General features: G+C 23.9%; 52 protein-coding genes (1 of these 52 running past the window's edge). 17 read left to right on the plus strand and 35 right to left on the minus strand.

Annotated features, from left to right (window positions below):
- Positions 1-113 precede the first annotated feature (113 nt).
- The 4 genes from N3A58_04055 (at position 114) to bcp (ending at position 4667) form a co-directional block, all read left to right on the plus strand.
- The gene (locus N3A58_04055; protein ID MCX8058570.1) at positions 114-995 is read left to right on the plus strand and encodes a 4Fe-4S binding protein; all 882 of its coding nucleotides are present in this window, start codon (positions 114-116) and stop codon (positions 993-995) included.
- A 32-nt stretch (positions 996-1027) separates the two neighbouring features.
- The gene (gene hcp, locus N3A58_04060) at positions 1028-2677 is read left to right on the plus strand and encodes a hydroxylamine reductase (GenBank protein ID MCX8058571.1); all 1650 of its coding nucleotides are present in this window, start codon (positions 1028-1030) and stop codon (positions 2675-2677) included.
- 173 nt (positions 2678-2850) lie between these two features.
- Positions 2851-4095: an MFS transporter gene (locus tag N3A58_04065; GenBank protein ID MCX8058572.1), complete on the plus strand. Its 1245-nt coding sequence runs from the start codon at positions 2851-2853 to the stop codon at positions 4093-4095.
- A 110-nt stretch (positions 4096-4205) separates the two neighbouring features.
- Complete coding sequence (bcp, locus tag N3A58_04070; protein MCX8058573.1) at positions 4206-4667, plus strand: thioredoxin-dependent thiol peroxidase; 462 nt, start codon at positions 4206-4208, stop codon at positions 4665-4667.
- 49 nt (positions 4668-4716) lie between these two features.
- Here the strand turns inward: bcp and N3A58_04075 are convergent, their stop codons facing one another.
- Positions 4717-6864, minus strand: coding sequence for a cache domain-containing protein (locus N3A58_04075; GenBank protein MCX8058574.1), 2148 nt, complete (start codon positions 6862-6864; stop codon positions 4717-4719).
- 607 nt (positions 6865-7471) lie between these two features.
- Here N3A58_04075 and N3A58_04080 point away from each other — a divergent pair.
- Positions 7472-8176, plus strand: coding sequence for an HD-GYP domain-containing protein (locus N3A58_04080; GenBank protein ID MCX8058575.1), 705 nt, complete (start codon positions 7472-7474; stop codon positions 8174-8176).
- A gap of 142 nt (positions 8177-8318) precedes the next feature.
- Here the strand turns inward: N3A58_04080 and N3A58_04085 are convergent, their stop codons facing one another.
- Entirely contained in the window at positions 8319-8471 is a 153-nt protein-coding gene (locus tag N3A58_04085; protein MCX8058576.1) for a hypothetical protein, read from the minus strand.
- Positions 8472-8769: 298 nt separating this feature from the next.
- Here N3A58_04085 and N3A58_04090 point away from each other — a divergent pair, with 298 nt between their 5' ends.
- The gene (locus N3A58_04090) at positions 8770-10215 is read left to right on the plus strand and encodes an AbgT family transporter (protein ID MCX8058577.1); all 1446 of its coding nucleotides are present in this window, start codon (positions 8770-8772) and stop codon (positions 10213-10215) included.
- A gap of 75 nt (positions 10216-10290) precedes the next feature.
- Positions 10291-11430, plus strand: a complete 1140-nt coding sequence (locus tag N3A58_04095; GenBank protein ID MCX8058578.1) for a DUF2817 domain-containing protein — start codon at positions 10291-10293, stop codon at positions 11428-11430.
- A 186-nt stretch (positions 11431-11616) separates the two neighbouring features.
- Here the strand turns inward: N3A58_04095 and N3A58_04100 are convergent, their stop codons facing one another.
- A complete protein-coding gene (locus N3A58_04100; GenBank protein MCX8058579.1) occupies positions 11617-12159 on the minus strand; it encodes a hypothetical protein in 543 nt (180 codons plus the stop codon).
- A 269-nt stretch (positions 12160-12428) separates the two neighbouring features.
- Here N3A58_04100 and N3A58_04105 point away from each other — a divergent pair, with 269 nt between their 5' ends.
- Positions 12429-13460: a DMT family transporter gene (locus N3A58_04105; GenBank protein MCX8058580.1), complete on the plus strand. Its 1032-nt coding sequence runs from the start codon at positions 12429-12431 to the stop codon at positions 13458-13460.
- A gap of 66 nt (positions 13461-13526) precedes the next feature.
- Entirely contained in the window at positions 13527-13883 is a 357-nt protein-coding gene (locus tag N3A58_04110) for a hypothetical protein (GenBank protein MCX8058581.1), read from the plus strand.
- Positions 13884-13894: 11 nt separating this feature from the next.
- On the opposite strand, the gene N3A58_04115 is transcribed toward N3A58_04110, so the two are convergent.
- The 20 genes from N3A58_04115 to N3A58_04210 form a co-directional block, all read right to left on the minus strand.
- Complete coding sequence (locus N3A58_04115) at positions 13895-15070, minus strand: aminotransferase class I/II-fold pyridoxal phosphate-dependent enzyme (protein ID MCX8058582.1); 1176 nt, start codon at positions 15068-15070, stop codon at positions 13895-13897.
- 90 nt (positions 15071-15160) lie between these two features.
- Entirely contained in the window at positions 15161-15997 is an 837-nt protein-coding gene (locus N3A58_04120; protein MCX8058583.1) for a hypothetical protein, read from the minus strand.
- On the minus strand, positions 15981-17618 hold the full coding sequence (locus tag N3A58_04125) for a Na/Pi cotransporter family protein (protein ID MCX8058584.1): 1638 nt from the start codon (positions 17616-17618) through the stop codon (positions 15981-15983). Before N3A58_04125 ends, N3A58_04120 begins: the two co-directional genes overlap by 17 nt.
- Entirely contained in the window at positions 17615-19318 is a 1704-nt protein-coding gene (locus tag N3A58_04130) for a phospho-sugar mutase (protein MCX8058585.1), read from the minus strand. Before N3A58_04130 ends, N3A58_04125 begins: the two co-directional genes overlap by 4 nt.
- Before the next feature lie 139 nt (positions 19319-19457).
- A complete protein-coding gene (locus tag N3A58_04135) occupies positions 19458-20888 on the minus strand; it encodes an HD domain-containing protein (protein MCX8058586.1) in 1431 nt (476 codons plus the stop codon).
- Between the two features lie 190 nt (positions 20889-21078).
- Positions 21079-21951, minus strand: coding sequence for a flagellin (locus N3A58_04140; protein MCX8058587.1), 873 nt, complete (start codon positions 21949-21951; stop codon positions 21079-21081).
- Positions 21952-22049: 98 nt separating this feature from the next.
- Positions 22050-22244, minus strand: coding sequence for a DUF1858 domain-containing protein (locus tag N3A58_04145; GenBank protein ID MCX8058588.1), 195 nt, complete (start codon positions 22242-22244; stop codon positions 22050-22052).
- Between the two features lie 111 nt (positions 22245-22355).
- Positions 22356-23645 carry an RIP metalloprotease RseP gene (rseP, locus tag N3A58_04150; protein MCX8058589.1) on the minus strand — a complete coding sequence of 430 codons (1290 nt, stop codon included), beginning with the start codon at positions 23643-23645 and terminating at the stop codon, positions 22356-22358.
- 97 nt (positions 23646-23742) lie between these two features.
- Positions 23743-25293 (minus strand): hypothetical protein, encoded by a 1551-nt coding sequence (locus tag N3A58_04155; GenBank protein MCX8058590.1) that lies wholly within the window; start codon positions 25291-25293, stop codon positions 23743-23745.
- A 97-nt stretch (positions 25294-25390) separates the two neighbouring features.
- Complete coding sequence (locus tag N3A58_04160; protein ID MCX8058591.1) at positions 25391-26266, minus strand: phosphatidate cytidylyltransferase; 876 nt, start codon at positions 26264-26266, stop codon at positions 25391-25393.
- A 20-nt stretch (positions 26267-26286) separates the two neighbouring features.
- Positions 26287-26997 (minus strand): polyprenyl diphosphate synthase, encoded by a 711-nt coding sequence (gene uppS, locus N3A58_04165; protein ID MCX8058592.1) that lies wholly within the window; start codon positions 26995-26997, stop codon positions 26287-26289.
- Positions 26998-27052: 55 nt separating this feature from the next.
- Positions 27053-27619, minus strand: coding sequence for a ribosome recycling factor (gene frr / locus N3A58_04170; GenBank protein ID MCX8058593.1), 567 nt, complete (start codon positions 27617-27619; stop codon positions 27053-27055).
- Positions 27607-28323, minus strand: coding sequence for a UMP kinase (gene pyrH, locus N3A58_04175; protein MCX8058594.1), 717 nt, complete (start codon positions 28321-28323; stop codon positions 27607-27609). Before pyrH ends, frr begins: the two co-directional genes overlap by 13 nt.
- A 134-nt stretch (positions 28324-28457) precedes the next feature.
- On the minus strand, positions 28458-29303 hold the full coding sequence (gene tsf / locus N3A58_04180; GenBank protein ID MCX8058595.1) for a translation elongation factor Ts: 846 nt from the start codon (positions 29301-29303) through the stop codon (positions 28458-28460).
- Between the two features lie 276 nt (positions 29304-29579).
- Positions 29580-30398 carry a 30S ribosomal protein S2 gene (gene rpsB / locus N3A58_04185; protein ID MCX8058596.1) on the minus strand — a complete coding sequence of 273 codons (819 nt, stop codon included), beginning with the start codon at positions 30396-30398 and terminating at the stop codon, positions 29580-29582.
- Between the two features lie 12 nt (positions 30399-30410).
- Positions 30411-31016, minus strand: a complete 606-nt coding sequence (locus tag N3A58_04190; GenBank protein MCX8058597.1) for a Maf family protein — start codon at positions 31014-31016, stop codon at positions 30411-30413.
- Between the two features lie 79 nt (positions 31017-31095).
- Positions 31096-32472, minus strand: coding sequence for a tetratricopeptide repeat protein (locus tag N3A58_04195; GenBank protein MCX8058598.1), 1377 nt, complete (start codon positions 32470-32472; stop codon positions 31096-31098).
- Between the two features lie 3 nt (positions 32473-32475).
- Positions 32476-33279: a hypothetical protein gene (locus N3A58_04200; protein MCX8058599.1), complete on the minus strand. Its 804-nt coding sequence runs from the start codon at positions 33277-33279 to the stop codon at positions 32476-32478.
- A gap of 22 nt (positions 33280-33301) precedes the next feature.
- Entirely contained in the window at positions 33302-34357 is a 1056-nt protein-coding gene (locus N3A58_04205; protein MCX8058600.1) for a hypothetical protein, read from the minus strand.
- A gap of 54 nt (positions 34358-34411) precedes the next feature.
- A complete protein-coding gene (locus N3A58_04210; protein MCX8058601.1) occupies positions 34412-35125 on the minus strand; it encodes a hypothetical protein in 714 nt (237 codons plus the stop codon).
- A 144-nt stretch (positions 35126-35269) separates the two neighbouring features.
- Here N3A58_04210 and N3A58_04215 point away from each other — a divergent pair, with 144 nt between their 5' ends.
- Complete coding sequence (locus tag N3A58_04215; GenBank protein ID MCX8058602.1) at positions 35270-36517, plus strand: HD domain-containing protein; 1248 nt, start codon at positions 35270-35272, stop codon at positions 36515-36517.
- A 7-nt stretch (positions 36518-36524) separates the two neighbouring features.
- Here the strand turns inward: N3A58_04215 and N3A58_04220 are convergent, their stop codons facing one another.
- Positions 36525-37409, minus strand: a complete 885-nt coding sequence (locus N3A58_04220) for a hypothetical protein (protein MCX8058603.1) — start codon at positions 37407-37409, stop codon at positions 36525-36527.
- Between the two features lie 157 nt (positions 37410-37566).
- Between N3A58_04220 and N3A58_04225 the strand changes: the two genes are divergently transcribed.
- Positions 37567-38310 (plus strand): 16S rRNA (uracil(1498)-N(3))-methyltransferase, encoded by a 744-nt coding sequence (locus tag N3A58_04225; GenBank protein ID MCX8058604.1) that lies wholly within the window; start codon positions 37567-37569, stop codon positions 38308-38310.
- A 90-nt stretch (positions 38311-38400) separates the two neighbouring features.
- Here the strand turns inward: N3A58_04225 and groL are convergent, their stop codons facing one another.
- Complete coding sequence (groL, locus tag N3A58_04230; GenBank protein MCX8058605.1) at positions 38401-40035, minus strand: chaperonin GroEL; 1635 nt, start codon at positions 40033-40035, stop codon at positions 38401-38403.
- Between the two features lie 370 nt (positions 40036-40405).
- Between groL and N3A58_04235 the strand changes: the two genes are divergently transcribed.
- The 5 genes from N3A58_04235 to N3A58_04255 all read left to right on the plus strand — a co-directional run bounded on the left by N3A58_04235 (position 40406) and on the right by N3A58_04255 (position 44824).
- Complete coding sequence (locus N3A58_04235) at positions 40406-41491, plus strand: HD-GYP domain-containing protein (GenBank protein MCX8058606.1); 1086 nt, start codon at positions 40406-40408, stop codon at positions 41489-41491.
- A 142-nt stretch (positions 41492-41633) separates the two neighbouring features.
- The gene (locus N3A58_04240) at positions 41634-42329 is read left to right on the plus strand and encodes a late competence development ComFB family protein (GenBank protein MCX8058607.1); all 696 of its coding nucleotides are present in this window, start codon (positions 41634-41636) and stop codon (positions 42327-42329) included.
- 40 nt (positions 42330-42369) lie between these two features.
- Positions 42370-43008: an MBL fold metallo-hydrolase gene (locus N3A58_04245; GenBank protein MCX8058608.1), complete on the plus strand. Its 639-nt coding sequence runs from the start codon at positions 42370-42372 to the stop codon at positions 43006-43008.
- 119 nt (positions 43009-43127) lie between these two features.
- A complete protein-coding gene (locus N3A58_04250; protein ID MCX8058609.1) occupies positions 43128-44432 on the plus strand; it encodes a DUF1576 domain-containing protein in 1305 nt (434 codons plus the stop codon).
- Between the two features lie 14 nt (positions 44433-44446).
- Positions 44447-44824, plus strand: coding sequence for a hypothetical protein (locus tag N3A58_04255; protein ID MCX8058610.1), 378 nt, complete (start codon positions 44447-44449; stop codon positions 44822-44824).
- Between the two features lie 107 nt (positions 44825-44931).
- Here the strand turns inward: N3A58_04255 and N3A58_04260 are convergent, their stop codons facing one another.
- From N3A58_04260 to N3A58_04295, 8 genes are all read right to left on the minus strand, one after another.
- Positions 44932-46935 (minus strand): urocanate hydratase, encoded by a 2004-nt coding sequence (locus N3A58_04260; GenBank protein ID MCX8058611.1) that lies wholly within the window; start codon positions 46933-46935, stop codon positions 44932-44934.
- A 57-nt stretch (positions 46936-46992) separates the two neighbouring features.
- Positions 46993-47535 carry a 2-oxoacid:acceptor oxidoreductase family protein gene (locus tag N3A58_04265; protein ID MCX8058612.1) on the minus strand — a complete coding sequence of 181 codons (543 nt, stop codon included), beginning with the start codon at positions 47533-47535 and terminating at the stop codon, positions 46993-46995.
- A 1-nt stretch (position 47536) separates the two neighbouring features.
- Positions 47537-48295 carry a thiamine pyrophosphate-dependent enzyme gene (locus N3A58_04270; protein MCX8058613.1) on the minus strand — a complete coding sequence of 253 codons (759 nt, stop codon included), beginning with the start codon at positions 48293-48295 and terminating at the stop codon, positions 47537-47539.
- A 188-nt stretch (positions 48296-48483) separates the two neighbouring features.
- Entirely contained in the window at positions 48484-49551 is a 1068-nt protein-coding gene (locus N3A58_04275) for a 3-methyl-2-oxobutanoate dehydrogenase subunit VorB (protein ID MCX8058614.1), read from the minus strand.
- 30 nt (positions 49552-49581) lie between these two features.
- A complete protein-coding gene (locus tag N3A58_04280; GenBank protein ID MCX8058615.1) occupies positions 49582-49803 on the minus strand; it encodes a 4Fe-4S dicluster domain-containing protein in 222 nt (73 codons plus the stop codon).
- Between the two features lie 105 nt (positions 49804-49908).
- Positions 49909-50625, minus strand: a complete 717-nt coding sequence (locus tag N3A58_04285; GenBank protein ID MCX8058616.1) for a P-loop NTPase — start codon at positions 50623-50625, stop codon at positions 49909-49911.
- A 265-nt stretch (positions 50626-50890) separates the two neighbouring features.
- Complete coding sequence (locus N3A58_04290; protein MCX8058617.1) at positions 50891-53203, minus strand: GGDEF domain-containing protein; 2313 nt, start codon at positions 53201-53203, stop codon at positions 50891-50893.
- Positions 53204-53271: 68 nt separating this feature from the next.
- A complete protein-coding gene (locus tag N3A58_04295; GenBank protein ID MCX8058618.1) occupies positions 53272-54447 on the minus strand; it encodes a DUF362 domain-containing protein in 1176 nt (391 codons plus the stop codon).
- 280 nt (positions 54448-54727) lie between these two features.
- Here N3A58_04295 and N3A58_04300 point away from each other — a divergent pair, with 280 nt between their 5' ends.
- Entirely contained in the window at positions 54728-55753 is a 1026-nt protein-coding gene (locus N3A58_04300) for a response regulator (GenBank protein MCX8058619.1), read from the plus strand.
- A 78-nt stretch (positions 55754-55831) separates the two neighbouring features.
- Here N3A58_04300 and lexA read toward each other — a convergent pair whose 3' ends face one another.
- Both lexA and N3A58_04310 read right to left on the minus strand, forming a co-directional pair.
- Positions 55832-56455, minus strand: a complete 624-nt coding sequence (gene lexA, locus N3A58_04305) for a transcriptional repressor LexA (protein MCX8058620.1) — start codon at positions 56453-56455, stop codon at positions 55832-55834.
- Positions 56456-56485: 30 nt separating this feature from the next.
- Positions 56486-57671 carry the 3' portion of a hypothetical protein gene (locus N3A58_04310; GenBank protein ID MCX8058621.1) on the minus strand. Its footprint extends 2225 nt past the window's final position, so the window shows 1186 of its 3411 coding nt (coding positions 2226-3411); its start codon lies off the right edge, out of view — the gene reads right to left on this strand; it ends in the stop codon at positions 56486-56488.

The following is a 57671-nucleotide window of genomic DNA, read 5'->3' on the forward strand; positions in this document are numbered from 1 at the left end:
TTTTTTATATTTAAAAAATATAGGTATTATAATACCATAATGCTAATATATATAAGAGATTCTTTAGAAATAAAATAAAAAAATTAAAAAATAAAAATCAGGAGGTATTTATTATGAAAAGAAAAATTATTGAAATTGATCAAGATTTATGCAACGGTTGTGGGTTATGTGCTAATGCTTGCCCTGAAGGAGCTATTAAGATGATAGATGGCAAAGCCCATATTGTAGGAGAATTTTTATGTGATGGCCTTGGTGCATGTGTTGGTGAATGTCCTGTTAATGCTATTAAAATAGTTGAAAAAGAAGCAGAACCTTACAATGAAATTAAAGTTATACAAAATCTAATCCCAAAAGGAGAAAATGTATTGATAGCACACTTAAAACACCTTTATGATCATGGACAAATTAATTGGTATAATGAAGCTTTAAAATATCTTAAAGAAAATGGAATAAATATCAATCAAAGTTTTATTTCTTCTGCATCAATTTATAATCAAAGCCCTTGTTGTGTTAATTTTCAAAATGTTAATTCTTTTCCTAAAGAAACTAAATTTCAAAAAGATAATAATTATAATCAACAATATGAAAACAATAATTCAAATACTAGTATAATTTCTGAAATTTCAAATTGGCCAATTCAACTTCACCTTATCAACCCAAATGCTCAAATTTTTAATAATGCTGATATTTTAATCGCAGCAGATTGCACAGCATTTGCTCTTGGTTCATTCCATAAAGATCTATTAAAAGGTAAAAAACTAATTATTGCATGTCCCAAACTTGATGCTAATAAAGAGATATACATCGAAAAACTCTCTTTCCTCTTTTCCAATATAAATATAAATAGTTTAACAATCGCTATTATGCAAGTTCCTTGTTGTAGAGGGCTTGCAAATCTTGTCAATGAATCACTTCAAAAAGCTCAGAAAAATATTTCTTATGATTTAATTATTATATCAATAGATGGAAAAATACTAACTAAAATTAAAGTTTAATAATTTAACAATAAATTAAAAATAAAAGGAGAATTTTTATGTTTTGTTATCAATGTCAAGAAACTATGAAAAATGCTGGTTGTAATTTAAATCAAGGAGTTTGCGGTAAATCTTCTCAAACTTCTGATCTTCAAGATCTTTTAATTCATATTTTAAAAGGTATATCTACTTTAGTAGTAGAAGCAAAAAATAATAGGATTTCAACTGAAAAAGAGGATGAATTTTTACTTGGATCTCTTTTTTCAACAATAACAAACGGTAATTTTAATGAAAATTGGTTTATTAAAAGAATAACTGAAGCAATAAAATTAAGAGAAGAATTAAAACATAAAATTGTCTCAAAAGGTGTTTCATTAAATACAATAATTAATAATCTTGATGCTGTAAACTGGAAAGGAGATGAAAGCATCTATTTAAATAAATCCAAGGAAGTTGGTTTTCTGTCAATAAAAGATACAATGCGAAGATCCCTTATAGCTACAATCATTTATGGACTAAAAGGGATGTCTGCTTATGCTGATCATGCTTTTGTATTGGGCAAAAAAGATGATACTATTTTAGAATTTATGCATCATGCTTTATCTTCTACATTAAATAATGACTTAAGAAATGAAGATTTAATTAATTTAATAATGAAAACTGGTGAATTTGGAGTAAAAACAATGGCTTTGTTAGATAAAGCTAATACAGAAAATTATGGACAAATGGAAATTACATCTGTTAATATAGGAGTAAGGGATAAACCAGGTATTTTAATTTCAGGGCATGATTTAAAAGATCTTGAAATGCTTCTGGAACAATCAAAAAATACAGGTATAGATATTTATACTCATAGTGAAATGCTACCTGCTCATTATTATCCTTATTTTAAGAAATATTCTCACTTTGCTGGTAATTATGGAAATGCTTGGTGGAAACAAAAAGAAGAATTTGAAAAATTTAATGGTCCAATTTTAATTACAACAAACTGTCTTGTTCCACCTTCAGATACCTATAAAAATAGACTATTTACAACAGGAATAGTTGGGTTTGATAAAGTTAAGCATATTGATTCAGCCAATAATGGATATAAAGATTTTACTTCAATTATTGAACTTGCAAAAACTTGCCCACCACCAACTCCAATTGAAGAAGGACAAATACTCGGTGGATTCAGTCATACAGTTATAGAAAAATTAGCAGATAAAGTTGTTAATGCTATTAAAAGTGGAAAAATAAGAAAATTTGTTATTATGGCAGGTTGTGATGGAAGGATGCCATCTCGAAAATATTATGAGGATTTTGCAAAAGCTCTCCCAAAAGATACAGTTATTTTAACAGCAGGTTGTGCTAAATATAGATATAATAAGTTAGAGTTAGGTGATATTGAAGGAATTCCTAGAGTTTTAGATGCAGGTCAATGTAACAATTCATATTCAATTGCTATAATAGCTTTAAAATTAAAAGAAATATTCAATCTCGCTGATGTAAATGATTTACCTGTTGTTTTTAATATTGCTTGGCATGAGCAAAAAGCAGTTTTAGTATTGCTATCTTTACTTTCATTAGGATTTAAAAATATTCATATTGGTCCAAGTTTACCTGGATTTTTAGCTCCAGAAGTTGCAAAATTTATAATAGAAAATTTTGGTCTTGCAACTATTAAAGATGTTGATTCTGATTTGAAACTCTTAATCGGTTAATATTTTATCAATATATTTATTGACTTGAAAATTAATAAACTAAAGATTTTTTTGAAAAACAACTTTTATAAAATATATTTTATAAAATTGAATTTTTATCAACTTAATAATTTATAAATTTATTATTTTAACTTCTTAATTTTATTATTTTATTTTTCTGATATTTTTTAATTGTGAAAATTAATTTATATATTTACAAAAATCTATCACCTGAAGTATATAAACTTGCAATTATACGATTCTTTCTTTCAATGGGAAATTTTATTTCACCTTTTATGACTTTGCTTTTAGTTAAAAAGCTTTTAATTCCACCTCATATAGCTTCATTATTTGTCATTTCTGCTGGTTTTATGTTTATTCCTGCAAGTATCTTATCTGGAAAAATTTCAGACAAAATTGGAAGAAAATTTGTACTTCTCTTATCTTTCAGCATTTATATATTAATAATTTTTATTATATTTTTAATTTATCAATTTAATATATTTCATAATGTTATTATTGCAATTTTGTTAATATTTGCCAACCTTTTTATTTCTATGACTCAAGCTCCAATTGCTGCAATTATCACTGATGTAACAGAACCCTCTAATAGAAATGAATCTTTTTCCCTTGTCTATTTAGCTGTAAATGTTGGATTTGCTTTTGGACCCCTTATTGCTGGTTTTTTATTTGAAAATTATACTACTATGATTTTTTTAGGAAATGGGATTGCATCTCTCATAGGACTTACCATTTTAACTGGGATTAAAGAAACTAGACCTAATTTAAATATGATTCTTTTAGAATCAAACTCAAATAATTTTAATATTAATACTAATAAGTATCACAACTCATCTATAAAATTTATTCTTAATGATAAAGTTTTTTTTATATTTATTTTGGCTACAATTTTTTATTCTTTTACTTATTCACAAGTAGGATTTACTTTACCTATATTTCTTACTAAACTTTTTGATAAAAAAGGTGCAAAATATTATGGGATTTTACAATCAACAAATGCTATTTCAGTTATTCTGTTTACACCACTTATATCTATTTTAGCAAGAAAAAGATCTCCTTTTTTAATGGTCTCTTTAGCAGGAGTATTTTATGCTTTTGGGTTTGGTTTATACTTTTTAATTAATTCTATTCCCATGTTAATTTTAACAACAGTTATATGGAGTATTGGTGAAATTTTGCAAATCACAAATCAAAATGTTTTTATAGCAAATAGAACCCCAACAAATATTCGTGGAAGAATAAATGGAACATTTCAAATTCTAAATGGTTTAGGTTTTATGCTTGGTCCAGTTTTTAGTGGATTCTTTCAAAAACATTTTCCTATTAATTTTGTTTGGATAGTAGTTTTTATAATTAGTTTTATAGGTTCTATAGAACTTTTAGTTAGTTATTTTAAAATGAAATCAAACATTTTTTAAAATTAAATTCACATAAATTTAACTAAATATATTTTTTAATAATCTTTAGTTGTCAATTAATTTTTCTTTTTTTATACTTATATAAAGTTGTAATTTTTTTGGAGAAGAAAATGGAAAAATTACTTAAAGAAAACGAAATAGCTCCAGATTTTTCTTTACCTGATGAAAATGGGCAAATTAATAGGCTTTCTGATTTTAGAGGTAAAACTGTTGTGTTATATTTTTATCCTAAGGATGATACTCCTGGATGTACAAAAGAAGCATGTAGTTTTAGAGACTATTTTTCTCAAATTATCCAAAAAGGTGCAGTTGTAATAGGAATATCAAAAGATAGTAAAAAATCCCATGAAAAATTTAAGATTAAATATAATCTTCCTTTTATTCTCTTATCTGATGAAAAAGGTGAAGTAATAAAATTATATAATAGCCTTGGTGAAAAAAATATATTTGGCAAAAAGATTTATGGAATATTAAGAAAAACTTTTATAATTGATAAAAATGGTGTTATAAAAAAAATATTTGATAATGTCACACCGGAAGAGCACGGAAAAGAAGTATTAGAATATTTATAAAAATTTTTAAAAATTTGAACTTTTTTTATGAATAATTTTTTTATTATTTTTATGTTTTAAATTTTTTTATATCAAATTCAACTCTTTCAATATTTTTCTTATTATCAATTGAAATTTTTTCTATATTCAATAGTGAATTATTAATTGAAGAGAAAGCATCATCCATTTCTACTATAGACATATTTATTTCTTCAGTCAAATTATTCATTTTCTCTATATCTTCTTTAATCAGATGCCCCAATTGTAATATCGAATTTGAGGATATTTTTATCTTATTTGTAATATCCTTCATTAAGGCTATAGAGTTACTTATCTCCTGTAAATTTTTATTCTGCTCAAAAATAGAATTTTCTACAATATCCTCTTCATAACTTATAATTCTTGTTAAATCAAGAACACCTTCATAAAATATTTCATTATCTTTAACTTTTAAATAAACTTCATCAAGATATATTTTAATAGACTCAATAATATTAAAAATACCGTTTTTGTTTACACTTAGATTTTCGTATATTTCATTAAAATAATTTCTTAATATTTCATTTTTATTTTTAATTTTTCTATTTGTCTCATTTTTATCTATAAAATTATTTATTTCTAATTTTTCTAAATCGTTAAAATTTAATTTTTTAGTAATCTCATTAAAATTAACTATAATTTTATCTAATTCTTGAAAAAAATCTGGATTTTTTTGTATAAGATTTCTTAACTCAACTACTTTTTCATAATTTTTTTTATAAAGCTGAAGAAGTTTTTTTATAGAATTATAGTTTGTTTCAAAAATAGCACCTGATTTTTCAATATTTTTTACAATCTTTTCAACATATCCTGATGATTCATATAAGAATCCTGACTGACTTTCTATTAACTCATTTAATTTCTCTATATCATTGAGCATACTCATAATTGATTCAGATGATTTTATAAAAAATTCTTTTTGGTTAGTAGCTAAATGTTTAATATTGTTTGTGTTTAAAGTTAATTCATTAACAGATGTAGTTGTAGTCATCATATTTGTTGATAAAATTTCTCCAATAATTTTTAAATTTTTAATAGAATCCTTTAAATTTGAAACTATTAGTCTTAATCTATCAATAAATAAATTAAAATTTGTGGCTAACACACCAATCTCATCTTTTGTTTTAATTTCTATTTTATGTGTTAAATCCCCTTCACCACTTGATAACTCGATAAAAAAATTATCTATTTTTATAATATTGCTAGTTATTAGATTACTTACAATATTTGATATTAAAGAGACTAATATAAAAACTATTATTAATGTTATAATTATAGCTTTTATTAGATTTAATATTGGAAAAAAAAGTTCCCTCTCTTCAATTGCAATTCCTACTATCCATCCTTTAGTATACCTAATTTTATTATATATCAATATTTCTTTTATCCCATCAGGTCTAATTATTTTTATTAAGCCACAATTATCTTTATTTAATTTTTCATAAATTTTTTTAACCCCCTTATATTTAAGTTTTTCAAGTTCATCTATCTTCATTTTCATAATAAAATCTTTATTCTTATGAGCAAAAATAGTACCATCTGAACCTATCGCCCAACCATAAGCAGTCTTACCAACTCTCAATCCTTCAATAATTTCTGTTAATTTCTCAAGTGTAACATTTACACTTATTATTCCATTAGTCTTATTGTCGTTATTAACAACCCTATGAGATATCACAAAAACTTCTTTTCCTGTAGATTTAGAAATAATTGGATCACTTACAAAGTATTCTTTATTATTGATTATTATTTCTGTAAAAAACTCTCTTTCTTTTTCATTTCCCATAGCTCCTGTTGTTGTTATAAAATTACCATTTTCATCAGTATAAAAAAGAATTTCATATAAAGGATTTAAATTCTTATTTATAACTTCAAAAGTTTTATTAACAAGGTAAAAATTTCCACCAAGAAAATCTATTTTTATTCCATCTTTAATAATCTTTCCTTCTCTAAAATCATCCAAAAAAGATAAAGTTTTTAATTCTGAAATTATTCCAAATATTATATTTTCTATAGCAACAGTTCCTTTTTTTAAAATCTCAAACTGAAGAAAATTTATATAAGGCTCAATATTATATTTTATAAAATATATTATTAAAAAAGATAAAATTATCAAAGTAGCAATGGATAATATCAAAGAAGAAAACATTATTTTTTCTTTTATAGAATTACCTAACATAAAAATCCTTTAAAAAAATTATATATATTCAATAATAATTCTATTATTATTTTTATTTATTTATTAAATAATTCAACAAATTTTATTAAATTTAATAAATTAATTAATTACTAAAATATTCTATTTTGTAAGATTGAAAAAAATTATTTTTAGCTTATTTTTTAATTAAGTTAAAATTATTAAATTTATTTTTTATTAGATCTTTTATTAAAATTAATGAATAAAGAAATTGAACAGATAAATAGTCAAATAAAACACTATTCAAAAATATTTCAAAGTTATGAGTATATCCAAAACACCGAAATATTTTTTGAAATTATTTTAAATGAAATAAAAAAAAAATTTTTCTTCATTCAAAGTCGGTTTTTTATACTTTGATAAAGAATTAAATGAATTTTATATTAAAGGTGAAAAAATATCTTACAATGAATATTATAAAAATTATATAGATAAATCCTTTTATATCGAAAAAGTTTTTACAGAAAGGGAAATTCTTATAATCAATTTAAATCAAGAAAATAAAGATTTTTATAAAGGAATATTTATCCCTTATGTTAAATCTATTATAATAATACCAATATTTTCATCTAATAATTTTTATGGTATTATGGTTTTTGAAAATGAAAACAATATTAATTTAACAGATATTGAAATTTCTACATTAAATATCATTTCTTCTAATTTGAATTTGTTTTTTCATACATTTTACTTTCATCAAAAAATTGAAAATGATCTTCTAAATACATTAAAAGCTTTAGTTTCATCTATTGAGATTAAAGATCATTATACTAAAGGTCACTCTTTAAGAGTAATGAATTATGCAATAAAATTTGCATTTCTTCTCAATTTAGAAGATAAAATTATTGAAAAAATTAAATGGGCTTCTTTACTTCATGACATAGGGAAAATTGGAATTCCAGAAAGTATTTTAAATAAAACTCTTCCTCTAAGTGAAAATGAATTTATAATAATGAAAAAACATGTTTTTTTTTCTTATCAAATTTTGCAACCTCTATCATTTCTCGAAGAGGAAAGAAAAATAATTCTTCATCATCATGAAAAATGGGATGGTACGGGTTATCCATATGGACTTAAAGGTGAAGAAATTCCCTTCGAATCAAGAATCATTTCAATAGTTGATTCTTTTGATGCAATGAATACAAATAGACCTTATAGAAAAAAAGTTAATATGGATTATATAAAAAATCAATTTATTGAAAACTTGGGAAAACAGTTTGATCCAATTTTAGGTGAAAAATTTATACAATTTTTAGAAAATAAAGATATAGTAGCAGAAAATCTAATTTCATAATATATTATAAAAATTATTAGTTAAAGTATTTTATTATTTAATAATTTAAACTTTTATTAAATTAAAAAATTTTTTTTTATTATTTATTTTTTAATTATTAAAATTAGCTAATACAATTTTTACAGTTATTATATTTATTCTACTATCCTATTAAATTTATCTTATTTATGCTTAATTTTTCATCTATATAAATAAGTTCTCCTAATTTTATCTCTTTCCAATTTTCATCTGTCAATTTTTCAGAACAAATTAAAACTGCCTCTTCTCCCTCTTTACTTTTAGATTCTAGAATCATATTTGTTTCTTGAGAAGAGTAGTTTATAGATGATAAAATATGATGAAACTTTCCATTGAAAATTCTAGATCAAAATCCTTATTTGCTCTAAGTCCTAGTAATCTACATATATAAATACCCCTTAATAAAAATTTTGTACACTTTTAAAAATTCAAGTTACTTAATAATTATTTATTTGCATTTTATTATTAATATTTATTTGAAATAATCAAATTAATCTACTAAAATTAATTATAAAATAAATTTAGTTAATTTAAAGTTCCTTTAATTTTTTTAATTTATTTTTGGAGGAATAAAAATGGGAAACAATACTCTTGTTATTAGTAAAAAAGCATTTATTTCCACTTTTATAATATTACTTGTTCTCACTATAATATCTGGGATTTTAACTCAAATTATACCTCAAGGAAAATATGAAAGAACTATATCTGAAGAAGGAGAAAAGATAATTGCAGATTCTTTTAAATTTATTAAAGAAAAACCATTGCCAATTTATCACTGGTTTTTAGCTTGGATTGAAGTTCTTTTTGATAAAGGAAATATTTTAATAATTTCAATTATTTTATTTATTTTAATAATTGGTATATGTTTTTCAATAATTAACTATACAGGAATTTTAGAAATTATAATTAAAATATTATCTTATAAATTTTACAAAAACAAATTTCTTCTTCTTTCTATAATAACACTTTTTTTTATGATTTTAGGTTCTATGTTTGGAATATTTGAAGAAATGCTTCCTCTTATTCCTTTAATTTTATTACTATCAAAAAATTTTGGATGGGATCAATTAACTGGTCTATATATGAGTCTTCTTGCCACTGGTTGTGGCTTTGCTGCTGCTATTTCAAACCCTTTTACTTTAGGAGTAGCCCAAAAATTAGCAAATATTCCTGTTCTTTCAGGGGCAGGTTATAGAATTTTCATTTTTATTTTTATATATTTTATTCTAATAACTTTTATAGAAATTTATATTAAAAAAATAACAAAAAATTCAATTGTAGAAAAAGGGAGCAATTATAGTACAAATTATATAGAAAATTTTAATATTTCAACTATGGAAAATAAAGATATAGAAATTATTAACAAAAAGAAAAAATCAATAACTTTTTTTATTATTATGATTATAATTATGTTTTGCTTCATAATAACAACATTATTTATTAATAATATTGCTAGTTTTTCAATTCCTATTATTGCTTTAATTTTTATAATAATCGCTATTGGAACAAGTATAATAGAAAGAGTTTCTGCAAAAGAAATTATAAAAATTGGGATGAAAGGCTTATCAGGAATATCACCTGCTATAATTCTTATATTATTAGCTATGGGAATTAATTATATAATAAAAAAAGGAAACATTATAGACACTATTCTATTTTATTCATCAAATGAATTAAAAAAAAGTGGCCCCTACATAACATCTTTAGGAATTTATCTTATAACTCTTTTTTTAAATTTTTTTATAGGTTCAGCTTCTGCAAAAGCTTTTCTCCTAATGCCTATACTTACTCCACTTTCAGATATAACTGGCATCTCAAGACAAATAATAGTTTTAGCTTTTCAATTTGGAGATGGATTTTCAAATGTAATCTATCCAACAAATCCAGTATTAATAATAGGTCTTGCTATATCAGGAGTTTCATATTTAAAGTGGTTTAAGGCAACAATTCTTCTTCAAATAATTATTTTTATTTTAACCTCTATATTTCTTTTGATAGCTGTATCTTTTGGATATAAATAAAGCTCATATAATAAACTAATTTAAAGATACAATAAATTAGAAAATATCTATTACTAAAAATAGTAAGGATTTTATATGTTTTTACATGAAAAAATTAAAAATATCGATGATATTAAAAAATTTATTCCAGAAATTTTAGAAAGTTTAAAAAAGCTCGATTATGATATATCTTTTGAAAACAATAATGACTGTTTTATAATAAGAGCAAAAAAGAAAAATAATAAAAATCATTTAATTTTACAAAGTGGACTCCATGGAATAGAAGGTTATGCAGGTTTTATATTTATTTACAATTTTGTTAATAAAATATTAATTAGAGAATTAACAGAAAAAAATAAAAACTTTAATACTATCAATCAGATAGTAAATAAATTTGATTTTTCATTTATCATTAATGCTAATCCATATGGAGTAAAAGCTAAAAGAAGAGTTAATGAAAATAATGTTGATTTAAATAGAAATTTTCTATTAAGCAGTGAAGAATTTTATAAAATAGACGATGAATATTTACTTATTGATAAATACATTAATATAGAAAAAAAGGTAAAATGCTTTTTTAGATCAATATTAAATATAATATATAATATAATAAAAATTATTACTAAAATTGGCCAAAAAAAGTTTAAAGAAATTTTATTGATAGGTCAAAATTTAAATCCAAATGGATTATATTATAGTGGAAACGGCTTTGAAAAAGAGACACTTTTTCTAATAAACTTATATGAAAATATTTTCAGTGAGTATTCTCCTGAAAATACTATATTCATTGATCTCCATACAGGTTATGGCCCAAAATCTCAGATGAGCATTGTTAATTCTTTTTATTTTAATAATAATGAAATAGAAAAATTTATTAATAAAAACTATCCTCTTGTTTCAAAAGTTAATACTGATAGTTTTTATAAAATAAAAGGGGACCTTATAGATTTTATTTATAACAAATATCCATCAATTAAATATGCTACAACTTTTGAATTTGGAACTTTCGGAGATTCTTTAATAGGAAATCTTAAATCTCTAATAGCTTTAATTTTAGAAAATCAATATTATAACACTAATATAAAAGGCAAAAACTTAAATAAAAATACTATAAATTTTACTGGTAAAAAAGTTCTATCCTTTTATGAAAAAGCTTTTTACCCAAATAGTAAAAAATGGTGGAGAAAAGCTTTATTAGATTTTGAAAAGGCAATAATAGCTATTCTCCACCTTTAAATTATAATCTTTTTTATATTATCCTGTAAAACTATTTTATTTATTATATTAAAATCTATTATTTAATTCAAACAAAATTCTTACAATAAATCATTATGATTATATTTTTATTAATTTCTATCATACAAATAAGTCAAATATTTTATTATTTGTTAAAATTAAATTCTTTTAGAAGTTTTATTATTTTTAAAAATAAAAACCATAGCTAAAGATACTATTAAATGCTATTGCAACACCTCCAGGTAAAGGACCACCTCCTAAAGATATTATTAAATAGAGTCCGATTCCAAAATTTATATAATTACTTTTACTAACTAATATTTGACTAATAATATTTCCATTAATTTCAATAATTGGTACAAAAAAATCACCATAATAGTTTAATCCTGTTATCATTTCTCCTTTTAAACCAACTTGAGCTTGGGCAAATATTCTTCTATTATCCATTTTATTTAAATAAAAAACAGGACCAGTTTTAAAAGCAAATCCCCAACCACCAAAAACAACATGGTAATAAAAGTGGGTAGACCATGGTAATTTACTACCTAAATAAAAAAAATAGCTAAACCCAAAATCAATATTAAAACCAATTTTTGAACCTATTACTGTTCCAACTAAAATGTCAAAACTTAAAGAATTTGCATTAGGATCAGCTTGTTCCTGGGAATAAATTTTTAATGGAAAAATAGAGATAATTAAAATTAAAACTAAAATAAAGACTTTTCTCATTTTTCTCTCCTTTAAAGATTTTTTATTTAATTAAAAAAATTTTTTTACAGAAGAACATTGTATTAATTAGTTTATATATATTAATAAAATGAATAATACAATGCAATATATTTCAAATTATATGACATTATTATTTAAATTTCAATAAAAAAATTTAAAAAAAATTTTAAATTTATATAATCCTTTTAGAAAATTCTTTAATATTTTTAATTAAGTATTATTAAAAATTGCATGCTTATTCCTTAAAAATATATTTATTAAGGTTATTTATGAAAAATAATAATGAAAATTTAAAAGGTATTTTAGCTTTATGGTTTACTGTTTTCTTATGGGGAATTCATGGTCCTTCCGCAAGGTTTCTTACTCAAAACAATATCTCCCTAATTGCTGTAGCAGAAACAAGATTTTTAATTGGTACTTTTGTATTTTTATTTTATCTCTTAATTAAAAAAAGTTTCTTACCATTATTAAAAAACTTTTCTATTGATATTATTATTCTTTCTATAGTAGGTTTGTTTTTTAATTCTATCTTCTATCACTTAGGATTAAAATATATTCCTGCTACACTTGTTATGATATTAGAAAATTTAACTCCATTTTTTGTTATTTTTTTTAATCTTATCTTTGATAAAATTAAACCAGATAAATATATTATTATTTCTTTAACAATCTCTTTTACTGGTTTATTTTTAATAGGAATAGGCAAAGGTGGCCTTAATTTAAATGACAATTCTTTCTATATAGGACTTATTTACGAAATAATTGCAGGGATTACTTTTGGTTTTTATACATACTATAGTGGAAAGACTTTAAATAAACTAAAAAATTATTATAAAAATTATAATAATATAAACAACCAAAATATTATAAATCAGAATAAAATTCAATCTATTATATTTAAATATTCAGAATTTAATATTATTATAAACCTTCTTTTCTATGTATTTATTATATCAACTTTAGCTGGATTTCCATTTATTCTTGATTTTAAGAATAATAAAATAACAACAATAGATTTGATTGTTATCCTTCAAATGGGTTTATTTGAATCTGGTCTTGCTTACATTTTGTGGAATTATGGAATTTCAAAAGCTGGATCATCAAAAGCTTCAATACTTTTTTTAATGACTGTTGTTTTTACTCTTATTAATGAGATTATTTTTTTAAAATTTATCCCTTCAATAATTTTAATTATTGGTGGTTTTTTAATAATGGCTGGTTCTTTATACATAACAATTAATAAAAATAAACCAAATGAAATAGTAAATAATTTAATTAGAAATAATAAAAATATAACTTGAAAATAAAGTTAAATAATGATTATATAAATCAAATAGAAAAATTATTAAATATAAAAGGAGTTAAATATGATTATAAACATCATATTGATAGTTTATTTAATTTTAGGAGTTTTATATACTGCCTTATCAAAGCAGAGCAATATTATTCTATTTTTCTTCTATTTTACATTCAGTTTTGGATTAAGCTTAATTAAAAATATTGCATATAAAGATTCTAAAAGTCCATTTATAAAATATTTACAATATTTCGCTTCTCTTATTTTTATAACAATTATGTATATAAATCTATATTTTTTTCAATTCAAATATATCTTGGGTGTAAATTTTAGTTTACTATTTGCACAAGGAGTTTATTTTTTCTATACACTGTTACCACTATCAGCTTTACTTGATATATTATTTGAAAGATTTAGAAATAGATAGATAAACTAACATTAACTATTTTTACTTTTATTAAATACAATACTTTCAAGATAATTTAAAAATTTATCTATATCATCTTTTGTATTATCCCAACTTGTAACAAACCTTACAATCTCTTCCTTTTCATCCCATATATAAAAAGGAAACTTTTTTGATAATTTTTTGTAATATATTAGAGGAAAAAATACAAAAATTTGATTAGTTTCCCTTTTTTTGTATAATTTAAAATACTTATCTGAATTTTTATTATTTATATTTTTAATAAACTCACTCCTATTGTCTCTATTATTATTTAAAAATTCTTCAAACTTAAATCTAAATTCGTTAATCTTATTTTCAAAATATAAAGCTAAATCATTTGAATTTTTAGCAAGCTCATATGGTAAATCTGAGTTTAAATATCTTAAATATTGAGCTGATATAAATCTCATTTTAGAATGAAGTTGCATTCCTTGTTTTCTAACAAATTTGAAATCTTTTATTAAATTATTTATTATTTTTGATTTAAAAGTTTTTTCTTTTTGTTTTAAATTTACCATATTAAAAACAACAACTTCTCCAAACATTAATCCATTTTTAGTTCCTCCAAAAGATAAAACATCACAGTATTTAAATATTTCATCTATTTTAACTTTTAGAAAGTCACAAGCATTAAAAATACGTGCCCCATCAATATGAAGAAACAAATTATTTTCAAAACAAAAAGTCTTTAGTTTTTCAAGTTCATTTAAACTATAAACAGTACCAAGTTCTGTTGGTTGGGAAATAGAAACAATCTTTATCTGAGCAACATGTTCATCACCAATTTCTTTAAGATTATTAATAATATATTCTAGTTTAATCTTACCATCTTCAGAAACATCATAAATTATTTTATTTCCAGCAAATCTTTCTAGACCACCTGTTTCATGATGATTAATATGAGCACTTTTAACAGTAAATACGCTTTCATATGGCTTTAATAAACTTGAAATTGCTAAAATATTTGCTCCTGTTCCATTATATACAAAAAAAGGTATACAATCGAGTCTCATAACTTTTTTAATCAATTTTATAGCAAGATATGTTGTACGATCATATCCATAACCTAATGAATGCCCAAAGTTTTCCTCTTCTAAAGCTTCTAAAATTGTAGGATAAACTTTAGAGCAATTATCTGATGCAAAAAATCTTATCTCTCTTTTCATAAAAAAAATATTAACCTTTATATTTTTTTTAATTTTTTATTAGTTTTCCTAAAGTAAAATTAAAACTATTTTCAGCAATTATTATATTTTTTATATATTCTTTTTAGCCCCCTTTTTTGCAAGTTGATCAACATAATCATTCCACTTATTACCAGAATGACTTTTTATTTTTATCCATTCTATTTCAATGTTTTCATTTAGAAAATTTAATATTTCATTTTTATAATTAAAAGTTTGTATATTCTTAACTTTCCATAATCCTTTAACCCACTTCTCAAGCCCTTCGTAATCGTAAAATATTTTTATTTTATAATCTTTATAATTTTTTATATTCTCTTTAACCCATTTTAACCCTATTACTACAGATTCAATTTCTCCTCCAATTTGTCTTAATCTTTTTATATTTTCATCATTTATTTTACCATAATATTCATATAAAACAATATTTTTGGGTGAAAGAATAACTCCACCGTAACCTGTTTCCCCATCAATATATGAACCATCAACATAAATAAAAATTTCATTATCATTTACATTTTGGGTATTTAGTTCACCTGTATTTTGTATTTCATCAAGTTTCTCAGGATACAAATTCAAATTATTATTTTTTATATTTTTCTCACTAAATTTTTGAGAATTTAAAAACTCTTCAGCAAGAGAAGAAAGTATTTTTAATATATTTTCATTTTCAATATTAAAAGAATTAATTTTGTCTGCAAAATTAAAAGTAAATCTATTTTTTTTTGGTGAATAATATATAACTATATCTTTTTCAAAATTTTCTTTATTCTTTTTTACTTTTATCTTAAAATTATAATCTCTTAAGCTTTCTTCATACAGATTAATTGATAAATCATAATATTTAGAACAATTATCTGAAATAAATTTATAAAAATTAATATATAAATCTTTATATTTGATCATCATTTACAAAATTTTCCTTTAAGGCAAATGCTTCTGCAATATTAGTTAAATGATCACCAATTTTTTCAAGATTGATGATAATATCATAATATATGGTAGAAGTTATAGAATCTCCCTTCTCAGATTTTAGTACTTCATAATAATTATTTCTATACTTATCTCTTAATAAATTAATCTCTTTCTCAAAATTATAAGCTTTTTCTAAATTTAATTTATTACAATCTACAGAACAAGTTATCTCAAGATAATTAATATATTCTATTATTTTATCAACCATTAAAGATAGATCATTCCTATTTCTTTCAGATAATTTTATTTTATTATCAACACATCTTATAAAAATATTGTATAAATTTTGGGAATGATCCCCTATTCTTTCAAAGTCATTAACGGCATGAATTATTTTAGGTATAATAGATGCCTCATTTTTAGATAGCTCATTTGTTGTTAATTTAACAAGATAGTTTGAAATTTCATATTGCATATAATCAAGAACTGTCTCATTTTCATTCATTAGATACAATCTTTTTGTATTACCATTTATGAGAAAATCTTTTGCAACTTCCATAGCTTCTTTACAAATATGGATCGCTCTTATAACCTCTTTTTTTATTGATTCAATTGCTATTTCTGGGTTATCCAAAAGATTTTTATCAAGGAAAATTGTATATTTTTCTCTTTCTTCCTTTTTACCTTTAAATAAATAATTTATAAAAGCAACAAAATATTTAGTAAAAGGTAAAAATATAATTGTATTAAACACATTAAAAAAAGTATGAGAGTTTGCAGCTTGTCTAACTGGATCACTTGAAGTTAAAGTAATAAATTTTATATATGGATTAAGAATATTTAAAAAAATAATAGTGCCAAAAACATTAAAAAATATATGAGCATAAGCTACTTTTTTAGCATTTATATTTGCATTTAAAGAAGCTATAAATGCAGTTATGCATGTTCCTATATTATCTCCAAAAATTATAGGGATAGCACCTTTAATATCAATAAGCCCCTGGCTTACCAATGTAATAACCATACCTACAGTTACTGAAGAAGATTGTAATATTATAGTTATAATTAAACCAGTCAAAACTCCTAACAGTGGATAATAAGAAAATTTAATAAAAAATTCTTGGAATGATTTTGATTCCCTCCATGGTTTAATTCCTAATTTCATAAAATACATACCTATAAAAATAAGTCCAAGTCCAACAAGAAAAGAACCAATATATTTAAGCCTATTATTCTTACCAAATAAATAAAAAATAGCTCCTATAAAAACAAATATAGGAGCTATATCTTCCATTTTAAAAGCCATAATTTGTGCTGTAACTGTAGTACCAATATTAGCACCATAAACTATTCCTACAGCTTGAATAAGATTCATTAAACCTGCATTAACAAATCCAATAGTTAAAACTGTAGTAGCCGAAGAACTCTGAATAATTGAAGTTACAATTAATCCTACTAGCATTCCTGAAATAGGTGAAGATGTAACTTTAGAAAGAAATTCTTTTACTTTTGCAGAAGAAATTTTTTTTAATGCTTCAGAAAAATTATTGATCCCAAGGAAAAATATCCCTAGTCCTCCCAAAGAAAATATTAATGAACTCAATATTTTATTCATTTAAGTACCTCAAAAATTCTTTCTTTTAATTTTTCATTTAAATAAAAAGCTTCCTCTTTTGTTTTAGCTGAAGTCTGAAAATATATTTTTATTTTTGGTTCTGTTCCAGAAGGCCTAACTGTGATTTTAAAATTTTCTCCAAAAAACTGTAGAACATCAGATTTAGGCAATCCAGTATTATCATTTTTATAATCTATATATTTAACAATATTTAAATCTGGAAGAAGATTGCATTTTTTAGTTCTTAAATTCTCCATTATATTTTTCATTTTCTCCATACCTTCAAGTCCTTCCAAATTTAGAGAATAAACTGTATTTTTATAATATCCATATTTTTTATAAATATTATCAATAAAATCTTCAACTTTAATACCTTCTTGCTTTAAATATGAAAAAAGTTCTATTAATAATAATATTATGATGATAGCATCTTTATCCCTTGCATGATCACCAACAAGATATCCATAACTTTCTTCTCCTCCAAATACAAAGTCCCTACCTTTATTTTTATTAATAATTTCTCCAATATATTTAAACCCTGTAAGAACTCTATAAAATTCTACATTAAAATCTTTAGCAATCAATTCATGCAAATCTGTAGTAACTATAGTATTTATAGCATAAGGATTATTTTTATAATCTCTATTTTTTAAAAGATAATAAAAAATCATAGTGGCAATCTCATTACCATCAGGAAAAAATTTATATACATCCCCTTTTTCATCTTTTTGTAGAAAAACAACCCCAACTCTATCAGCATCAGGATCAGAAGCAAGTACAATTTCTGCAGAAATTTTTTTTGCTTTTTCTATTCCTAAATAGAAAGCTTCTTTATCCTCAGGATTTGGTAATTTAACAGTAGAAAAATTACCATCAGGAGTTATTTGCTCATCAACATAATATAAATTATTTATACCAAGTCTCTCAACTATCCTCTTTATTGGTGCTATTCCTGTCCCATGAAGTGATGTATAAACTATTTTAAAATTATTTAAATTTTTCTTTAAGATTGAAATATCGATATTTTTGATAATTTCATCAATATAACTATTGTAAAAATATTCTTCATCTATAAATTCTATTTTAGAATCTTTTACTAAACTTTCAAAATCTCCAAATTTAATAGTTTTTAAATCATCTATACTGTTAACCTCTTTTATAATTTCTTTATCTATAGGTGAAGTTATTTGACATCCAGTATTATCATATAACTTATAACCATTATATTCTTTAGGATTATGAGAAGCAGTAATCATAACACCAATTGTAGTTTCATACTTTCTAACCGCATAAGATAGACAGGGTGTTGGAGCTGGATTTTTCATAATATAAACTTTAAAACCATTAGAAGCCAAAATTGCTGAAGTAATTTTTGCAAATAAATAAGAATTATTTCTTGTGTCATAAGATATACATGCCTTTTTTTCTTTGACCCCTGTTTTTATAAAATAATTAGCAATACCTTGTGTAGCTTTACCAACAGTATATTTATTCATTCTAAAAGAACCTATACCCATTATACCTCTTATACCACCTGTCCCAAACTCAAGATCATAAAGAAAAGCTTCTTCCAATTCTTTATTAGAACTTTTATTTACAAAATCTTCAAGCTCCTTTCTATCAATATTTTCAATACTTTCATACCATTTTAATATTTTATTTTTTAAGTTATTATTTAAATTTTCACTTAAATTCAACATAAAAACTCCCCTTTTTAATTTTATTAACTTTTTGTTAATTTTCAATTTTAATTTTAGTTTTTGTTAAATATATGTTAATTTATTTTTTAGGAAATTTAAAATTGATTACAATTTTTAATCTATTATTTTCAAAGCAGTATTACAACTTATTTAGTGAATTTTCTTGAATTCTTTGATTATCTTTAGAATAATATTCTTTGGCTTTTTGAATAAGAAATTCATAATTATTTTTAGTTGGGTCTTCTATAACAATGTCCAATAAATAATTTAAAATTTCTCCAATTTTTCTAGATGGGGGAATTTTTAATTCTCTTTTTATATCATTACCATCTATTTCAAGATCTGTAACTTTTAGGGCACTGTCTTCTTCAATAACTCTTTTTATTTTCTCATAAAACTCAATTAAAATCTGAGGATAACTTTCGCTTTTGCCATTTCCAATTCTATCAGCAACTCTTAGTGAAAACAATGGAGCAATTAAATCAAGTCCCACTCTCTTAATAAATCTTCTTACAGCCCCATCTGTCCATTCTTTTGTATAATGGAACATATGATATCTTATTAATCTAGTTACAATATTTATTTGTTGATTTGAATATCTATATTTTATCATAAAGTTTCTTGCAATCTCTTCAGAATACTTTTCATGATCATAGAAAACATTCCCATCTATTCCTTGGCCTTTAAAATAATAAAGTGATTTTAATTTACCTACATCATGAAGTAAAGCAGCAAGCTTTAAGTTTATATCATTTTGAGCAGCATCACAAGTATAAAGTGAATGCCAATAAATATCATATTTATGAAAAACATTTTGTTCTATACCTATACATTCTTCGAGTTCTGGCAATATCATAGATAAAATTCCTGTTCTTCTAAGCATATCGATACCAAAAGATGGCTTTGCTGATAAAAGTATCTTATTAAATTCATCTCTAATTCTTTCTTTTGATATATTTAATAGAGAATTTTTATATTTTTTAATTGCTTCAAAAGTCTTTTCTTCTATCTCAAAATTTAATGTTGTTGCAAATCTAATAGCTCTAATAATTCTTAAGGCATCTTCTTCAAATCTTTTTTCTGGGTCTCCAACTGTTCTAACTATATTTTTTATTAAATCATCATAACCATTATAGGGATCAATAAAAACATTTTCTAAGGGATCATAAGCTATAGAATTTATCGTAAAATCTCTTCTTGATAAATCTTCATAAATATTATCAATATATTTAATGTCTTCAGGATGCCTATTATCAAAATAATTAGATTCAATTCTAAAAGTAGTTATTTCAAAATCAATATTCTTAAATAAAACAGTAACTGTCCCATGTTTAAGGCCTGTTGGAATGACTTTTTCAAACATATTTAATATATCTTCAGGATAAGCAGAAGTAGCAATATCTATATCTATATGTTCAAGTTTAACACCTATATTTCTTTTCAAAATAATATCTCTTATAAATCCACCAACAATGTAACACTTATAACCATGTTCTTTTATAATTTTACAAACTTCAATTGCTTCAGAAGGAATAAAATTTTGTATTAAATTTTTATCTAATAAATACATCACTTAAAAAATAAATATTTATTTTTTTTTTTCAATTTTTATTAGAATTTAAATTATTAAACTTTATTCTTTCACAAAAAATTTTTGTATTTTTAAAAATATTTTTTATAAATTTAGCTAAAAAATTAAAATTATTTTTACTATATTACAATATAAAAAAAGGTGGGAACCTTCCCACCTTTTCCATTTTTTACCTTAATAACTGAAGAATTTGTTGTGGTTGAGCATTTGCTTGGGCAAGCATAGCTGTAGCAGCTTGTGTTAGAATATTGTTTTTTACGAACTCTGACATCTGAAAAGCCATATCAGTATCTCTTATTCTACTTTCAGCTGCTTGCATATTTTCTGCACCATTTAAAAGACCTTTTGCCATAAATTCTAATCTTTCTTGATATGCTCCAAGGTTAGCTCTTTCTCTAGCTACTCTAATCAAAGCAGCATCTACTATACCAAGTGCCATATTTGCTTTATCTTGAGTAGATACAGAAATATGAGTAGCAGTAACAGCTCTACCTATTGGAGATCTTAAACCAAGTCCCTGTGAAGACATTGTGCCAATATAGATTCTTATTCTCTGATCCATATTAGCACCTACATGCAACCACATTGACGCTGCAACTTCTGAAGAAAGCTGTGGCCTTGCAAACCTACCAGTAAGAAGATTAATACCATTAAATTGTGCATGAGAAGCTATTCTGTCAATTTCATCAATAAGTTGAGCTACTTCTACCTGAATATTCATCCTGTCATCATCATCGTAAACACCGTTTGCTGATTGAACTGCAAGTTCTCTTAATCTCTGCAAAACATCCATAGTCTCTCTTAAGTAGCCCTCTGCTGTTTGAATCAATGAAATACCATCTTCAACATTCTTTTCAGCTCTAACAAGACCTCTAATCTGGGATCTCATTTTTTCAGAAACAGCAAGACCAGCAGGGTCATCAGCTCCATTATTAATTCTTTCTCCAGAAGATAACTTTTCAATGTCTTTTCTAGTCTGCCAAGAATTAAATTTAATCTGCCTAGAAGCAAACAACGATGATATGTTGTGATTAATAATCATAAAGGTCCTCCTTGATTAATTAAATTAACATCCCTGTTTACTTCATTAATCGACAACATACCAAAATCTTTAGCTAAAAAAAAATTATTTTATAGATATTATTTCTTATATGTTTCTTCAAGCTCTTTAACTATCGCTTCTACATTAACTCCGTGCACCATTAATCCTTCTTTTAAAGTTTCTCCACTTGCTGCAAAACATCCTATACAACCAATATTATATTTTGACAAAATTGATGCAGCTTTTGGATGAATAGATAAAACATCAATAATTTTCATATTTGCCCAATCCATATATTTATACCTCCATTTATCTAAATTTAATAAAAAATTTTATTATAGTAAATAAAAAAATGTAAACTACTTAAATTTATTAGTTTCAAAAAAATATTTAATATTTCAAAATTATTTTTTTAGAAAAAAAAGTATATCGTTTATAAAAACAAACCCCATTAATATAAATAAAAAAATCATCCCAATAGTTTGAATTTTAATTATCAATTTTTTATTAAGAGGTTTTCTCAAAATTACTTCAAGCAAGAAGAATAAAACATAAGAACCATCAACAGCAGGAATTGGTAAAAGATTCATAATGACTAAAATAACTGAAAGAAGCCCATAAAACTCTAAAAAGTTTCTAAATCCAGTTTTTGCAATCTCAGAAGAAAAATATATTATTTTTATTGGCCCCCCAAGTGATTCATTTACATTAACTTTGCCTGTAAATAATAGTCTTAAACTTTTAAAAAAAAGATAAACTGTATCTTTCATTGTTTTAAATGACTTTAGAAAAGCTTTATTAAAACTTAATCCTTTTATCAAAACAGGATCTGGAAGGAAGCTTATTTTTAAATCCATATTTCTTAGCAAATAAATGTTACCATTTATAATCTTACCATCAGTTTTTTCTATCTCAAAATGTACATCTCTCCCTATAAGACTATTTAGCTTTTCAATGAAGTCAACCTCAGTTAAAATTTTTTCACCATTTATAGCAACTATTCTATCCCCTTTTTCAACTCCAAACTTTTTTAGTTCAGAGTCATCTGCAATATAAGTAATTTTTGTTTCTATATAATTCATTATCCCTATTATGGATCTGCCTGTTTGTTTATCTATATTTGGAGTAACTTTAACATTTTCTAATTTCCCTTCATATTCAAATAAAATATTTAAATCCTTCCCCATAGAAGTACCAACTATTTGAACAATTTCATTATAAGAGTTTATTTTTATACCGTTTATTTCTTTAATAATAGCTCCACTTCTTAAACCAGCTTTATAAGCAGGGTACTCATATAATTTTTCAGGAATATAAATCTTAGGTGGTAATAAAACTTCATACTTAGATAACATATTAACAGAAGTAAATAAAATAATTGCAAATATAAAATTAAAAAGGACTCCACCTATTGCTATTAATATACGAATATGAGGAGGTTTACTGTAAAATTCATATTCTTCACCCTTTAGTTCATCCTTTATGTCATCTCCTGCTAGTTTACAAAAACCTCCAAATGGAATAATGGAGAGCTGATATAATGTTTCTCCTCTTTTATATTTTAATATAGAAGGTCCAAAACCAATAGAAAATATTTCTACTCTTACCCCTGTTAATTTAGCAAATATAAAGTGTCCAAGCTCATGAATAAAAATTATAACACCAAATCCTATAATAGCTATAACTATACTCATCAAAACCCTCTCTACTTTTTACTTTAATAAAAAACCAAAGAACATTGATTTATGTAAATATATAAAATATAAAAAATATTGAATATTTATAAATAAATTAAACAATTATCTTTATGAGTTTATTTTTAAAGCAATCAAAATTATCTATTAAATTTTTAAGCCAATTTTTTATCTTACTTCTAACTTCAAAATTAAGAGAAAAATCTTTATTATAAAAATTATTTATTATATCATTAAAATCATTTAAAAAAGATTTTTCAAAAATATCTATTTTAATAGCAACTTTAAGATAATATAAAAATTTTTCTATAAATTGATAAAGATTAATTTCATTTTTAAAAAGTTTATCCTGCATTATTTCATTAAGAATAATTAGTTTTGTTCCCATAAAATTTTTCGAATCATAATTTTTAGTTATGAAATCAGTTATTTTAAAAAAATCATAGCTATACTCTTCTATTTTATAATCAATAAAATAATTTTGAAGCTTTTTATATTCATAGTCAGTATCTATTTTTAAAATGTTTTTTATGAAATAATTAATAGATTGGTGCATATCGGGGTGTGAAGCATCAATATAAATTGATTCAGTCTTATCCACAACTGCTCCATGAATAAATGAACTTTTACTCACACCTATCTTTATTTTTTCTTTTTCAATATTAAAAAGATAAATAGCTTCTATAAATTCAAAACATTTATTTAAACCAGTGGATGAGTCTATCGTAATTCTCTTACCCATTCTCCAATTAGGATGATTTAACAGTTCATCAACTTTTATTTCTGAAAGGTTTTCAAAATTAAAATTATTTTTTAGCTTTTCATAAAATATACCCCCAGATGCTGTTATAATTACATTTTTTAAGTCATCTTCTTTCGATAATATTTTTAACAATTTATATAATGAAAAATGCTCAGAATCAAGAGGAAATATAAAATCTGATAATTTAATATTTAAATTGATATTATTTAACAATTCTCCCAAAATTATCATCGATTCTTTATTTGCAGATGCACCAATTATATTATTAAATAAAAAATTTATTACTGCTGGGATTATTCCTTTATATCCCATAATAGAATTAAAGTAGATAAAATTTTCTGCTTTATTATCTAAACTTAAGTTATTTTTTTCTTGAAAATTTCTGTCTATTTTATCTTCTATTTTTTCATTTTTCTTATAAATTATTTCATCAAGGATCTCAAATCTTTTTTTTATATCTAAAAAAAATAAAATATCTTTATTTTTCTTTATTAAATTACTTTTATTATAAATATTTTTTTTAAAATAACTTTTGTAGATATCTTCGTATTTCTTCAGAAAAAAATAATTTTCATCTAATAGAAAATCAATATATTCAATTTCATTTTTTAAAAAACAAGAATCATAATGTTCTGAAAAAACTTTTAATAAAGATTTATCCTTCTCTAACTTCTCTATATCTTCTATACTAACATCAGAAATATATACACTTTCAGGGCAATATTTATTTATAAGATTCATCAATTTTTCAACATTTTTAGAACAACTCAATAATTTAAATTTAATATTATTGTTATGTGGAGATTTTATTTTAGAAATAACATCAAAAAACATAGTACCAACAGATCCAGTAGCTCCAAAAATGTAAAAACTAAATAACCGCATAATTTTCTTTCTTGATATTAACCTAATAAAGTTTATTTCTTTTAAATGAATTTAAATCAATATAAACCATTAGTATAAATTTTAATAAAAAAATTAGTTAAAAATAAAATAAAATTAAATAATAAAATGGAAAAGCAAAAAGAATAGAGTCAACTATGTCTAATAATCCACCATGTCCTTTAAATAAATTTGAAGAATCTTTAACACCAAAAAACCTTTTAATCATAGATTCAAATAGATCCCCAATTATTGTTAAAAAGTTTATAAAAAAAATAGTTAATAAAACTAAAATATCATTATTATTAAACAATTTTAATCGTTTAAAAATGAAAACTTTATAAATAATAAAAGGTATTATAGTTCCAAAAACTAATGCTCCTAAAAAACCTTCTGATGACTTATTTGGTGATACAGGGAGTTTCAAAGGATGTCTATTTTTAACACCCATACCAACAATGTATGCAAAAGAATTTGAACACCAAACAATAGACAGAAAAAAAATAAAAATATAAAAAGCATTAAAAGAATAATTTTTATAAAGTAAAAAAATTAATAACGGAGAAATTGATGAATATAAAATTGAAAAAATTAAATAGAGAGTATTAAACAAACCTTGTTTTATCTCTTTTTTAAAAATATTAAAAACCACTACAATTAAGAAATAAAAGGAAAAAATAATAATATAAAATTGAAACTTATATGCTGATAAATTAAGGAAATCTATTTTAATTACATTAAAATAATCTTTAATAAATAATGGTAAATAGATAAAAAATAAAAATAAAAAAGAAATAAATTTTAATATTCTATTTTCTTTAAAAAGATTGAAAAGTTCATTAAAAATCAAAAGATTTATTATTAATATAAATATTTTTAATACTATATAATTAAAATAACTAAACCATATTAAAAATAAAAATATTGGCAATACGATTATAATAAAAACTAATCTTTGTAAAGTCTCTTTTGTCATTAACTAAATTCCTTAATTAATTAAATTGCTCCAAATCTTCTTTTCCTTTTCAAATAATCATTTATTGCATTAACAAAGTTTTCTTTAGAATATTCTGGCCAATATTGAGGTTCAAAATAAAGCTCCGAATATGCAGCTTGATAAATAAGAAAATTTGACAATCTAAGCTCTCCTGAAGTTCTTATTATAAGATCTGGCTCTGGATAACTTTTAGTATATAAATAATTAAATATAAATTTTTCATCAATATCTTCTTTTTTTATTAAACCTTTCTCAAAATCATAAAGTATATTTTTAATCGCATTAACTATTTCAAATCTCCCAGAATAATTTAAACAAATTAAAGCAACTAATTTATCATTTTCTTTTGATTCTTTTTCTATCTTATTCATAGTATCAAGAACATCATTTGGAATACCATTTTTATCACCTATATGAATAATTTTAACCCCCATCTGTTTAATTTTATCAAACTCATTTTTATAAGTTTCCTTTATTATTGAAAATATAGTTTCTACCTCATTTTTTGGTCTTTTCCAATTCTCCTTTGAAAAAGCATAAAAAGAAGCAATTTTTATTCCATATTCTATACACCAAGAACAAACTTCTTTTACTTTTTTAGCCCCTTCCTTATGTCCAAATGTCCTAGGTTTACCATATTTTTGGGCCCATCTACCATTACCATCCATTATGAAACCAATATGAGTTAAAATATTAATAGATTCATTCATTTTTTTCAAAATTTTTATACTTTAATAAATATTTCTAACTTTTAATTATAATAATTTATATTGTCATTATCTCTTTTTCTTTCTCTTCAAATATTTTATCTATTTTTGAGATAGCTTTATTTGTAAATTCTTGCAATTTATCCTCTGCTTCTTTTCTTTCATCTTCAATTATCTCATCATTTTTTTCCATCTGTTTTATTTTTTCAAGAAAATCTCTTCTAATATTTCTAACTGCAACTTTTGATTCTTCACACATATTCTTCACTGTTTTTACAAGATCTCTTCTTGTTTCCTCAGTCATTTGAGGAAAAGCTAATCTTATTATTTTACCATCATTTACTGGATTAACATTTATATTTTCTTTTTGGATTGCTTTTTCGATAAAAGATAAATTTGCTTTATCCCATGGAGAAATAACTATAGTTCTAGCATCTTGTAAAGTAATAGTAGCAATAGATTGTATAGGCAAAATTTTCCCATCTGATAGTTCCACTTTAATATTTTCTACTATCCCTGCAGATATTCTTCCACCTCTAATTTTTTTTAACTCATTCTCAAGGTTTATTATTGGTTTTACCATTTTTATTTTAATATCCTCATAAAAATTATTTAAATTGGCCATTTTTCCTCCTTATATATAAGACTACCGACTATTTTTTTATTTAAGATTAAATCTTCTAAAACCTTTTCTTTATAATAATTTAATACAATAACAGGTATATTGGCATTTTTACAAATATCTATAGCAGTTAAATCTAAAATTGATAATTTTTTTGACAAATAATCTTCATATGAAATATATTTATAAAAAACAGCATTAATATTTTTTTCAGGATCATCACTATAAACACCATCTACCTTTGTTGCTTTAATTAAAATATCACAACTTGATTCTGCTGCTCTTAAAGCTGCTGCAGAATCAGTTGTAAAATAAGGGTTACCTGTGCCACCTGGGAATATACAAATATAATTTTCTTCAAATGCTCTATTTACATCCTGAACATTATAATATTTAAAAATTCTGTTAAATTCTAGAGAAGAAAAAACTTGAGTCTTAACCCCATTTTTTACAAATACTTCCTCAATTGCTATAGCATTCATAAAAGTAGAAATCATACCTATATAGTGCGCCTTAAAATCAGTAAACCCTTTTTTAATTAAATTTTTACCTCTAAAAAGATTACCTCCACCAATTACAATCCCTACTTGAATTTTGTTATCATACAAGGGTTTTATCTGTTTTAATAAAAATAATATAGATTCATAACTTATAGGATCCTCTTTCTTTAAAGCCTCACCTGTTATTTTTAACAAAATTCTTTTCACTATATCCTTCTTTGAATTTTTTAAAATTAAAATAATATTTAAATTTAATAAAATTTTCTTAAAAAGATTTGTACTAATAATTTATACTAATAATAAACTATGCTTAAAATTATATTTTATATTAATAAAATAAATTATATTTTAACAAAGTAGAATTCCTCTATATCTAAATTAGCACCTATTTTTTTTGAAACTTCAGAAATTAAAGTTTTTATATTTTTAGTTTCATCCTTGTAATATGGTAATTCCATTATACATTCATTTTGAAAATTTTTTCTTAACTTACCTTCAACTATATTAGAAAGTACATTATCTGGTTTGTTTGCAAATTTTGGATCATTTTTAAGTTCCTTCATCACTAATTCTCTTTCCTTTTCTAACCTTTCTTTTTCTATATTTTCATAAACTTTATATGATGGTTTATAGAAACTTGCAGTAACAGCAATATCCTCTAAAATTTCTTTTGTAGAATTATCTAAATTTACTTCTTTATCAAGTTTATATTTAATAATTGTTCCATCTTTACCCATTTGAATAAAAGTTACAATTGGATGCAAATTATCACCTTCAATGTATTTTATTCTATTAATTTTTATATTTTCGTTTAATTTAAGAACAGTTTCTCCTCTTAAACCTTCAACTTCAGAAGGAATATTTTCATTGCTTTTTACTTTGTTTTTTAATAATATTTTTGTCACTTTTTCACCAAAATCCCTAAAATCTTTTGAATTACCTACAAAATCTGTCTCACAATTAATTTCTACAAGGATACCACAATTATTTTCCACAAGTCCAAATACTCTACCTTCTGAAGCTTCTCTATCTGCTTTTTTTACAGATTTAGCAAGACCCTTTTCTCTTAAATACTCTATAGCTTTATTAAAGTCACCATTTGTTTCCTCTAAAGCTTTTTTACAATCAGCTATACCACAACCAGTCATATCTCTTAGTTTTTTAATATCATCTTTTGATGCAATCATTTATTTCCTCCTAAAAATTAATAACTATTATATTTTTACTTTTACACATAATATTTATATATATATGTTATATACAAATAAATATAATATAATTAATACATCATCAAAATTAAAAAAACAAAAATAAACCCTACAATAAATATTAATATCTTAACATCTAATTAAAAACATACTTAAAATAAATAAAAAGAAAATATTAATGGTTAAATTTCAATTAAATAAATTTGCTTAATAAAATCATTACATATAAGTATAAGAAAGCAATACTATTTTATTTTAAAAGAACTCTCTTTCATTAATGGATTTATCTTCATCAATATTATTTTCAATTACTTCTTTTTCCTTTTTTGAATTCTCATCCTTTGATTTACTCTCTTTTACTTTATTTTCATTTTGAGTTTTTAAACTAACACCTGTTTCATTTTGAGCATCTTTAACAGCTTTCGCAACAAGTTCACAGAATAAAGAAATTGCTCTAATAGCATCATCATTTGCTGGTATTGGATAATCAATTAAATCTGGATCAGAATTCGAATCAACAACCGCTACAATAGGAATATTTAGTTTTCTAGCCTCATTTATAGCATTTTCTTCAACAACTGTATCAATTACAAACAACATTCCAGGCAATGAATCTAAATCTTTTAATCCTGCAAAATTTTTTCTTAATTTCTCAAGAACTTTTCTAGTTTTGGATATCTCTTTTTTTGACATCCCTGGAAAATTATTCTTTTCAAGCTCTTCTATCTCAATTAATTTTTTAATAGACAATCTAATAGTATCAAAATTGGTTAATGTTCCCCCCAGCCATCTATTGGAAACATATGGCATTCCACAATCTTTAGCCCAGTTTTCTACTTCATTCTGTGCTTGCTTTTTAGTTCCAACAAACAAAATCTTTTCTCCTTTTTTCACAGTTTCTTTAATAGCTTCATAAGCTTTTTCACATGCAGGAACAGTTTTTTGTAAATCAATTATATGAATTCCATTTCTTTTTGAATAAACATATTTTGCCATTTTTGGATTCCATCTTTTTGTTTCATGCCCAAAATGAGCTCCAGCTTCCAAAAGTTGTTTCATTGTTATTACTGACAAAGGTAACCTCCTTTATATTTTTAAGTCATTATTTTTTAAACTTTTATAGCATTTTAAAAATTTTTCAACTGGAAATCCAACTATATTTGTATATGAACCTTTAACTTTAGAAATAAAAATTATTCCCCATCCTTGAATTTTATAACCACCAGCAGCATCTTTCCCTTCACCACTTTTTATATATCTATCTATATCCCTATCCGTTAATTTTCTAAACCAAACATAAGAAACTTCGATAAATTTTTTTTTAAGAACATTATTTTTTAAAATTGAAACTGCTGTCCATACCTCTTGCTTTGCACCAGATAAAATACTTAAATACTCTTTCCATTGTTCATCAGAATTAGGTTTTCCTAATATCCTGCCCTTAACTCTAACAATAGTATCTGCACCTACAACTATATAATTTTTATTTGGTAAAAAATCGCAAGAGTTTTTAAATTTTATAAATCCTTCTTTAGCTTTCTGAAATGATAAATCTAACAAATCAATTTTAAATTTATTTTCTCTTATATTCTCTTCCACATCAGGTGAAACAAAATAAACTTTATCAAAAAGGTGTCTAAAAAACTCCTTTCTTCTTTCTGATGAAGAAGCTAATACAACTTCCATATCCATAAAATCCTCTATCTTAAATTAATAAGTTGTTTGTTTAATTTGAAAATATTTGTATTTTCAAAAGAAATTAATTAATTATTTATTGTTCTTTACTTGCATTTAATTCTCTTAGTATTTTATTTAAATAAGATCTATCAAAATATTCAATAGGTCTTGTAGCAATATAATCTCTTGCTGATGGAGATAAAGGACCAACTGTAATAAGAATAGATTTTGGTGCTTTAAGCTCTTTAGCTTTTAAATATAAGTCTTTAACAACTAACTCACCAACAGAATTTGTGTCTTTAACTATCCTTAATAGAATTATCACATTTTTAGTTTTTACCTGCTTATTTATTACTACATCAATAGTCTCATCATCAAGAATTTCTACATTATTTATCTTACATTTACCTACAATCCTTATAGCTAATTTTTTTGATATATTTATAAATTTCTGCTTATCTGATAACGAAAATTCTTTTATTATGTTATCTGATGATAAAGAACTATATTTTGACAATTTTATTGAAACATCTTTATATTCTGAATTTATAGCTATTATCTTATTCCAATATAGTACTGCATTTTCAATTTTTCCATTTTTTACATATAATTCACCTAAAATATAACAAGCTTCAAGAAAAATTTTTCTCTCAACATCAGAATCCTCTAAAATTTTCAATAATAAAAACTCAGAAGCTTTTAAATCATTTTGAACAAAAAATATGTTTGCCAGAGCAAGCATTGCTTCATGTCTATTCTCTTTTGATACTATAGCTTTTTTTAAATACTCTTTACTTTTTTCATAATCTGATTCTGAATAAAGAGAAATACCAAGGTAAAAATTAGCCTCTATATCATTTGGATATTTAGTAATGTATTGCTCTAATATTTTGATAGTATCCATTACTCTACCAAGTTTATAACAATTAATTCCAAAATATTTTACAAACTCCTTATCCAATTTTACTTTATCCCTCATAGAATAAACTTTCTGAAAAAATGAATCAGCTTTCTGATAATCCTTCAATAAATGATAAATAACTGCAAGTTGTTTCAAAACATCATTATTATTATTATTAAGTCCATAAATAGTTAAAAAATATTTCAATGCTTTTTGATATTTTTTATTATTTTTTGCAGCTAAACCTGCTAAAAAAAGAATATTTTCTTGTCCCCACAATTTTAAAAGTGTAGGATTATCAAGAGCTTTTTCAAGCACAACTAAAGCTTTAGAAAACTCTTCGTTTTTAAAGTATAAAGTTACTAAATTTTCATAAGCTTCTTTTTCATCTGGATGTTCCGCTATCATTTCTAAAAGCTTTTTTTCAGCTTCTGAATTAACTCCCTTTTTCATGTCAATTTGGGCATTTTTTAATTTAATTCTTTTTGTAATATAATTGTATACAAAAATCCCAGATATAAAAAATAATGCTACAAATAAAGAAATTATTATAGTTATGCTAAAATTCATCTTCTATTCACCTGAAATTGTAAATGATTTTTCCTTAATTGCAATATTATTATTCCAATCACTTATTAAAATCTTCATTTTATGCTTTCCATTGTTAACTTGAATGTTAGGAATAATTATAGTATAGTCATCATAGAATAGTCTTTTTAAATTAATAAAGTCATTATAATTTTGATATAAAAACTTTTTACTATAAAAAAGCTTTTCATCGATATATAAATTGATTTCGCTAATAGAATTATATTTTGTTATTCTTTCTATAAATTGAAGTATATAAGCTTTAATCCCAATAGAAATATTTCCTTTACTATAATATTCTCTAAAATAACTCAAATTTCCATAATCATCAACATAATATATATTTGCAATATAAGGTTTTGAAAAATTTTTAAATTTAAAATAATTTAATGGATTTTCATAATTTCCATTTTTAATCACAAAAATATCAAAAAGATTATTATCAATATCAAAATCAGTTTCATTTTCTTTTATAAAATTATCCTCAGTCCTTATTTTTATATCAGTCAATATTATTTTTGTTTCATCATCAAGTTTTATAATGTAATAATTTTTATAAAAATTATTCCCATAAAAATAACCATTATTATGATAAACTATTTCTCCACTAAAAAAAGCTTTAATTGTAATTTCTTTACTATAAACAGTTAACCCAGGTTTAAAACCATTAAATGAAGACATATATGAGTAGTAAACAAATAGATTTATTGAAGAATTTGATAAACCAAAAAAAGTTGTATAAACAATCATAATTAATAGAATAAAAAAGAACTTTGAACTTATTTTCATACTTAACCTTAATTATATTTCTTTATTCTATCTTAAAAATCCAAAATCTCTCTTCCCCACAAATATATAAATAATTAGCATTTTCTATAATTTCTAAATATTCTATATTATTTAGCCACTTTATAAAGCTAAATTTATTCATCTCTCTATCATATATAATCAAAAAATATTTATTTTCTTGTATACCAACCCCAAAAGCATACTTATCCTCCCACTTTAAATCGACAACTTTAATATTACTTTTTATTCTATTTTTTTCTATCAAATTATTATTTTGTAATTGAAATACTATTATATTTTTGTTATCAGAATATAAAAAATAGTCATCATAAACACAAAAAATTTTACAATCACTACCTTCTGAATCAAACTCTTTAGAAATCTCTATACCCTTTGATACATCATAAATATATATAACTTTTCTTTTATCATACATATTAACAAAAATAGAATAATCACCATATAAAGATATATTTGAAGCTATTGATATTCCTCCTTTTTTCTTTTCATATATTTTTTTATTTAACAAGTCAATAAAAACATTTCTACCATTAAAAAGACTTAAGGTTACAAGATTATCATTAAAACTAAAAGATAAGATTATTGAATCAGAAGAATATTTTATTATTGGTTCAGGATAAAAACTGAAAACATTATATCTGTAAATACTTACTTCCATTAAATTTCTAGATAATTCAACAAAAACATCTGTTTCTGGACTTATATAAACATTTTCTTTAAATATTATTTCTGATAGGTTTTGATATTTTTTATCATAAAAATTAATTTTGTTTTGATCATTAGTAAATTGAGCTATAAAACTTTTGCCAAATTTGATATTATTCAATTCAATAATTTTAATTGATGTTAAATTAGAATCAAAAACTGAAATTTTTTGAGCTGATCTCAAATAAATTGGATTAACTATATTTATCTTTTCTTTTTTTCTAAATTGATTTATTTCGTAAAAAACTTTAAGAGAAATAATTTTATTAAAATTAATCTTATATAGAAAATTATTATAAATAATAAAAAGTAATAAAACTATGCTTAAAATTATTCCAACAATTTTTTTCATATTTTTTATCTATTTTTAATTTTTTATTATCTATATCTTATTTTATAATTTTAATCATTTTTTTACACATAATACAATTCCATCATCTATCTTAATAAAATTAACATAAAGGTCTTTCCTTTTAGAAATAAGATGATTAAAGTAATTTAACTTATTGGAAGTATCACAATATTTTGGTATATTATTTTTATTTAATTTAACAACTTTTCCATCAAAAAAAACATTATCGAAGATAAGAATTCCTCCTTTTTTTAATAAAGAAACAGTTTTACTTAATTGATCAATATAATTTTTTTTTACTGAATCTACAAAAATAAAATCAAAATAATCTTTCTGTTTAAAAAAATCATACCATTCATTAAAATCTTCATAAAAGAGCTTTATATTCATGTTTTTACTTTTAATAAATTTTACTCCTCTATCATATCGATCACCATTTCTTTCTAAACTTATAAATTCAATATCTCGGATAAAATAATCCTTCGAACTATCATCTGTTTTTCTTCTAAACATTATACCTGAATATATAGAAAAAGATGAATAGCCTGATCCATATCCTATTTCTAAAATTTTAGAAGGATTAAATAAATAAGAAATAATAAATAAAAACCTAGCTAAATTTTCACCTACAATAGGAACTTTTTCATATTTTAATTGTGATAAAAAAAAATCCTCTTTTTCAATTTCAATATTATTCTTATTAAGGTTAGTTAAATAACACTCAATTAGTAAATCTAAATTATTAAAATCACCAAAATATTTTTTCATAATTAATCTTATAAATTTATATAACATTAAAAAAATAAATCTCAATATTTATTGTTTTTAAACAATTCTTTTATTACTACATATTATATTTATAATAAAAAGTAATTATTAATTTCTTTGAACTTATATTTCGATAATTAAAGTATGAGAAAAATTTTAAAAAATGACCTTGAGAATTTACTTGAGATTTCTATAGAATTATCAAAAACTCAAAACTTAAAAACTCTCTTAGATAAAATTATTTTTAATGGGAGAAAAATAACTAATTGTGATGCAGGAACAATATATTTACTAGAAGAAAATAAATTAAAATTTTTTATTACACAATCAGATTTTTTATTAAAAAAATATGGAGAAAAAGAATTTAAAAATTTATTTGATCCATTTGACCTTTTAATAAATGAAAAATCAGTTGCAGGTTATTGTGCTTTAACTCAAAAATCATTAAATATAAAAGATGTAAATAATTTAGATAAAAAATACCCCTTTAAGTATAACAATGCTTGGGATTTAAAAACCGGATATACAACAAAATCAATGTTAGTAATTCCTTTAATTCATTCTGAAATAGGACTTGTTGGTGTTCTTCAACTCATTAATGCACTTGATGAAGAGGGAAATATAATCGAATTTTCACATAGATTTGAAAAAATTTTAAATGTTTTAGCATCTTATGCTGCTATTATAATTTATAATACAAAACTCCATACAAAATTAAAGGAATCTTATTTTGATACTGTAATCAAACTTGCTATAGCATCAGAATATAGAGATAAAGAGACATTTGAACACCTTTATAGAATAAGTTTTTTCACATATGAACTCGGAAAGTTAATCAATTTACCAGAAGAAGAACTAGAAGAACTTAAATTTGCTTCTATGATGCATGATATTGGTAAGATTGGAATTCCAGATTCTATTTTATTAAAACCAGGCAAATTTGATGAGAGAGAAAAAAAAATTATGGAATCTCATACTTTAATTGGAGCTAATATATTAAGGGGATCAAATTCTAGTTTATTAAAAAAAGCTGCCAAAATTTCACTTACTCACCATGAAAAATGGAATGGTCATGGTTATCCACTTGGTTTAAAAGGTTATGAAATACCTCTTGAAGGGAGAATAGTCTCAATTTGTGATGTTTTTGATGCCTTATCATCAAAAAGAGTCTATAAAGATTCTTTTCCTATTGAAAATGTTATAAATATGATGAAGGATTTAAAAGGCAAAGATTTTGATCCAATTCTACTAGAAACATTTTTAAATAATATAGAAGTTATATTAAAAAAATATGAAATAGAAAAAAATTTTATTGAATATCAAATCATAGAATATATTGAACCTGAAAAATTATTAGAAATAAGAAACGAATTTTCTAAAAAAATTTTATAATTAATTCTTATTTTCTTACAGGTGTTATTTCATAACCTATTATTAACCAGATTTGATCTTTTAGTCTCAAATAATATTCTGCTTGATATTTTTCAATGTAATTTTTATAAGAAAACTCAAGATAGGTATCTATTTTGCATCTATCTATTTCAATTAATACTTTTCTAATTTCAAAATATAGTAGGTCATTATAAAAAGTAGATATCAAATAATTCTTAAAATCCTCAATGATATTAAGTCTTGAACTTTCAGAAGCATACTTATATTTATCCCTATAAGAAGGATAGTTCATAATAAATGAGTCAAAATCAATATATAGAAAAAATTCATTCCAATCTCTTCTTTGTCTTGCTTTAAGATGTAATTCAAGAATCTTATAAGGTGGAATCTCTTTAAGTTTTAATCTCTCTACTTCTGTTTGAAAAACTTTTTTTACAATTTGAGTTTCTCCTTCAAGTTTAGGTTTTAAATTTAATTTCAAAATATTTTGAGAAATAATTCTCTCATTACTATCAATATAAGGATAAAAAACACCTTGAATAAAATACATACCCTCTTTTTTAAAATCAAACCATTGATTAACATCAATTTCGACAGAATAAGCTTCATTTGGTGAAAGCATTATTTCTTTTGTAAAAACTTTATCAATGGATCTTTTCTTTAATATATAATCTTCTTTATATTCTATTTGTTCACCATCTGAAGAAATTATTATAAAATTAAAATTATATGAAATATCATTTGCAATTTGCAAAAAGTAATTATTATATGACTTATTAATTATTTCAATTTTTAATACAATAGGTTTTCCCAAATAATATATCTGTTCATTTGAAAACTTAATGACACAAATTAAATTAAAATAAGCTTGTGAAGAAAAAATAAAAAACAAAAATACCAATAAGAAAATAAAAATAAATTTCCTCATCTTTATTTTATTCGGTAATATTTTAAAAGTTTAAATTGTTTTAATATAATTAATTTATTAATTTTTATTATGGAAACCTATTTATTAAATTATTTTTTATTATAAAGTATTTATATAAAAAATGAGACACATATTTTTAAATAAAATAGAAGGTGAATATTTTATCCTTGACGGTGAAAAGTTTCATCATATTTATAATGTTTTAAGAATAAGGAAGACTGGAGAAAATATTAATGTAATCTTTAATAATAAGAAATTTGAAACAATTATTGAGAAAATCAACAAAGACCATTTAAAATTAAAAATTATAAAATCTGAAGAAATTTATGATGAATTACCAAATATAGATATAATTATTGCAAATATTGATTTTGAAAAAATAAAATTAATTGTTGAAAAACTTTCTGAAATAGGAATAAAAAAAATTTATCTATATAAATCACTTTATTCTCAAATAAATAAATTCACTGAAAATAAAATTGAAAAATTAAAAAAAATTTGTTGCCTTGCATGTGAACAATCCGGTAATTTTTTCTTACCGCAAATTATACAATTAGAAAATATAGATAAATTTATAAAAAATGAAGGAAATAAATATAACTTAAAATTTATTCTAAATGAAAAAATAAATTATGAAAAAAATAGAGATTTATTTCTAGAATATATTAAAAAGTCAAATAATAGTAACAATCCAATAGAAAATATTGTATACATTGTAGGACCAGAAGGTGGATTTTGTAATGAAGAAATTGAGTACTTCAAAAAAAATTATTTTTTAGAAGTAAATCTAGGGAAAAATATTTTAAGATCAGAAACAGCAGCCATCTCATTTGGTTTTTTGTTAAAATATCTATTTTCAAAATAAAAGGTGCTCCTCTTTAATGAGGAGCACCTTTATACTCATTTTTAGATAATTTATAGTTATTAAATTAAATTTAACTCATATTGATAATTTTTAATACATATCATAACCACCACCCATTCCTGGGTTTGCTCCTGGGCCTTGATTTTTTTCCTTTTCAGGTATTTCACAAACAACAGCTTCAGTTGTAAGAAGCATACCAGCAGCAGAAGCAGCATTCTGTAAAGCAGATCTTGTTACTTTCGCTGGATCTATAATACCTTCTTTAAACATATCAGTCCATTCACCTTTAGCAGCATTAAAACCTTCGCCCCATTTAACAGTTTTAGCTTTTTCAACAATTATAGCACCCTCATATCCTGCGTTTGTAGCAATCTGTCTTATAGGAGCTTCTATAGCTTTCTTAACTATATTTACTCCGATCATCTCCTCTTCAGGAAGTTCAAGTTTGTCTAAAACTTTTGAAGCAAGTATTAATGTTACTCCACCTCCTGGAACAATTCCTTCTTCAATAGCAGCTCTAGTTGCAGAAAGAGCATCTTCAACTCTCGCTTTCTTTTCTTTTAATTCAACTTCAGTTGGAGCACCAACATTTATAACTGCTACACCACCTGCAAGTTTAGCAAGTCTTTCCTGTAATTTTTCTTTGTCATATTCAGATGTTGAAAGCTCTATTTCTTTTTTAATTGCAGCAATTCTATCTTTAATTTTCTTTGGATCCCCTGCTCCTTCTACAATTGTTGTATTTTCTTTATCAACTTTTACTCTTTTTGCTCTACCAAGGTGTTCAAGTGTTGCATTTTCAAGTTTCATACCTAAATCTTCTGAAATAACTGTACCACCAGTTAAAATAGCTATATCTTCAAGCATAGCTTTTCTTCTATCACCAAAACCAGGAGCTTTAACTCCTACAGTTATTAATGTTCCTCTTAATTTATTTACAACAAGTGTTGCTAGTGCTTCACCTTCTAAATCTTCAGCAATAATTAATAATGGTTTTCCTGTTCTAGCAACATCTTCAAGTAAATGTATAAGTTCTCTCATTGAAGTGATTTTTTTATCATAAATTAAGATAAAAGGATCATCAAGTTCAGCTGTCATTGTATCTGAATTAGTTACCATATAAGCTGAAACATAACCTCTGTCAAATTGCATACCTTCAACAACTTCAAGATGAGTTTCAAGTGATTTTGATTCCTCAACTGTAATAACTCCATCTTTACCAACTTTATCCATAGCTTCAGCAATTAATTTACCAATTTCTTCATCATTATTTGCTGAAATTGCAGCAACTTGAGCTATTTCATCTTTATTAGTTATAGGTTTAGCTTTAGCTTTAATTTCTTTTACTATTTCATTAACTGCTTTATCAATACCTCTCTTAATTTTAATAGGGTTTGATCCAGCTACAATATTTTTCATACCTTCTTTAATTATAGCTTCAGCAATAACTGTAGCAGTTGTAGTACCATCACCGGCAACATCGTTTGTTTTAGTAGCAACTTCTTTAACAAGTTGTGCACCAATATTTTCAAAAGAATCTTCAAGATCAATTTCTTTAGCAATTGTTACACCATCATTTGTTACAGTTGGTGCACCAAATTTTTTCTCAATTAAAACATTTCTACCTTTAGGTCCTAAAGTAACTTTTACAGTTGATGCTAACTTTGTTACACCATTAACTATTTTTTTTCTAGCTTCTTCATCAAAAAGTATTTGTTTTGCCATATATACTACCTCTCAAAATTTTTTTTATTTCAATTATTAAGATAATTAAATTATATAATTTTATCATATGCAAATAATTATAATTATAACTAAATATTATTAATTATATCTATTTATACTTAAATATTAACCTAATAATGATTATTATTAACTATATTTAATTATTTTAAATATAACTTAACTTATATTGCTTGTATTAAAAGGTTATAAACAAAACTTCCTTAATTATTGAAAAAATAAATTTTTATTTTATATTGGAATTGAAGTTAAGTTACATAAAATAATTTTTAATGCTTTATATTAATACTTAATAATTCAAAATTATTTTGTGTATAAAACTATATAATCATTATAAATTAATAATTTTTTTATGATTAAAGATTTCGAATTTTTAATATCAAAACTATATGATTATTCAAAACTATTCCAAAATTTTGATCTCATAAAAGATACTGATAACTTTTTAAAAAGAATTCTTGATGAAATTAACAATATTTTTAATTTTGACCAGAAAGGTTTTTTATACTTTGATGAAACAAACAAAAAATTCTTTTTAAAAGGTGAAAGAATAACTTATACTTCTTTCGAGAAAAAATATTTAGAATCTTTCTATTATCTTGATCTTATCTACGATAAAAAATCTATCATCATAAAAAATTTAAATGATGAAGAAAAAAGCTTACATAGAGGAATTTTTATAAGCTCGCCAGAATCCATTGTTATAATTCCTATATTTTTCTCAACAAACTTTTTTGGGGTTTTAATATTTGAAAACAAACAAAAAACAAATCTTTCATCTAATGATTTAGGGATATTAAATATTATATCTTCACAGTTGACCTATTATTTTCAAACTAATTTATATTACAAAAATCTTCAAAACGATTTTTTAAATACGGTTAAAGCTTTAATATCTGCAATAGAACTTAAGGATTATTACACTAAAGGACATTCTCAAAGAGTCATGAATTATGGAATTAAATTTGCTTTCTTATTACAACTAGATGATACTATTGTTGAAAAGATTAAATGGGCTGGACTTTTACATGATATAGGAAAAATAGGTATACCAGAACATATATTAAATAAAAATTCTCCTCTTGAACAATATGAGTTTGAAATTATGAAAAAACATGCTACATATTCCTATAAGATTCTTGAACCCCTTACATTTTTAAACGAAGAAAGAAAAATTATATTACATCATCATGAAAGATGGGATGGAAACGGTTATCCATATGGATTAAAAGGCAATAATATTCCATTAGAGTCAAGAATTCTTGCAATTGTAGATTCTTTTGATGCTATGAACACAACTCGTCCTTATAGAGAAAAACTTAATTTAGAATTTATTATTCAACAAATTCAAACAAATCTAGGCAAACAGTTTGATCCAGATATTGGAAAAATTTTCATAAATTTTATTAATGAAGGATCTTTCTCAATAGAAAATTAGTTAAATCTTTCACTTAAATTTTCTTTTATTAAAGTTTACTAATTATTTTTATTTTTAATTTGAATTTTTATTAATCACAATTATAATTATTAATGTTAAATATTGTTAAATATTAAACAAATTAACAATTAAGAGGTAAATTATGAGAATAAAAAATACAAATGAAGATTTAGTATTAAATCTTGCCCAAGTGATTTTAAGTCAAATAGATGAAGATTACACAAAAAGTCCAAAATTTCTTCTTGATGTTGTATGTTATGTTTTAAATAGGATCAAACCAAACTATATTGTTTCGTCAAGAGGTCTTGCACATCTTGAAAAAGCTTATGAAGAGGATAAACAATTTATAGCTGATATTATCACTTTAATATATGAAGCTATAGAAAATGTTAGTTCCAGAAGAGATACTGATTTTGATGATAATACTGTTTCATGGGATATTAGTCTTACAATAACAAAAGATTTTTATTTTAACTTCCCACAAATAATAGGAAAAGTCTATGATTCTAATTCATTTGATTTAATCTATGATGCAAAAATATCATTATTTGATGAAGATGGTAAACTTGTACAAATGGCAAATAACTTATGGCCAAACCCCTATTTAATTTCAAAATCAACACCGGGAATTTTTACCTTCTGGCCAAAAAGCGTTATAGCTAAAAAAGAAGAAGAAAACAAAATAAAAAAGTTTACATTTAAAATTGTTTGTGAACACAAAGATTATCTCAAAGAAGAAAAAATCCTCTCTATAGAAAAAAAAAGTGAACAAACTATTTTAGATTATATAAGAAAAGGTGATATAATTGAAATAGAACCTTTATATCTAGTAAAATAGAAAATTTATTTAAAAAATTATATTAAAAAGAGGTGGAATTATGAATATTGAAACTTTTATTAATAATATCACCCATTTAGGTCATGCATCTATTAAAATTAAATATAATAATAAAGTTATCTATATTGATCCATTTAAGATATCTAATAATGAAGAGAAGGCTGATTATATTTTTTCTACACATCCTCATTTCGATCATTACTCTGAGGAAGATATAAATAAATTAATTTATAAAAATACTGTATTAATTGTTGTTGAAGAATTAAAAAATAAAGCAAATAAGTTAAATGCAAAAGAAGTTATATTTGTTAATCCAGGATTTAAGCAAAATCACGATTCTATTATATTTGAAACAGTTTATGCATATAATATTAACAAAAATTTTCACCCAAAATCAAATAATTGGGTTGGTTATATTATTGAAATAGATGGAATAAAAATTTATCACGCAGGAGACACAGATTTTATTCCAGAAATGAAAAATTTAAAAACTGATATTGCTTTTTTACCTATTGGGGGCACATATACTATGAATTATAAAGAAGCAGCAGAAGCTGCTAACTCTTTTAAACCTAAAATTGCAATTCCTATACACTTTGGCTCTATAATAGGAACAAAATCTGATGCCCAAAATTTTATAAGTTTACTTAATAAAGACATTAAAGGTATCATATTATAATCAATATAAGCTTAGTAAATTAACAGATAAAAATTCATAATATAAACTACTTTATTTTCATAAATAATTTATAATAAAACCAAAAGAAAAGATTATATTAAATGTAATTTGAGGATATTATGTTATTTAATTTTACTAAGTTAAAAAAAGAAAAATTTTTATTTTTATCTTTTCTTTCCTATTTTACCTTTTTAATATTGCTCTCTTTTTTATTTTTCGAGAAAAATAATAACATCAAAATCACTTTTAATCCTTTAGATACATTAAAGGGTTTTTTTAATATCATTTCCTCACCTTCAAGACTAATAGTTGATTATTTTTATATATCTTCTCCTAATTCAGCTATATTTAATGCTTCAATATTAGCAATTTTATCTCTTTTAATTATTTATTTTAACAAAGTTAAAATAGCTGGACCATCTATAGCTGCCATTTTTACTGTTTTTGGATTTTCACTTTTTGGAAAAAACATTTTTAATGTTCTTCCTATAATTATAGGAGTATATTTATCTGCAAAATTTGTAAGAAAAAATTTCAATGAGTATATATTAATTTCACTATTTGGAACAGCCATTTCACCTATTGTTTCAACAATTGCATTCGAATCTAACCTAAGTCTATTTTATTCTATACCTATTTCAATCTTTGTTGGTATATTAGTAGGATTTTTTCTTCCACCAATTGGTGTTTATCTTTTAAGAATGCATCAAGGTTATAATTTATATAATATTGGTTTTACATGTGGTTTTTTTGGTTTATTTATAGGTTCTATTTTAAAAAAATTAAATTTTAATCAAAATTTATTTCTTTTCTGGTTTCCTAAGAATTCTTACATTTCGATTTTCTTAATCATTTTTACTTTTATATTCTTTATATTTCTTACCCTTATTAATATAAATAAATTTTCTAGTTTAATTAAATCTTTTATAAATTTGCAAAAAGAATCTGGGAGATTACCTTCTGATTTTATTACTACAAACAGTAATGATGCAGTATTTTTAAATGTTTCAATTTTAATTTTAGTATTTTTCTTAATATGCATTTTTTTTAAAATCCCTTTAAATGGACCTGTATTAGGTGGAATTTTCACTATAATTGGTTTTGCTACTTTTGGAAAAAATCTTTATAATACTATATTTATAGTATTGGGGGTTATTTTATCTATAATGTTTTTTAGAAAAGAACTTAATTCTCCAGTACCAGCTCTTGCTATACTATTTTGTACTTCCCTAGCTCCATTTACAGGGGGCTTTGGGCCTATAATTGGAATAATAGCTGGTTTTTTGCATTTTATAATTGTTAATTTTACAGCAAGTTGGGCTATGGGCATAAATCTTTATAATAATGGTTTTTCTGCTGGAATAGTTTCTATTCTTTTACTTTCTATTATAGATTGGATATTTAATTATAGAATAAAAAAATAAAAAAAGGATAAAATATGAAAAACCAAGAGTTAATTTCTCAAATAGTTTCAGAAATTTTACATTTTCTATTATCCTTTGATCCAAAAAACATTGTTATTTCAGTACATCAGGAGAAAGATGGTGTTCATATTTGTATAATTGATGATCTTAAAAGATCAAAAGAAGAAATAGAAAAAATTAAAAACTCGTTATATGCAGAATATAGGCCTGAAGTTGCTGGATACTATGGTAATCTCATTGGCTATGACCTACTTGGTAAAACTAATTTATCTTTATTAGGGTGGGATGTAAAATATATCAACTTTGAAGATACTAAAAAAGATGGAATAAAAATTGATATATGGATTGGAAGTTCTGAATTTGATCCAAAAAAATTTACAATACCAATATAATTCTTTTGAAAAAAAAGAAACAGCAAATTTATTTTAGATTATAAATTTTTTATATTATATTAAAAAATATATTAAATTAATACAAATTGAGTAAATCAATTTTAATTCTAAAAACTTTTATTTATTAATTCTTCAAGCATATCATCATCTGCTATTTCTGGAATAGTTATATGTCCCTTATCTTTATTTTCTTCATTCCATTCCTTTGAAACCTCTAGAGCATGCTCGTTTCTGGCCCATGATCTTCTAGCTATTCCTCCCATAACATCCCATTCTAAAGCAGATTTTATAATCGAATCTGTTAATTCTGATCCATCAAGCAATAAACCAAAACCGCCATTAAAACTTTTCCCAATACCGACTCCCCCTCCATTTGATAAAACAACAAGAGTCATACCTCTTGCAGCATTTCCTGCAAATGTATGAACAGACATTTCAGCCATAATATTTGAACCATCTTTAATATTTGCAGTTTCTCTAAATGGTGAATCTGTACCTGAAACATCATGATGGTCTCTACCAAGCATAATAGGACCTACTTCACCTTTTCTAACCATATCATTAAACTTTAATGCAATTGACACTCTTTGTTTACAATCTGCATAAAGAATTCTTGCTTTTGTTCCAACAACAAGTTTATTATGCTTTGCATTTTTTACCCACTCAAAATTATCTCTATCTTGAGCTCTTCTTTTTGGATTAATTAAGCTCATTGCTGCTTTATCTGTTTTATCTAAATCTTCATCTTTCCCAGACAAACATATCCATCTGAAAGGACCATATCCATAATCAAAACATAAAGGCCCCATTATATCTTCAACATAAGAAGGATAAATAAATCCATCTGAAGTATCTTCTCCATTTTTAGTTATCTCTTTTACACCAGCATCATAAACAGCTTTTAAAAAAGAGTTTCCATAATCCCAAAATTTTGTTCCCCTTTCACTCATTATTTTTATAAGTCTTATCTGTTCTTTTAATGATTCATTCACATATTTTCTAAATTTTTCAGGATCCTCTTTAATTAGCTTTCTCCCCTCTTCAAATGTTACTTGAAAAGGGGTATAACCACCTTCATATACAGCATGGCATGAAGTTTGATCTGAAGCAAGATCAACCTCTATATTATTTTGAACTACATATCTCCATAAATTAACTACATTTCCATAATATGCAATTGATAAAGGTTTTTTTTCTTTCTTTGATTTTAAAGCTAGCTTAAATATTTCATCAAGATTATCTGACACTAAATCAACCCACCCTTGTTTATATCTTGTGTCTATTCTTGATTTATCAACCTCTGCTATAATAGAAACTGCTCCTGCAATATTTCCTGCTTTAGGCTGAGCTCCAGACATCCCTCCCAAACCTGAAGATATATATAAAAGTCCAGATGCATCACCATCTTGAGGAACATTTTTATAAAGTCTTGCTGCATTAAGAATAGTTATATAAGTTCCATGAACAATACCTTGAGGCCCAATATACATCCAGCCCCCTGCTGTCATCTGACCATAGTTTGCAACTCCAAGAGCAGCAGCCATAGCAAAATCTTTTGGATTATCAAACATACCTATCATTAAACCATTTGTAGATATAACTCGTGGAGCATCCTTTTTTGTCTTAAAAAGACCTACCGGATGTCCTGAAGATACAACTAAAGTTTGATCATCATTCATAAGTTCAAGATACATTTTTATAAGCCTATATTGCATCCAGTTTTGCATAACCTGACCTGATTCTCCATAAGTTACCAGTTCATATGGATAAAGAGCAATATCAAAATCAAGGTTATTATCAATCATTACCTGAAGTGCTTTACCAGCTAAACAGTGCCCTTTATATTCATCTATCGGTTTTGCTTTAATATTCCCAGCAGGTCTATACCTATAACCATAAATTCTACCATATGTTTTAAGTTCTTCTAAAAATTCTGGAGCTAATATTTTATGTAAATGTTTTGGAATATAACGTAGCGCATTTTTTAGAGCTAACTTTGTTTTTTCTTTATTTAGAAAGAAACCTCTAGAAGGTGCTCTTCTTATTCCTTCTATAAAAGGAGGGTAATCTGGTAATTCATCAGGTAATTTAATGTTAAAATAATCAGACATAATCTCTCCTAAAACAATTATAAAAAAATAAAATAGATAAATTAAAATCTTTATTTTTTATTGATTTTTTACACTTCTCATTCCTTCTTCAATAGCTTTGATATTAATTTCCAATAAGTTTGATTTTTTACCTGCAAAGTTTTCTTTTATTACATTTATAAAAACATCTAAGTTAACTAATTTAGTCTTTTCTATTATAGCTCCAGCCATTACCATGTTAGCTATTTTTAAGTTACCTAAATTGGATGCTATTTCATTAGCAGGAACTCTATATACTTTTATATCTTTTCTTGATGGTTCTATATCAATAATAGAAGAATTCATAAAAAGTATACCATCTTTAACTAAAGTTTTTTCAAATTTCTCAAGAGATGGTCTATTCATAGCTACTACAATAGTACTATCTATAATTATTGGAGAACCTATTTGATCGTCAGAAATGATTACATTTGCATTAGCAGTTCCACCCCTCATTTCAGGGCCATATGAAGGTAACCATGAAACATTTCTTCCTTCCTCCATAGCTGCTTCAGCTAAAAGCTTACCCAATAGTAATATCCCCTGTCCTCCAAATCCAGCTAAAATAATCTCTTCGTGCATATTAATTACCTCCTTCTTTATAAGGATCTCTATAATTTCCAAGTGGATAATATGGAATCATATTTTCTTTTAACCATCTTATAGATTCAACAGGTGTTAACCCCCAGTTAGTAGGACATGTAGATAAAAATTCTACCATAGCAAAACCTTTACCATCTATTTGAGTCTGAAAAGCTTTAAGTAAAGCTTTCTTTGCTTTTCTTATATTTGGAACATCATGGACAGATACTCTTTCTATAAAAACAGCACCTGGTATTTGAGCTAACATTTCTGAAACTTTAAGAGGCATTCCACAATGATTTGGGTCTCTCCCATAAGGAGAAGTAGTAGTTTTTTGCCCTGGTAAAGTAGTTGGTGCCATCTGACCTCCAGTCATACCATATATAGCATTATTAACAAAAATTACAGTTATTTTCTCTCCTCTATGTGCTGCATGAACTATATCTCCGGTTCCTATGGATGCTAGATCTCCATCCCCCTGATATGTAAAAACTACGGAATCAGGCCCTAAAGCTCTCTTAATTCCAGTAGCAACTGCTGGTGCTCTACCATGGGCAGCTTCATGCATATCACAATTAAAATAATTATAAGCAAAAACAGCACAACCTACAGGTGCTACTCCTACTGCTTTATCAAGAACATTAAGCTCAACAAGACACTCCCCAACCAATTTATGAATTACACCATGTAAACAACCAGGGCAATAATGAAGTCTAGCATCTGTCAAACCGTTTGTTTTTTTATACACTATCTTCCCCATCTATGTCTCCTTATTATTATACTAAATTTTAATTAATTTTATTTCAGTAATCTTTTTTATAATTACATATAAAAATTATTTAATAATATTTATAAAAAATATTAATTAATAACTTTTCTTTTAACAAGAAAAAATTGCACTAAAATTAAAAATAACATCTTAGATTTATTTTATTAAAAATTTTTAATTTATATAATTTTTAATTCTTTAATAAAATCGAAAACCTCTTTAGGTTCAGGAATCATACCACCTGGTCTTCCATAAAAATAAACAGGTTTTAAGCCTTTTACAGATAATTCAACATCTTCAACCATCTGGCCTAAACTCATTTCAACAGAAATAAAAACTTTTGAAATATTGTTTTTAGCAATTTCATAAATAGGTTTCTTTGGAAATGGCCAAAGAGTAATAGGTCTTATCATACCAACTTTTACACCATCTTTCCTGTATTTATTTACTACATTTCTTACTACTCTTGACATTGTCCCATAAGAAACAAATACAATCTCAGCATCATCAGCTAAATAGTTTTCATATCTAACTTCGTTTTTTTCAATTTCATCATATTTTTTTTTCAATCTTAAATTTAACTCTTCAAGTCTCTCTGGTTCAATTGCTAAAGAATTTATAATTCTTCTTCTTCCCCCAGAATTTCTTGTCCCAGTAGTTGCCCAATCCTTTGGAGGAAGATTTAATTTAGGTCTTTCTTTAAATTCAACTGGCTCCATCATCTGCCCTATCATACCATCACCAAGAATTAATACTGGGTTTCTATATTTATCTGCAAGATCAAATGCATCTTGCATAAGATCAACTGCTTCTTGTACTGAAGCAGGTCCAAAAACTATTATCTTAAAGTCCCCATGAGCCATACCTTTAGTTGATTGAAAATAATCGGATTGAGCTGGAGCTATATTTCCAAGACCTGGGCCACCTCTTGATATATTTACAATAACACATGGTAATTCTGCTCCAGCAATATATGAAATACCTTCCCCTTTTAAAGCAATTCCTGGTGAAGATGAAGAAGTCATGACTCTAGCACCAGAACCTGCTGCACCATAAACCATATTAATAGCTGCAAATTCTGCTTCTGCCTGTAAAAAAACTCCACCAGCTTTTGGTAATTCTCTTGACATATATTCAGGTATTTCATTTTGTGGAGTTATAGGATAACCAAAAAAAAGTTTACAACCAGCTCTAATAGCTGCTTCTGAAATAGCTTCATTCCCTTTCATTAATATTTTTTTCCCCATATTTCCTCCATTGTTACTCTAGTACATTTACTAATCAAGTTCTTCAACTGTTATAACTGAATCTGGACACATTATAGCACATGAACCACATGCTATACACTTATCCATATCATTAATTGCTGCAGGATGATATCCAGATTTGTTTAGTTTATTTTTATCAAGCAAGATTATCTTAACAGGACATACACCTATGCAAAGTTCACAACCTTTACATAAATCAATATCAAAAGTAACTTTACCTTTTTTTGGCATTAAAAACCTCCAAAAATATTTTTATTATTGTTTTTTAATTATTTATTTTACTATTTTTTATATTAATAATTTTATATTTTTATTTACTTTGGGATATAACTAATTTTATAATTTTTGCTCATCAAGCCATGTTGGTCTTAATTTAATATTAAGTTTAAATATTTCTCCTTTAATATTCCTTTTTACATTCTCCTCCCCTTCTTTTTCTAAAAGAAAATCTGGAACTACATTAAAAGCAAAAGGTATATTTGTTTTCTCTGAGAATTCTAAAGCAAGTTGATTCCCCTTTTTGATATCTTCAATACTTGTTTCATAAAGAAGGTGAGTTGAGTTTATAAGATAGTTAAATTTCAATCTCGTTGCACTTTCAATTTTAGAATAAAACTCATATAAACCATCAAAATCCATTGTAAATGGTCTATTAGCATTAACAAGATAAAAGAAATCGTAGGGAACATTTGATAAATAATTATAGAAAAAACTTAAAACTTTTCCTCCTGCAGCGTCACCACCTAAATCAAAAATAACTTCCGTATCATCCATATCAAAAACAGAAAATATTTCAGGTGGTAATGCTGGAACATCTGCAAGCGTTAATTTCTTTGAAGGCCCAAAAACTCTAATTCCTCTTTCTTCAAGCTTATCAGATATTCCTCTAGATGTAAAATAAGGGTTAACGACATCAAGGTCAACTATAGCAACTTTACAACCATTATTAATCAAACTAAATGCCCAGTTTACAGCAAGCTCACTTTTCCCACAACCATAATGACCAGAAATAATTTTTATTCTCTTAAAATTTTTAATAAAATCTATATTCAAGAGTTATATCCCAATTGTTAACTTTTGCTTAATTTTATTTAAAACAAATTTTTTGTCAAACTTTTAATTAATAATAAAAAAACATAAATCTTTTTGTAACAAAAAGAAGCTAAAAAGATAGATACTTAAAAACAAAAAAAATACTTAATATGGTATATTAATATGGTAAAAGACTTAATATAATGTTTAAATTAAAACAAATAAAATGATAGATAAAAAAATTAAAATAAAAGTTAATAAAATTTAATCTTACTTAATGACTAAATTAAAAATATTGATAACCTCTTTCTTTGCTGTAAATACAAATCTTATTTTTTCCTGCTTCTTTCGCCTTATACATAACTTTATCAGCTAATTCTATAGTTTCATTAACAGTGTTCTCAAAAAATACTCCACCAACAGAGCATGATATTGTTTTTTCTGGGGCCTTTTTGCCTTTAAATTTTAATAGTTCTAATATATATTTATTTAGAGTATTTAAATTTTCAACTATTCTTTTTGCAAGAATATAACTATTAGCAAGATTCACAGTTTTTGCAATTACAAGAAACTCATCACCACCTAACCTTATAGCAAAATCATTTTTTCTTGTGCTTTTAATAAGAATATTACCAAAATATTTTAATATAAGATCACCTATAGAATGTCCATAATTATCATTAAAATATTTAAAATTATCTAAATCAAAATATAAAAATATATAATTTTTATCTATTTCATTATTATTAACTATATTTGTAGTAAAGAAATTTTTATTATAACAATTAGTAAGAGAGTCTATGTATGCTGTTTTCTCAAGCATATTAATTTTATAGGACATCTTTTTATAATAGAAATAATCTGGAGTTCTAAAATTCTCAGAAATATTGCTACTTTCAATCTCTTTTTTTGAATTATTTTCATTTATTTCTTTTTTCTGGATCGTAACATTATTTGATACTAACAATTTTTCTTCTTGTTTAATAAACTTATTTGAAGGATAAAAATTAAAAATAGATGATTTAGAATTAATAAAGTAATTGAAAATATTTAAAATATGAAAAAAAATAAAAAATAGATTAAGATTAACAAAAGTTTGGGATTCATCTGTTTCTGGAAAAGCTTCTTTTAAAGACTTAAATAACTTATCATCTTTATTAATCTCTACTTTTTCTTTATAATTTATAAAATATTTAGCTATATCATTTTCAGATTGAGTTCTCCTATCTAAATATTTTAAATGATTTGAAAATAGCACATAAACTTCATTTAATCTTTCATAAAAATTTTCTAAAATAGAATCACTTAAAGCAATTCCTGTATAATGGTGATAATAATAATTTGGATAAATAAATTTCTTTTTTAAGAAATTCAATTCATCAGACAATCTTTTTAAAAATTCATTTTTTTCAAATGTTTCATTTACTTTTAAAAGATTCTGAAGCTCAACTAATATTTTTAAATAATTTTTTTCTATAAAATTTTCATAATCATATACAATTTTAGCAAATTTATCTAAAATTGTAGAATATTCTCCACTATCTTTAAAACTTAGATTTTTTAAGTATGGAATAAATCTTGAAACTAACTTCAAGAAAAAAATAAAAAAATTTATATTATCTTCATTTGAAACCCTCTTATATAAGTCCCCTTTTATAATATTAAATTTGTATCCCAAATCTATATAATCTGGAAAATCCTGTAAATAATTAAATATATTTGTATTAAAAAAATATGAAAAAAGATCAATTGAAACCAAAACATCATCTGGTAATCTAATAATCTTTTCAGTTTCATCTTCTTCATAAACTTCATCTTCTTCAATAAAAGGTGGTAAATCTCTAAATTCCTGGATTTTTTCTTTTATATCAAGAAGTTCGTCCACTTTATAAAATAGTATATCTCGATTCTTTCTGAAGGAAATATAATTATATCCAAGATATCTATAAATTAAAGGTAAAAATTGGAAAAAAGAGAAATCGAAAAGATAAGCAAATGAATCACACATTCTTCCAAAATTAAAGGTTATAAATTTATCATCATAATTATAAACTTTTTTTGTTAAAACACATAATTTTGTAAAAGCAAAAAAGACAAAGCTTCTATTATAGTTTGTTATTTTTGGAAATATTCTTGAAATATTTGACTTTTCTTCTGATGTAAGCTCAACTCTAGAAAAAAGATAAACTTTTTTAAAAATCAATTCAAAATATTTATATAAAGATATATAGTTAAATTTTCCATTTTCTATCTCTCTTAATATTTCTTGAAAATCCAAAATATTATATTCATAAAGTTCATTTAAAATATAATAAACCCTTAAATTTATTCTTTTCATATCTTCAAGTATTGAAACATCATTCTTTATTAACTTCCTCATTGTAACAACAATAGTTTCAAGCTCATAAAAGGCTTTTTTAATAAAATGCAAAAACTCAACAGATGGATAATCATTTTCAAAATTAAAATCAACAAATTCTTTTAATATGTCTGCAAATCTTTTATAATCAGAGTAACTTTTGGTTAATATATCTATTTTAATTCTTCCTATATATTTTTTTATAAAAGGAACTTTTAAAATATTTTCCAAATCTAACATTTTACCCCCATTTAAAATTTCAAACTATTTTTATTTTTTATATTTTCTTAAAATATAATAAAAATTTTTTACAAATTTTTTAATAATTTACTTACAAATGAATGTTTTATTTCTATTGCTTTTTGTGGGCATATTTCTTGACAACAAAAACATCTTATGCAAGTGTTATAGTTATATCTGAGAATAATTTTATTTTCTATTTTTTTTAATTTTTCTTTTATTATTGATTTCGGATTTGTTGGACATATATTGTAACACTCCATACATAAAATACAGTTTTTTCTTATAAAATAAGGCTTTGAACTCACAATATTATTATAAAAGAAACCTCTTCTAAATTTTGAAGGAATAACATTTTCTCTATAAAGGTGGATTTTATTAAATTCTTTTCTAAAGTTTAATTTATCACCATATATTTGATATGCTTTCGTATCAAAAATATTTAATGAAACATTATGTTTTTCTGAGAAATATTTTAAAAATGGAATTTTTTCAGGAATATAACCTACAAGAGTTGTTGCAAGAAGATCAACAACAAAAGGATTCTCTCCCAATATTAAATAACCTAATTTAATGGGGTTTCCTCCTCTTGGACCATGTCCTTCGTGTGCTATTATACCATCCATTATACAAATGCTAGTATTTAGTGAATCAGCTAAATCTACAATCATTTTAGAAAACAGTATAGAATCTGGAAATCTAGTATGATAATATGCCTTAATTTTCCCAGGAATTACACCAAAAAGATTCTTAATGCCACCAGTAAAAACAGTTAATGAATGATTCTTTAATTTTGGTAGAGATACAATTTTATTTTTGTCTTTAATCTCTTCTGCAACTTCAAAGATTTTAATTACATTTTTATTTGAACCTTTTATCACATATTTATTTTTAAATTCAATAAAAGGAACATTATACTTTTTACAAACTTCATAAATTCCACTATCTTTTGAAACTTTTAAAGGAGAAGCAATAGCTGGAGAATCTCCACAACTAAGCTCGATGTTTAACTGATTTTTTTTTATTTCTTCTATAAAAAATTTAACAACTCCTTCAAAAAAAACTGGATGAGTAATAACACCAGTTGAAGGTGAATCAGATGCAAGAAGATTTGGTTTAAGCAAAACTTTGTCACCATTTGAAAAATAATTTTTAAAACCACCAAGAAAATCTAATCCTTCTTTAATTTTTGTTGAAATAATATCTGAATCATATTCTTCTATGTTATAGAAAACAACTTTCATATAAACCTTCTTCAAAATAGAATTATATTTTTTATATCTTAACAATTTTTAAATTTTATTCAAAAAAAATTTAACAAAATATTGAAATTTTTAAAATTTAAATTTTAATATTTTAAAATGTTATTTTTAAATTAATTATTATAATATTAATAAATTTATAATTTTTAAAAAATTAAAAAAATGTAAAAATTACAACTTTGATGCAAAAAAAAATTAAAATTAATAAAAAAAATATAAACAAAACTTAGATTAAAAAATAATTAAAAAGGATATAAATTTTATGAAAAATTTAAATATTTTACAAGAATCTTTTAATCTTATATTTGAAATTCTCAAAACTGCAATAAATGTAGAATGTATGATTATAAGATATAAAAGTCAAAAATCAGATTTTTTTAAGATAGTTAAAAATGAAGGTTGTCCCGAAGAATTTTTAAACAAAATGAAATGTAAAGAAATATATTTTTACAACAATGAATTTAGAATAAATAATAATGCTAATACAGAAGATTGTCCATGTATTCTTATATTAAATAAAGTAAAAGAATTTCTTGAAAATGAAGAAGTCAAAGAGGTTTTTTCTTTTACAAATTTTGGTTCTTTTTATAGAAATAAAAAACTTTCTTTTGACAAATCAAGTTGCTCTATATTTTCCTCTCTTGCATTTGTCCCTATAAAAAAACCTTTCTTTGAAAATGAAAATTTTAATTCTTCAAGTTTTATAAATTCTAATAATTTTACAGATAAGAGCAATGAAAATAATAATTATGATTCTAATAGTATAAACAATATTAATTATAAAGGTTTTTTCCAATTTTGTGACAAAAAGGAAGATATTTTTAAAAAATTTAACATAAATAAAATAGAAAAAATATCTACCTATTTCTCTCAACTTTTAAATGACATAGAAACTATATTAACTGCAAATATTTTTCAAAAATTCAAAATATTGATAGTTGAAGATTCTTATGAAGTTAAAATTATTACTCATAAACTTCTTACAAAACTTGGTTTTAATACTTTATGTTCAGCAAATGGAAAAGAAGCTCTTGAAATAATAAAAAAAGAGAAAATTGACCTTGTTATAACAGATATTGTTATGCCTTACATAAATGGTCTTGATCTTATAAAGATGTGCTATGAAAAGTATGAACATTATGGACCAAAATTTATTATCTTCACAACACACGATGAAAAAGTTTCAAACGATTTTATTAATAAATACAATGTGTTTTCAGTCCTTTCAAAACCCATAACAGATCTTAAAAAACTCAAGACAACTATTGAAAGTTGTTTATTAAGCTAATATCAATAATAAAATTATAATTAAAAATTATAAGTTAATAATAAAGAAAAACATAAATTAAATTTAACAGAATCTCTTTTAATAAAATCTTTGTAAACCAACAACTTTCCCTACTATCTCCAAATCTTTCCCTCTTACAATAATATCCTTCAAATTCTTATTTTCAGGATGAAGTATACATATTCCTTCATCTCTTTTTATATACAATCTTTTTAATGTAACTTCCCCATCAACCATTGCAACAACAATATCACCCTCCACTACTCCATTTATACCATTATTAACAGGTTCAACTATAATATAATCACCTTCATAAATCCCTGCTTCTATCATTGAATCTCCTCTAACTTTTAAAGCAAAATAGTTATCTTTAGGAAATTTTGTCCTATCCACAACTAACTCACCTTCTATATCCACCTCAGAAAATACAGGAGTTCCTGCAACTATCCTTCCAAGAACTGGTATTTTTTTCTTTTTTAATATTTCAATCGCTTCTTCTGTTAAAATTATACTTCTTGATGCCCCATCCTTTCTTCCAATATAACCTTTATTCTGAAGTCTTAAAAGAAACCCATAGCATGTTTTTATATTTACATCTAATATTTCTGAAAGCTCTATAATAGTTGGGGGATAACCATTTTTTTTTATAAAATCATAAATTTTTCTCAAAACTTCTTCCTGCCTTTTTGTTAACTCTTCCATAACTAACCCCTAAAATGAAATAATAAATTATTATAAAAAAACATAATAAAATAGATCTGTAAAAACACTCAAATTTTTAAATATTGCTTTTAAGTCAATTAGCTCATAAGTTTCAAGATCAAATTTAACAATACTTTTTAACTTAAGCATAAAAAACATACTATTTTTAATCTTAAAAATAAAACGTTCATACTTATCGGGGAAAATAACCACTTCAAAAAAATCCTTTCCATCAAAAAATGTTGCAAAACCCATCTTTTCACCTTTTCCAGTAAAGGCTGGTCTTCCTGTAATAAAAAATCCTATTTTTAATAAAATTTCATCTTTTAATTTTAAACAATTTAAATTTTTATTAAAAACTTCATTATAAATTTTCAAATCCTTATCAAAGGATCTAATTTTCTTTGTATATGTTTGGTTAAAAGATCCAAACCTTTCAAAATCAATCTTCACCAGTAAATCAATAATATCAAAAGGGGTTTTTCCTATAAAAAAACCATAATATTTATATTCAAAAAGAAAGTTGGACAATAAATTTTCACAAGCCAAGTTTAAATGCTTTATTTCATGGCTTTTGTTAAAAATATTAATATTATCTCTTTCTATTTCTATATTATTTTTTATATTTTTGTAACACTTAAGAATGTAATAAAAGAGATCAAACTTGTTCAATTTATATACAAATGGGTCAAAAAAACCTACAAGGGCAAGCTTTATAAACTTATCAAATTTTTCTGAATTTTTTTTTAACCTTTTTTGTCTAAAGCAAATATATGAGCTGAAAAAATCTCTAAAAAAATATTCTATATTTTCTGAAGAAATATTTTCAAAATCTTTCTCTTTGATTTTAAAATATTCACTACAAGATTTTTGATAATATTTAAAAAATTCAAGATCACATTCATCTAAAAAACTCAAATGGTCAAGACCTATAATAATAAATTTTTCTCCATTTTCTTTTTCTAAAACTTGAGTTTTTGTACTGTAAAGTCTTATATTACTTTTTAAAAACCTTATACCTTCTGTGCAACCTTTATAAATATATGCTGCTGTTGGATAGTATCCACCTTTATTTTCTATCACTGATGCATAAAAAAGTTCAGGATAATAAATTTTTAAATATAAAAGTTTATAAGAAAGTATAGCATAAGAAGCAGAATGTGCTTTACAAAAAGAATATCCTGCAAATGATTCCATATATTTCCATAAAAGATAA

This window comes from Spirochaetota bacterium, assembly GCA_026415295.1.
Lineage (GTDB): Bacteria > Spirochaetota > JAAYUW01 > JAAYUW01 > JAOAHJ01 > JAOAHJ01.

What these genes read in the sequence shown, in the direction of transcription:
- N3A58_04055 (MCX8058570.1), top strand. Translation starts at nt 114, where the DNA reads ATGAAAAGAAAAATTATTGAAATTGATCAAGATTTATGCAACGGTTGT.
- bcp (MCX8058573.1), top strand. Translation starts at nt 4,206, where the DNA reads ATGGAAAAATTACTTAAAGAAAACGAAATAGCTCCAGATTTTTCTTTA.
- N3A58_04075 (MCX8058574.1), bottom strand. Translation starts at nt 6,864, where the DNA reads ATGTTAGGTAATTCTATAAAAGAAAAAATAATGTTTTCTTCTTTGATA.
- N3A58_04080 (MCX8058575.1), top strand. Translation starts at nt 7,472, where the DNA reads ATGGTTTTTGAAAATGAAAACAATATTAATTTAACAGATATTGAAATT.
- N3A58_04085 (MCX8058576.1), bottom strand. Translation starts at nt 8,471, where the DNA reads ATGATTCTAGAATCTAAAAGTAAAGAGGGAGAAGAGGCAGTTTTAATT.
- N3A58_04090 (MCX8058577.1), top strand. Translation starts at nt 8,770, where the DNA reads ATGGGAAACAATACTCTTGTTATTAGTAAAAAAGCATTTATTTCCACT.
- N3A58_04095 (MCX8058578.1), top strand. Translation starts at nt 10,291, where the DNA reads ATGTTTTTACATGAAAAAATTAAAAATATCGATGATATTAAAAAATTT.
- N3A58_04100 (MCX8058579.1), bottom strand. Translation starts at nt 12,159, where the DNA reads ATGAGAAAAGTCTTTATTTTAGTTTTAATTTTAATTATCTCTATTTTT.
- N3A58_04105 (MCX8058580.1), top strand. Translation starts at nt 12,429, where the DNA reads ATGAAAAATAATAATGAAAATTTAAAAGGTATTTTAGCTTTATGGTTT.
- N3A58_04110 (MCX8058581.1), top strand. Translation starts at nt 13,527, where the DNA reads ATGATTATAAACATCATATTGATAGTTTATTTAATTTTAGGAGTTTTA.
- N3A58_04115 (MCX8058582.1), bottom strand. Translation starts at nt 15,070, where the DNA reads ATGAAAAGAGAGATAAGATTTTTTGCATCAGATAATTGCTCTAAAGTT.
- N3A58_04120 (MCX8058583.1), bottom strand. Translation starts at nt 15,997, where the DNA reads ATGATGATCAAATATAAAGATTTATATATTAATTTTTATAAATTTATT.
- N3A58_04125 (MCX8058584.1), bottom strand. Translation starts at nt 17,618, where the DNA reads ATGAATAAAATATTGAGTTCATTAATATTTTCTTTGGGAGGACTAGGG.
- N3A58_04130 (MCX8058585.1), bottom strand. Translation starts at nt 19,318, where the DNA reads ATGTTGAATTTAAGTGAAAATTTAAATAATAACTTAAAAAATAAAATA.
- N3A58_04135 (MCX8058586.1), bottom strand. Translation starts at nt 20,888, where the DNA reads ATGTATTTATTAGATAAAAATTTAATACAAAATTTTATTCCTTCTGAA.
- N3A58_04140 (MCX8058587.1), bottom strand. Translation starts at nt 21,951, where the DNA reads ATGATTATTAATCACAACATATCATCGTTGTTTGCTTCTAGGCAGATT.
- N3A58_04145 (MCX8058588.1), bottom strand. Translation starts at nt 22,244, where the DNA reads ATGGATTGGGCAAATATGAAAATTATTGATGTTTTATCTATTCATCCA.
- rseP (MCX8058589.1), bottom strand. Translation starts at nt 23,645, where the DNA reads ATGAGTATAGTTATAGCTATTATAGGATTTGGTGTTATAATTTTTATT.
- N3A58_04155 (MCX8058590.1), bottom strand. Translation starts at nt 25,293, where the DNA reads ATGCGGTTATTTAGTTTTTACATTTTTGGAGCTACTGGATCTGTTGGT.
- N3A58_04160 (MCX8058591.1), bottom strand. Translation starts at nt 26,266, where the DNA reads ATGACAAAAGAGACTTTACAAAGATTAGTTTTTATTATAATCGTATTG.
- uppS (MCX8058592.1), bottom strand. Translation starts at nt 26,997, where the DNA reads ATGAATGAATCTATTAATATTTTAACTCATATTGGTTTCATAATGGAT.
- frr (MCX8058593.1), bottom strand. Translation starts at nt 27,619, where the DNA reads ATGGCCAATTTAAATAATTTTTATGAGGATATTAAAATAAAAATGGTA.
- tsf (MCX8058595.1), bottom strand. Translation starts at nt 29,303, where the DNA reads ATGATTGCATCAAAAGATGATATTAAAAAACTAAGAGATATGACTGGT.
- N3A58_04190 (MCX8058597.1), bottom strand. Translation starts at nt 31,016, where the DNA reads ATGGATATGGAAGTTGTATTAGCTTCTTCATCAGAAAGAAGAAAGGAG.
- N3A58_04195 (MCX8058598.1), bottom strand. Translation starts at nt 32,472, where the DNA reads ATGAATTTTAGCATAACTATAATAATTTCTTTATTTGTAGCATTATTT.
- N3A58_04200 (MCX8058599.1), bottom strand. Translation starts at nt 33,279, where the DNA reads ATGAAAATAAGTTCAAAGTTCTTTTTTATTCTATTAATTATGATTGTT.
- N3A58_04205 (MCX8058600.1), bottom strand. Translation starts at nt 34,357, where the DNA reads ATGAAAAAAATTGTTGGAATAATTTTAAGCATAGTTTTATTACTTTTT.
- N3A58_04210 (MCX8058601.1), bottom strand. Translation starts at nt 35,125, where the DNA reads ATGAAAAAATATTTTGGTGATTTTAATAATTTAGATTTACTAATTGAG.
- N3A58_04215 (MCX8058602.1), top strand. Translation starts at nt 35,270, where the DNA reads ATGAGAAAAATTTTAAAAAATGACCTTGAGAATTTACTTGAGATTTCT.
- N3A58_04225 (MCX8058604.1), top strand. Translation starts at nt 37,567, where the DNA reads ATGAGACACATATTTTTAAATAAAATAGAAGGTGAATATTTTATCCTT.
- groL (MCX8058605.1), bottom strand. Translation starts at nt 40,035, where the DNA reads ATGGCAAAACAAATACTTTTTGATGAAGAAGCTAGAAAAAAAATAGTT.
- N3A58_04235 (MCX8058606.1), top strand. Translation starts at nt 40,406, where the DNA reads ATGATTAAAGATTTCGAATTTTTAATATCAAAACTATATGATTATTCA.
- N3A58_04240 (MCX8058607.1), top strand. Translation starts at nt 41,634, where the DNA reads ATGAGAATAAAAAATACAAATGAAGATTTAGTATTAAATCTTGCCCAA.
- N3A58_04245 (MCX8058608.1), top strand. Translation starts at nt 42,370, where the DNA reads ATGAATATTGAAACTTTTATTAATAATATCACCCATTTAGGTCATGCA.
- N3A58_04250 (MCX8058609.1), top strand. Translation starts at nt 43,128, where the DNA reads ATGTTATTTAATTTTACTAAGTTAAAAAAAGAAAAATTTTTATTTTTA.
- N3A58_04255 (MCX8058610.1), top strand. Translation starts at nt 44,447, where the DNA reads ATGAAAAACCAAGAGTTAATTTCTCAAATAGTTTCAGAAATTTTACAT.
- N3A58_04260 (MCX8058611.1), bottom strand. Translation starts at nt 46,935, where the DNA reads ATGTCTGATTATTTTAACATTAAATTACCTGATGAATTACCAGATTAC.
- N3A58_04265 (MCX8058612.1), bottom strand. Translation starts at nt 47,535, where the DNA reads ATGCACGAAGAGATTATTTTAGCTGGATTTGGAGGACAGGGGATATTA.
- N3A58_04270 (MCX8058613.1), bottom strand. Translation starts at nt 48,295, where the DNA reads ATGGGGAAGATAGTGTATAAAAAAACAAACGGTTTGACAGATGCTAGA.
- N3A58_04275 (MCX8058614.1), bottom strand. Translation starts at nt 49,551, where the DNA reads ATGGGGAAAAAAATATTAATGAAAGGGAATGAAGCTATTTCAGAAGCA.
- N3A58_04280 (MCX8058615.1), bottom strand. Translation starts at nt 49,803, where the DNA reads ATGCCAAAAAAAGGTAAAGTTACTTTTGATATTGATTTATGTAAAGGT.
- N3A58_04290 (MCX8058617.1), bottom strand. Translation starts at nt 53,203, where the DNA reads ATGTTAGATTTGGAAAATATTTTAAAAGTTCCTTTTATAAAAAAATAT.
- N3A58_04295 (MCX8058618.1), bottom strand. Translation starts at nt 54,447, where the DNA reads ATGAAAGTTGTTTTCTATAACATAGAAGAATATGATTCAGATATTATT.
- N3A58_04300 (MCX8058619.1), top strand. Translation starts at nt 54,728, where the DNA reads ATGAAAAATTTAAATATTTTACAAGAATCTTTTAATCTTATATTTGAA.
- lexA (MCX8058620.1), bottom strand. Translation starts at nt 56,455, where the DNA reads ATGGAAGAGTTAACAAAAAGGCAGGAAGAAGTTTTGAGAAAAATTTAT.